A 57,671-nucleotide genomic window follows, 5' to 3' on the forward strand; every position below is an offset into this window, starting at 1 on the left:
TGGGGAGGCAACGCACGGGGGTGCCGTAGTCGTGTGTGCTGCCGCGGAATTGAACGGAATCGTTCAGCATGCCAGTTCGCTGAGGCCGTTGTACGTGGATCGGACGTCGTGGCGGATGAACCATTCTGTTCCCAGGGCCTGCTCCCTGTTCTGTGTCGGCAACCTGGTCAGCAGCCCCGTGAGCGAGCGGTCCCGTGCCGCCTCAGATTGGTGAGCTTGGATCGCGGCCCACTTCTGCCCGAGCCAACCGCTCACGTCGACCGTCGCGGTGATGTGCTCGTCCGGGACGCTCAGCACCTTCTTCCCCACCCGTGCCAGGAGCGGGCCCAGCTCGCCCACTCCTGAGTGCGGGTGAGTGGCCGCGTACAGGGCCTCGGGCTGCCACGGGGCTCCGGCATCCGGGTAGCGGTGTTCGAGGCCTGCGGCGTGGAATGCGAGGACGGTGGCCTGATGAGTGCGGATGTGATCGGGATGACCGGTCAGCTGGCCGTAGGCGTCGTGCGTGACAACGAGTTGAGGCTGCACAGCGCGGATGTGCTCGACGATGCGCCCCACCACCTCATCCAGCGGGGCGTCGCACAGCCGGGGCCGGCCGGGCGCGGAGTCGGGGATGCGGGCGTCTGCGAAGCCGAGCATCCGTGGCTTCCCGCCCTCCAGGATGGCCAGGGCGTCAGCGAGTTCGCCGGCCCGGTGGCTGTCGGGGGCCCAGGTGGCGGTGACCACGGCGGTCGCCGCGTCCGCGGCGGCGTGCTGGGCGAGGACTCCGCCGGCCAGGAGGGACTCGTCATCGGGGTGGGCGAAGACGGCGAGCTCAGCTGCTCAGCGCGGCGGGCCAGCTGGGGGGCGAGTTCGGGGTGTCCTCCGAGAGCGGCGACTTGGAGCAGCTGTGCGAGAGCGACCAGTTCCCAGTCCTGCCGGCCGGGGTGTCGAGGATGTGGGCGAAAGTGCGGCGGATCCGGGCAGCGGTGACGGGGACGGGGACGGTCAGGCTGTACGCGTGGAGAAGGCCGGTGTCGTAGCCGGCGGGGACGGCGCCCCAGGATTCCCAGTCCAAGACGGTCAGATGTGGCGGGCGCCCGAGGTCGTCAACGACGACTCGGCCGCCTGAGCACGCAGCCTGCGGGCAGGCTTTCCATTTCATCTGCCGTACATGGAACCGCGGTTCCGGTTCGCCTAGTCTCATCGCCATGGCAGCAGGAATCCTCACTGCGCGCCGCCACGTCGACCAAGGGCGTCTGGCGAGCGCCCTGTGTACGGTCGCCCGGGCGCGCTGAACGCGCCTTCCTCCCCCCACGGGATCCCCACCTGGCGCCCCAGCCTGACTCCCGTCTCTTCCCCTTCCGCACCGCAGTCGGCGGCTTCCGGCCGCCCGCCCTGCCGTGCCTCCATGCGCCGACGCACCCAGGAGGAATGGACATCATGAGCGAGAACAGCGACAACAGCGACAACAGCGAGAACAGACGGTCCCCGGTGAGCCGCCGCGGCTTTCTCGGCGGCGCCGCCGCCGTGGCGGCCGCCACCGCCGTACCCGCCCTCGCGCAGGTCGCCGGAGCCGGCCCCGCCGCTGCCGCCGGCCGCCCGAACATCCTGCTGATCGTCACCGACGACCAGCCCAAGCACACCGAGTGGGCCCTGCCCAAGACCGTCTCCTGGCTCGCCGACCACGGCGTGAAGTTCACCAACGGCCACGTCACCACCCCGCTGTGCGCGCCGTCCCGGTCCAGCGTCTTCTCCGGCCGCCACGCCCACAACCACGGCGTCCGCAACAACGGCGCCTCCCACGCCCTCGACCAGAGCACCACCGTGCAGAGGTACCTCAAGCAGGCGGGCTACCGCACCGGCCTGTTCGGGAAGTACCTCAACTCCTGGACCCTCGCGGACAACCCGCCGCACTTCGAGGAGTTCGCCCTCCTCCAGCCCGGCTACGTCGACGCCCAGTGGAACGTCAACGGCACCGTCCAGACGATCAACGGCTACACCACGAACATCATCAAGAACCGCACGCTGAACTTCCTCGACAAGGCCGCCACCGACACCAGGCCCTGGTTCGCGTACGTCACCCCCTACGCCTCCCACGGCCCGCGCACCCCCGAGGCGAAATACGCGGGCACCCCCGTACCGGACTGGAACGGCCGGCCGTCGGTCCCGGAGAACGACCGCAGCGACAAACCGGCGTACATCCGGAACGCCACCGGCACCCTCGCCGACGGTCAGGCCATCCGCGCCGAGCAACTGCGCACGCTGCTCTCCGTCGACGACGCGGTGCAGGCCTTCAAGGACAAGCTCCAGGCCCTGGGCCAGCTCGACAACACCCTCGTCATCTACATCGGCGACAACGGCTTCAGCTGGGGCGACCACGGCTGGACCGCCAAGTCGGTGCCGTACCGCCCTGCGCACGAGGTGCCGTTCTACCTCTCCTGGCCGGCCGGCGGCCGCGGCGCCGGCACCCAGGACAATCGCATCGTCGCCAACATCGACATCGCGCCGACCATCCTCGACGCGGCGGGCATCACCTCCGCCGCACCCCAGGACGGCCGCTCCCTGCTCTCCTCCCACAGCCGCGACCACTTGCTGGTGGAGTGGTGGAAGCAGGGCACCGGCACCGGCGGGGCACCGACCTGGTCCTCGTACGTGGCCAAGGACAAGCAGTACACCGAGTACTACGACCTGACCACCGACGCGAACGGCACCGTGTCCGGCACCGGCCAGGTCAAGTTCCGCGAGTACTACGACCTGGCGGGCGACCCGTACCAGCTGGCCAACAAGCTCTACCAGGCCACCCCCGCCGAGGAGCAGGCCCTCGGCATCCCCGCCTTGGCCGCCCAGCTCGCCGCCGATCGCGTGGCCTGACCCGTACACCCGCACCGCCGGCCGGGCGCCCGTACCGCGAGGCACGGGCGCCCGGCCGCCCACCGTCCCGACGGAGCCGTCATGCCCGCTTGCTGCACCCCCGGCCACGCCCACGCGCCGACGCTCACCCTTGCCCCACCGCCCCCCACACCCCCGCCCTCCCGCGTGGCCCGGCAGCTGCTCAGCCTGCCCGGCGGCAGCTTCCTCATGGGCACGGACGACCCGGAGGGCTTCCCCGCGGACGCCGAGGGGCCGGTACGCGAGGTGGCCGTGGAGTCCTTCCGTATCGCGGCCACGGCCGTGACCAACGCCCAGTTCGCCACCTTCGTCAAGGCCACCGGCCACACCACCGAGGCCGAGCGCTTCGGCTTCTCCTTCACCTTCGGGGCGTTCCTCGCCGAGGAGGTCGCCGCCGTCTCCCCGTCCGTCGCGGCCGTCCCCTGGTGGCGGGCGGTGGAAGGGGCCAGCTGGCGCCACCCCGAAGGGCCGGGCTCGCACGTCACCGACCGGCAGAACCACCCCGTCGTCCACGTGTCCTGGCACGACGCCCAGGCATACTGCGACTGGTCCGGGACCCGCCTGCCCACCGAGGCCGAGTGGGAGTACGCGGCACGCGGCGGCCTGGAGCAGTGCCGTTACCCGTGGGGAGACGAGCTCATGCCCGACGGCCGCCACATGTGCAACATCTGGCAGGGCGACTTCCCGGTGCTCAACACCGCCGCCGACGGGTACGCGGGCACCGCGCCGGTGAAGTCCTTCCGGCCCAACGGCTTCGGGCTCTACAACACCGTCGGCAATGTCTGGGAGTGGTGCGCGGACTGGTTCACACCGGGTGAGGAGACCGCACGGGCGATGCGCGGCGGTTCGTACTTGTGCCACGACTCCTACTGCAACCGCTACCGGGTGGCCGCACGCAGTTCCAATACGCCCGACAGTTCGACCGGCAACATCGGGTTCCGGGTGGCCGCCCACCCCGCGTAATCCGGTCCGACGGTCCCACGCATGCCGGAGAGGCCGTTCCGGGAGCGACGCTCCGGAACGGCCTCTTTGGCCTGTGGGCTGGAAGGTTCACGCGACCGTGACGTGGGCCAGGGCCCAGGAGGTGTGGTCGAAGGACGTGCGGTTGTTGGCGTCCTCGACCACGAGGCGCAGGACACGTACCCCGCGGACGTCCAGGTCGACGCGGACCGGGCCGGTGGCCGCGGTGAGCGTGGGGGTGGTCAGCAGCAGGCGGTCGTCGCCGTAGACCTTGGCCCGGGTGGCACCGGCGCTGCTCTGCTTGGCGGAGAAGTCGTCGATGCCGACCAGAGAGGTGAACCGGACGGCGCCACCGCCGAGGTGGTAGGCGATGTCGCTGGGCGCGTGGACGCCCAGGCCCTTGGGGTACGTCGTACCGCCGAAGGAGATCAGGGGGCCGTCGCCGGCGGCGTTCTTGCCGTTGGAGGCGTCGCGCTCCACCGGCCCCCAGCCGTTGGCGGCGCTGATCCAGGTGAGGTCGGAGAGGTACGAGTCGCGGACGGGAGCGGCCGGCGGGGTGGGGACGGTGCCCGTAGCCGGGTAGCGGACCGGCCCGGACGGAGTGTCGGCGGTGCCTTCCGCGGTGAACGCCCACGCGGTCGCCGGAGTGGCGTTCGCGGGCGGGGTCGCCTGCCAGGAGGCGGTGAGGCGACCGCCCGCCGCGAGCTGGTCCGCCGTGGCCGGGGAGGCGGGGGACACGGTCCAGCCGGTGGGGGCGCGCAGGGCGAGCGCGGCGTTGGTCCAGGACCGTGCGGAGCCGTTGTCCAGGGTGGCGGTCACGGTGAACGCCTCACCGGGGACGGCCAGAGCGGGCAGGGTCAGCCGCGTGCCGAACGCTCTGCGGGGATAGGTGTCCTTCCAGGACGAGCGCATCAGCGCCACGAGTTCGCCGGCCTTGGCCGAGTGCTTGTCGATGACGTTACGGGTCTCGCCGGGATCGGTGGCCAGGTCGTACAGCTCCACCTGCCACTTGTCGTCGGGGAGGTTGTGGTCCCGCTCGGGGGCGAAGCGGACGGCCTTCCAGTTGTCCCGGCGGACCGCCTCGGCCAGCCACGTGGCGCGCTTGCCGTCCTGCGCGTTGGCCCGGCTGGTGACGCCCCACTCGTCGCGGAACCAGTACAGGTGTCCGTGGCGGGCCGAGTCGGCGCTGCCGGCGAGCAGGGGAGCGGCGGACAGGCCGTCCACATCGGTGGGGGAGGGTGCGCCTCCGAGCTCGGCCAGGGTGGGGAGCACGTCGGTCAGCGGGGTCGGACGGTCGCTGGTTCCCTGCCTGACGCGGCCGGGGCCCCAGGCGATGAGCGGGACCCGTACGCCGCCCTCGTAGAGGTTGCGCTTGTAGCCGCGCAGCGGGCCGTTCGCGTCGAACAGGTCGGGGTTGACCCCGCCCTCCTCGTGGGGGCCGTTGTCGCTGGTGACGAGGACGACGGTGTCCTGCTCCAGCCCGCGGGCGCGCAGCCGGTCGACCACCTTGCCGACCAGCGCGTCGAAGTAGCTGACCTGGGCCGCGTGCCCCGTGTTCGCGGCCGTCCAGCCGCGATCGGCGTACGCGCTGGTGTCGGGTGCGTCGCTGGGGGCGTGCGGGACGTTCGGGGTGAGCAGCAGCAGGAAGGGCTCGGCGGCGTGGGCGTCGATGAACTCCAGGGCACGCTGCTCCAGCAGGTCCGGGGCGTACACGGCCTTCGCGCCGCCGCCGTTGGCCGGGATGGGCTCCTTGACGTCGTTGTGCCACAGGTACTCGGGGTAGTACTCGTGGGCGTGGCCGTGGGTGATGTAGCCGTAGAACTCCTCGAACCCGCGGGCGGCCGGATGGCTTTCCTGGCCGGCGGCCTCCGGTCCGAAGCCCCACTTGCCGATGACGGCCGTCCGGTAGCCGCGGGCGCGCAGCACCTGGGCGAAGGTGGTGTCGGCGGCGGTGAGCGACCCCTGGCCACCGGACGAGGGATTGGCGCGCACCGTGGCGTGGCCGGTGTGCAGTCCGGTCAGCAGGGAGCAGCGGGAGGGGGCGCACACGGCGGCGGTGGAGTACGCGTCGGTGAAGCGCAGTCCCTCGGCGGCGAGCCGGTCCAGTCGGGGTGTGCTGATCAGCTTCTGGCCGTAGGCACCGAGTTCTCCGTAGCCGAGGTCGTCGGCAAGGACGACGACGAAGTTCGGTGGCCTGCCGGCCGGGCCGTCCGCCGCCTCTGGGACCGCCACCGAGGCCGCCGCCTGCTCTGACCCGCCGACGGTGGCAGTGAGGGTGGTCAGACCGAGCACGGCGGACGAACCGGCCAGGAAGGTACGGCGGCTGGACATGGGTGACTGCTCCTCGAGGGCGGCTGCGGGTGGTCAGCCGATCATGGATCGGCGAACCGAACCTGTTCCATGCACAGGGCATGAAGAACATGTGTCGGCGCCCGGCGCCGCGGAGCCGTTTCCTTCGCTCGCCGCCGGCGCACCCGTCGGCGAGCCGGACGCCGCCACCGTCCCCGTGCCCTGCCGGTGTCCCATGGCATCGACGATGAACGCCCCCTTGAGACCTCCGGGCGAGCCCCGGGTGTTGCCGCCGCATGGCGACCTCATGGCAGTCGTGCGGCCTCCCGTCTGGATGGCCCGCAAGTGTCTAACATCCCCGGCACGGCCTGGGCCCCATGGACCGCGCAGGCCGTGCCCGTTCCGACCCAGTCAAGGACCAGTTCCGCCATGAGCGTTTCCCCCACCCTCAGCGTCGGCGAAGCGAAGGCCCGCCTGCCGCAGCTGACCGTCGTTGACGTCCGGACCCCCGGCGAATTCGCCTCCGGTCATCTGCCGGACTCCGTCAACGTCCCCCTCGACCGGATCGAGCGGAGCCTGCCCGAGCTCCGGCAGGCCGCCGAGCAGGGCGCCCTGTTGCTGGTGTGCGCCTCCGGAGCCCGCTCCGGGAAGGCCGCGGCGGCCCTCGCCGCGCACGGGGTCCCCGCTGCGAGCCTCACCGGCGGCACCAGCGCCTGGACGGCCGCCGGCCACGGCCTGCATTCCCCGGACGGCCCGGGCCGGGCCGTGTGGGGGATGGAACGCCAGGTCCGCTTCACCGCGGGCGCCGTCGTGCTGCTCGGCCTGCTCCTCGGGCTGTTCGTGCACCCGCTCTTCCAGCTGCTGTCCGCGGCGATCGCCGCGGGCTTGGTGTTCTCCGCGCTCACCGACACCTGCGGTATGGCGGTGGTCCTCGGCCGACTGCCGTTCAACCGCCGCGGCAGTGAGGCCCGCCCGTGACCGAGCCGACCGGTACCCCGAACCGCCGCGACCCCTACGAGGGGTTCGCGGGCCACGTGGGCCACACCTTCGCCGAGTCCGAACCCGCCTGGCCGCCGCGGCGCACGCCCGGCGCCGGCGCCCCGAACATCGTCGTGGTCCTCGTCGACGACATGGGCTACAGCGACATCGGCCCCTTCGGCGCCGAGATCGCCACCCCCGTACTCGACGGGCTGGCCGCGAACGGCCTGCGGCTGGCCAACTACCACACGATGCCGCTGTGCTCGCCCGCCCGGGCGGCCCTGCTCACGGGCCTCAACCCGCACCGCGTCGGGTACGCGACGGTCGCCAACTCCGACCCCGGATTCCCCGGTTACGGCATGGAGATCGGCCAGGACGTCCCCACCCTCGCCGAGGTGCTGCACGACGCGGGATACGCCACCTACGCGGTCGGCAAATGGCACCTGACCCGCGACTCCGCCTCCAACGCCGCCGACGACCGGCGCAACTGGCCGCTGCAGAAGGGCTTCGACCGGTACTACGGCGTGCTGGAGGGCCTGACCAGCTTGTTCCACCCCCACCAACTGGTCCGCGACAACAGCCCACTCGACATCGACGAACTGCCCGACGGCTATTACTACACCGACGACATCACCGACGAGGCCATCGCCATGGTGAAGTCGCTGCGCGCGCACGACCCCGACAAGCCGTTCTTCCTCTACCTCGCGCACAACGCCGTCCACGGTCCGCTCCAGGCCAAGCCCGAGGACATCGAGCGGCAGCGCGGCCGCTACGACGGCGGCTGGGACGCGCTGCGCGGCACCCGCTTCGCCCGCCAGATCGCCGACGGCCTGTTCCCCGCAGGCACCGTTCTCCCCGACCGCAACGCCGAGGCCGGTTTCGACGTCGGCCCCTGGGAGGAGCTCACGCCCGGCCAGCGGCAACGCTACGCCCGCTACATGGAGGTGTACGCGGCGATGGTCGACAACATCGACCAGAACCTCGGGCGGCTCACCGACACCCTGCGTGCCCTCGGCGAACTCGACAACACCATCGTGCTGTTCACCTCCGACAACGGCGGCACCGGCGAGGGCGGGGCCGAGGGCACCCGCAGCTACTTCAGCCGCTTCGTCCACCAGCCCGTCCCCGACGACTGGGACCCGGACGTCGCACGGGACACCGAACTCATCGGCGGCCCGCGGAGCCTGGTGCACTACCCGCGCGGCTGGGGAATGGCCTCCAACACCCCGTTCCGGCTGTACAAGGGCCAGACCTACGCGGGCGGGGTGCGCGTCCCGTTCGTCATCTCCTGGCCGGACGGGCTGCGGCGCGGCGGTGACGACCCCGGCATCCGCCACCAGTACCAGTACGTCACGGACGTCACCCCCACCCTCCTGGACCTGGCGGGCGTACGGCGGCCCGAGCAGTGGCGTTCGCGCCCCGTGCAGGAGCTGGACGGGGTCAGCTTCACCCCGGTCCTGCGCGACGCCAGGACCCCGGGCGCGCACACCGAGCAGTACTGCGAGATGTCCGGGAACCGCAGCTACTACCGGGACGGCTGGAAGCTGGTCACCCTGCACCGGCCGGGCGCCCCGTACGACGACGGCGAATGGGCGCTGTACGACCTGACGACCGACCCGACCGAGACCACCGACGTCGCCGCCGACCACCCGGAGGTGGTGAAGGAGCTGGCCGCGGCCTGGGAAGCGGCGGCCTGGCGCAACGGCGTCTTCCCGCTCTCCGACGGCAGCGGGGCGCTCGTCCGGCGCCATCCCGCCGAGGAGCGGTTCCACCGCCCCCTCACGCTCCTGCCGGGCACCCCGGAGCTGGAGCGCTACCGGTCCTCCCGGCTGATCTCCTTCCGCTCCTTCGACGTCTCGGTCGAGCTCGACGAGCACGGCGCCGGCGACCAAGGCGTGCTGGTGTCGCACGGTGACCAGGGCGGCGGCTACAGCCTGTACGTCGAAGACGGGCGGCTGCGCTTCGCCTACAACGAGTACGGCAGGCTGCACGAGGCCGACGCCGGCCCGCTGCCCGCCGGACGACGGACCGTCACCCTGTCGGCCACCGCGTCGGCGGGCCTGCGCTGGGAGTTCCGGCTGCTGGTCGACGGAGTGCAGACGGGGCGACTGGCCGGCAGCGTGCACCAGCTCATCGGCATGGCCCCGCTCCAGGGCATCAGCGTGGGAGTGGACCGCAAGTCGCCGGTCTCCTGGCCGGTGTACGAGCGCCACCGGGGCTTCCGCTACACCGGCGGCCTGCGCTCCGTGACGTACACGCCCGGCGCGCAGGCGCCGTACGCCCCGGAGCTGGTGGCCCGCGCGCTGCGCGAGGCGGCCGCCGCATTCGAATGAACCGCTGTGCATTGTTTCCGGCAGAGGCGTTGTGTGTCCCGCCCGTGAATTCGCCGGTACAGCCGGCCGGATACCCGTTCCCGGAATTCCGAATATGACCGAGCCTGCGGGAGTGTCCTTGACCGAATCGATTCTCCTGACCGCGCCGTCCGGCCCTTCCGGACGGTCCGGTCCGCCCGCTCCGGCAGAGCGGGTCCTGCCGCTGCGGCGGCCCGGGCGGTGGGTCGCCACCGTCGTCGTGCTGGTGCTGGCCTCCCAGGCCGCGCACGGGCTGCTGACCAACCCCTTCTACCAGTGGGACCGGTTCGCGTACTGGGTCACCCGGCCGGTCATCCTGGACGGTCTGCTCGTCACGCTCCAGGTGGCCGCGTACAGCGCGGTCCTCGGGCTGGTGGGCGGCATCCTGCTGGCCCTCGGCAGGCTGTCGGCCAGCCCGGTACTGCGGACGGTGAGCTGGACGTACATCTGGCTGCTGCGCTCCGTGCCGCTGATCGTCGTCCTGCTCTTCCTCTACAACCTCAGCGCCCTGTACCCCACGCTGAGCCTCGGGGTGCCGTTCGGTCCGGCCCTGGTCACCTTCGACGAGTCGAAGCTGGCCACCGACATGGCCGTGGCGGTCGTGGGGCTGAGCCTGGTGGAAGCGGCGTACGCCGCGGAGGTGGTCCGGGCCGGGCTGCTCTCCGTGGACCAGGGCCAGCACGAGGCCGCCGCCGCGCTCGGACTGCCCAAGGGCTACCAGTTCGCCCGCATCGTGTTCCCGCAGGCCCTGCGCTCCATCGTGCCCAGCTACGTCAACCAGCTGATCGGGCTCGTCAAGGCCACCTCGCTGGTGTTCTACGTGTCACTGCTGGACCTGTTCGGCTCGGTGCAGAGCCTGGGCGCCACCTACCCCGGGGACGTGGTGCCGCTGCTGCTGGTCGCCACCGCCTGGTACGTGGCCTTGACCAGCGTCGTGTCCGCCGTGCAGTTCTACGTCGAGCGGTACTACGCGCGCGGGGCACAGCGGACCATGCCGCCCACCCCCCTGCAGCGGGCCCGGGCGGGCCTGCGCGAGCTGCGGGCCCGCTTCCGGAAGGAGACCGCGCGATGACCACCACTGCCACGACGGGTCCGCCCGCTGCCATCGAGGTGCACGACGTGCACAAGTGGTACGGCGACCGGCGGGTCCTGGACGGGGTGAGCCTGAACGTCCCGCCGGGCACGGTCACCGCGGTGATCGGCCGCTCCGGCTCCGGCAAGTCGACCCTGCTGCGGGTCGTCAACCACCTGGAGAAGCCAGAGGCCGGTCAGGTCAGCGTGGGCGGCGAGCTGGTCGGCGTACGGAGGCACGGGACCCGGCTCAAGGAGCTGAGCGAACGCGCGATCCTCGCCCAGCGCGCGCGGATCGGCTTCGTCTTCCAGAACTTCAACCTCTTCCCCCACCTCACCGTGCTCGACAACGTGGCCGCGGCGCCGGTGGCGACCGGACGGCTGCCGAGGCCTCAGGCCCGTGCGCTCGCCCGTGAACTGCTGGAACGGGTCGGTCTCGGCAGCCGGGCCGACGCCTACCCGCGGCAGCTCTCGGGCGGGCAGCAGCAGCGGGTGGCCATCGCCCGCGCGCTCGCGCTGCGGCCCGGCGTCATCCTCTTCGACGAGCCGACCTCCGCGCTCGACCCGGAACTGGTCGGCGAGGTGCTGGCCGTCATCAAGGACCTGGCCGGCGGCGGGACCACCCTTCTGATCGTCACGCACGAGATCGGCTTCGCCCGCGAAGTCGCCGACGAGATCGTCTTCCTGGACGACGGCCGGATCGTCGAGCAGGGCCCGCCCGAGCAGGTCCTGGACGACCCGGTCCACCCCCGGACGCGGGAGTACCTGAGCAAAGTGCTCTGACCGCCTGCCCCGCCCCGTACCCCCTGCCCCGCGAGTCGAAGGAACGTCACCGATGCACCACCTGAAACCACTGCGCAGAGCCCTCGCCACTGCGGCCGCCGCCGCGACCCTCGTCGCCGGGCTCACCGCCTGCGGCGGCAAGAGCGCAGCCACCGGAGCCGGCGGGACAGGTGCCCCGGCGGGCACCGTCACGGTCACCGTCGGCGTCCTGTCCAACGGCGCCGCGCAGCAGACCGACCTCACCGTCCCGGTCGAGGAGTCCCTCCGGGCGCAACTGCCCGAGGCCGTCCGTGAACGGGGGGAACTCGTCATCGGGGTGGGCGCGCTGCCCGCCGGGTTCCCGCCGCTGGCGTACGTCGGCACCGACCAGAAGACCCTGACCGGCGCGGAGCCGGACCTCGGACGGCTGGTGGCCGCAACGCTCGGGCTGAAGCCGGTGGTGAAGAACTCCACCTGGGAGAACCTGTTCGTCGGCATCGACAGCGGCAAGGTCGACGTGGCCTTCACCAACGTCACCGTCACCGAGGAGCGGAAGAAGAAGTACGAGTTCGCCTCGTACCGGCAGGACAACCTGGCCTTCGAGGTGCTGAAGGACAACCCCTGGAACTTCGGGGGTGACTACCGCAACCTCGCGGGCAAGACGGTCGCGGTCGCCCGGGGCACCAACCAGGAGAAGATCCTCCTGGAGTGGCAGGCGAGACTGCGGTCCGAGGGCAAGGACATCGACGTCAAGTACTTCCCGGACAGCAACAGCACCTACCTGGCGCTCAGCGGCAAGAAGATCGACATCACCTTCGTGCCGAACCCGTCCAGCGCCTACCACATCACCCAGACCGCCAACAGCGCCGCGCCGACCCGGAACGCGGGTCAGTTCTCCGGCGCGGGGGAGACCCTCCAGGGGCTGATCGCGGCGACCGCCAAGAAGGACAGCGGGCTGGCCGAGCCCGTCGCGGCCACGATCAACCACCTGATCCAGAACGGGCAGTACGCGAAGCTGCTGGCGGCCTGGAACCTGTCCGAGGAGGCCGTGAAGACCTCCGCGGTCAATCCGCCCGGCCTGCCCCTGACCAACTCCTGAGCCACCGATGCCACCCCCACGTCCTGGACAATCCCGCCTTGGCCTCGCGGTCCGGACACCGGGCAACAAGGCTGCCAAATTCCCTTAACGCTGCGGTCATTGTGCCGCTGTTCCGTACGGCATAGCGTTTTTTCGAGGCGGTCCGGAAAATTTCCGAAACCGTTTCCCCGACTGCCCCGTCCTTTCTCTCCTTCACCACGGTCGATCAGAAAGGCGTTGTTCGACGTGTCCGAACTGCACCTCGCCGTCGCGCTCGACGGCGCCGGCTGGCACCCGGCTGCCTGGCGGGAGCCGGGCGCCCGGCCCGCTGAACTGTTCACGGCCCGGTACTGGGCCGACGTCGTCGCCGAGGCGGAGGCCGGGCTGCTGGACTTCGTCACCTTCGAGGACGGTCTGGCCCTCCAGTCGTCCGCGGCGGCGGAACCCGACGCGCGCACGGACCGGGTGCGCGGGCGGCTGGACGCGGTGCTGACCGCCGCCAGGATCGCGCCGCTGACCCGGCACATCGGTCTGGTCCCGAGCGTGACGGCCGCGCACACCGAGCCCTTCCACATCTCGAAGGCGATCGCCACGCTCGATTACGTCAGCCGGGGCCGGGCGGGCCTGCACGTACAGACTTCGGGACTGCCGTACGAGGCACGGCACTTCGGGCGCCGCGAGTTCCCCGCGCCGGTGGGCGAGCTGGCCGAGGAGGCCGCCGACCACGTGGAGGTGGTGCGCCGGCTGTGGGACAGCTGGGAGGACGACGCGGAGATCCGGGACGTGGCCACCGGCCGGTTCGTCGACCGCGACAAGCTGCACTACATCAACTTCGAGGGACCGCACTTCAGCGTCCGGGGGCCGTCGATCACCCCGCGTCCTCCGCAGGGCCAGCCCCTGGTCACGGCCCTGGCCGGTACGACAGCCCCCCGGACCGGTCTGGTCGACCTCGTGTACGTCACCCCGCGCGACCTGGACGAGGCACGGGCCGCGGCCGCCGTGCTGCCCCCGCCGCCCGGCCCCCGGCACGTCTTCGCCGACCTCACCGTGTTCCTGGACGAGGACGGCCCGGCGGCCGCCGCCCGCCGCGACCGGCTCGACCGGGTCGCAGGCGCCCCGGCCCCCACCGACGCCGCCACGTTCGACGGGACCCCCGCCGAGCTCGCGGACCTGCTTCAGGAGTGGCGGGAGACGGGCCTGACCGGTTTCCGGCTGCGTCCCGGTGTCATCGCCCACGACCTGCCCGCCATCACCCGCCGGCTGGTGCCCGAGCTCCAGCGGCGCGGCGTGTTCCGCAGTACGTACGAGGCATCCTCGCTGCGCGGGCTGCTGGGCCTGGAACGCCCCGCCAACCGCTACGCCGCCGCAGCCCTCACGGCCTGACCTCGGATCCGGAACCGGAAGGACACCATGAGCACCAAGCCGCTCAAGCAGATCCATCTCGCGGCCCACTTCCCCGGGGTCAACAACACCACGGTGTGGAGCGACCCCGCGGCCGGCAGCCACATCGAGTTCGACTCCTTCGTCCGCTTCGCGCAGACCGCCGAACGCGCCAAGTTCGACTTCCTCTTCCTCGCCGAAGGGCTCCGCCTGCGCGAACAAGGCGGCAAGATATACGACTTGGACGTGGTCGGCAGGCCGGACACCTTCACCGTGCTCGCCGCGCTGGCCGCCGTCACCGAGCACCTCGGCCTGACCGGCACCATCAACTCCACCTTCAACGAGCCCTACGAAGTGGCCCGCCAGTTCGCCTCCCTGGACCACCTTTCCGAGGGCCGGGCCGCCTGGAACGTGGTCACCTCCTGGGACGCCTTCACCGGGGAGAACTTCCGCCGCGGCGGATTCCTGCCCCGTGAGGACCGCTACACCCGGGCCCAGGAGTTCCTGGCCACCGCGACCGAGCTGTTCGACTCCTGGGACGGCACCGAGGTCACCGCCGACCCCGTCTCCGGCACCTTCCTGCGCGACGCACGCGCCGGGGCCTTCGCCCACCAGGGCCGCCACTTCGACATCGAGGGCCGCTTCAACGTGCCGCGCAGCCCCCAGGGCCGTCCGGTGGTCTTCCAGGCCGGCGACTCGGACGAAGGCCGCGAGTTCGCCGCCGCATCCGCCGACGCCATCTTCGGCCGGTACGCAACCCTGGAGGAAGGCCGGGAGTTCTACGCCGACGTCAAGGGACGCCTGCCCCGGTACGGCCGCCGCCCGGATGACCTGCTGATCCTGCCGGCCGCCACGTTCGCCCTGGCCGACACAGACGCCCAGGCCCGCGAACTCGCCCACGAGGTACGGCGCTCCCAGGTCAGCGGGGCCACCGCGATCAAGTACCTGGAACACGTCTGGAACCGCGACCTGTCCGACTACGACCCGGACGGACCGCTCCCGGACGTCGACCCCGAACCCGGCGAGAACACCATCGCCCTCGGCCGCGCGAGCGTACGGCAGTTCCGCGACCCGCTGGCCACCGCGCGTCAGTGGCGCGAGCTCGCCGAGGCCAAGAACCTCTCCATCCGCGAGCTGGTGATCGCCACCACCGCCAAGCAGACCTTCGTCGGCTCTCCCGCGACCGTCGCCGAGTCCATCAACAGCCTGGTGCAGGCGGACGCCGCGGACGGCTTCATCCTGGTCCCCCACATCACCCCGGACGGACTGGAGGGCTTCGCCGACACCGTCGTCCCCCTCCTTCAGGAACGCGGCGTCTTCCGCAGCGAGTACACCGGCACCACCCTGCGCGACCACCTCGGACTCGACGTGCCGGCGGTCCGGCGGATCCCCGATCCCCCCTTCGCCGATCTGTAAGGAGACCCGGCCATGTCCGGCATCCCGCTCGGGGTCCTCGACCTCATCCCGATCCCCTCCGGCTCCACCGCCGCCGACGCCCTGCACAACAGCATCGATCTGGCCCGGCAGACGGAACGACTCGGCTACGCCCGCTACTGGTTCGCCGAGCACCACCTCAATCCCGGTGTCGCCGGGACCTCCCCGGCGGTGGTGCTGGCCCTGACCGCCTCCGCCACCTCCACGATCCGGATCGGCTCCGGGGCCGTACAGCTCGGGCACCGCACGGCGCTGTCCACGGTCGAGGAGTTCGGCCTGATCGACGCCCTGCACCCGGGCCGCCTCGACTTGGGCCTGGGCCGCTCGGCGGGCCGGCCTCCGCAGCGGGCCGGGGAGGCGGAGCCCTTCGTCGGACACACCCCGAACGGGCTGCGCATCCCGGAGCGCTTCTCCTTCGCGCACGTGGCGGGCCATCCCCGGTTCGTGCTCCAGCAGAAACTGCTGAACCTGCCCGGTGCCCAGCCGCAGGACTACGGCGAGCAGGTTGACGACGTCCTCGCGCTGCTGCGCGGCGAGTACCGGTCCGACGAGGGCATCGAGGCGCACGCCGTCCCCGGCGAGGGGGCCGACGTACAGGTGTGGATCCTGGGCAGCAGCGGCGGCCAGAGCGCCGAGACGGCCGGCCGCAACGGCCTGCGGTTCGCCGCGAACTACCACGTGAGCCCGGCGAGCGTGCTGGAGGCGGCCGAGGGCTACCGGGCCGCGTTCAAACCCTCCGCCGAACTGGACCGCCCGTACGTCACCGTGTCCGCCGACGTGGTCGTGGCCGAGGACGACGCCACGGCCCGCGAACTGGCCGCCGGATACGCGCCCTGGGTACGCAGCATCCGCACGGCCGAAGGCGCCATCCCCTTCCCGTCCCCGGCAGAGGCGCGGGCGCTGACAGGCCCCTGGACGGACGCAGACCGGAAGGTGGTGGCCGACCGGGTGGAGACGCAGTTCGTCGGCTCGCCGCGGACCGTCGCCGATCACCTCGAACGGCTCCAGGAGGCCACTCGTGCCGACGAGCTGCTGATCACCACGATCACGCACGACCACGCCGACAGGGTCCGCTCCTACCGCCTCCTCGCCGAGGAATGGCGCCGCCGCTGACGTGCCAGCCGGGCCGCGCGGGGCGACGTTCCCCTCCCCCCTGGCCTGGCCTGGCCGTCCCCGACCCGCTGCCTGGCCTGGCCGTCCTCGACCCGCTGCGACCACGTCTTGCCGCGCTGTCTTCCACGACCTCCGCAACGCTCTGCGGGTGCCTGAGGGCCGTTCGCCCCGGGGTCGGCGCGGCGGACGGGGCGAGGAGATGCCGGTCTCGAGCGGCCGGGGCTGGGCGGTGCCGTGGCTGCGACCACCGCCCGGCCCGGAGCGCATCGGCGCGCAGTCCGGTGCCGATGAGGACCAGCTCCTGGCACCGGGCGGTGTCCGGTCTGCGGGCCCCCAAGGCTCGAATGATGGTCAGGAGGCCGCTCGGGACGCGTAGGCGCGGATGTCGGCGTCGGGGTCGGTGGTGGCCGCGGCGAGGGCGGTGCGGGCTTCGGGGACGGCGCGGTGGGAGAGGAGGGAGAGGACGGCGGCCTTGCGGACGTCCGCGTTCGGATCGGCCAAGGTCTTGGCGAGGGCGGGGACCGCCTCGGCGGACAGGGCCGAGCGCAGGGCGGTTGCGGCGCCGGCCCGGACCTGCCATGCGGGGTCGGCGAGTGCCGCCGCGGCCCGTGCGGCGTACGCGGGCGGGCATCCCGTTGCGGCCAGGGCGCCCAGGGCGGCGGCCCGGACCAGTGGGTCGGGATCGTCCAGGAGGGGGTCGAGGGGGTCCGGCGCCGGAGCGTGTACGGCCGCGAGGCCACGGGCCACCGCGACCCGGACCTCACGGGCCGGGTCCGTGGCGGCCACCGCCAGTTCCGCCGCCGCGTCCACCGAGACCAAGGCGCGGACGGCGGTGGCGCGGACCTCGATGTCGGCGTCGCAGAGCGCGGCGGCGTACACCCCGGCGTCGCCCAGCCGCAGCGTCCGCAGCACGTCGAGGGCGGCGGTCCGGACGACCGGGTCGGTGCTTTCCAGCGCCGCCCGCAGCCCGTGCCCCAGCTCTGCTTCGGCGGGCAGTACTTCCACCAGCTCGCGCAGCGCTGCCGCCGCGGCGGCCCGGACCCGGGGTGCGGTGTCCCGCAGGCACGTGGCGAGCGCGGGCCCGGTGCCGGTCGGCACGGTCTCGCCGAGGGCGGCCACGGCCGCTGCGCGCACCGCGGGATCGGCGTCCGCCAGGTAGGGACGGAGCGCGTCCAGGTCGGGGGACTCCTCGGCGAGGGAGAGGAGGCGGAGAAGGGCAGGGCTGGGCGCGGACACCTCCGGAGCCTCGGTCGGCGTCCCCGCCGGTACCGGCGGGCGGGCGGCGGGCGCGGCGTCCCGCGGGCCGGCCGTGGCCACGGGCACCAGCGTGACCTCGCCCAGTCGGCGCTCCGGCCCCGCTTCCGGGGTGAACTCCGGCACCGGGACCGCGTACGGTTCGACGGGTCGCGCGGTGAACTCCATGGCCCCGGACGGCGACTTGCGCAGGTCGAGGTGGTGCAGCCAGTCGGCGTCGTCGCGCGCGGGGTGGTCCAGCCGCTCGTGGTACAGGCCCCAGCGGGACTCGGTGCGGGCCAGCGAGGACCGGGCGGCCATCTCCGCGCAGTCCCGGATGAAGCTCACCTCGGCGCACCGCATCAGCTCGTGCGCCGTCAGCGCCCCCATCCCGGCGATCTCCTCGGACATGCGGGTGAACGCCTCCACCGCCAGGGACAGCTTCGCGCCCGTCTTCGGCGGTGCGACGTAATCGTTGACGAACCGCCGGAGTTTGTACTCCACCTGCGGCTGCGGCGGCCCGTCCGGATGGCGCAGCGGCCGGTAGACGAGCTCGTGGGCGGCGGCCAGCTGGGTCTGCGGCAGTTCCCCCTCGTACGTTCGGTACTGTGCGGCGTCCTCGCCGGCCAGGTCGCCGAAGACGAACGCGCCGATCATGTAGTTGTGCGGCACGCAGGCCAGGTCACCGGCTGCGTACAGCCGGGGCACCGTGGTGCGGGCGTGTGCGTCCACCCGTACGCCGGAGGCGGAGTGCCCGCCGCACAGCCCGATCTCCGAGATGTGCATCTCGATGTCGTGGGTGCGGTAGTCGTGGCCGCGGCCCTCGTGGAAGGTGCCGCGGGTCGGCCGCTCCGTGGTGTGCAGGATCGATTCGACGGAGGCGATGGTCTCCTCGGGCAGGTGGCTGAGCTTGAGGTACACCGGGCCCCGGTCGGAGGCGAGTTCCTCCGCGAACTCGGCCATCATCTGCCCCGACCAGTAGTCCGACTCCACGAACCGCTCGCCGTGCCGGTTGACCTGGTAGCCGCCGAACGGGTTCGCGACGTACGCGCAGGCGGGCCCGTTGTAGTCCTTGATCAGCGGGTTGATCTGGAAGCACTCGATCCCGGTGAGCGCGGCACCCGCGTGGTAGGCCATGGCGTAGCCGTCGCCCGCGTTCGTGGGGTTCTCGTACGTCCCGTACAGGTACCCGGATGCGGGCAGCCCGAGCCGGCCGCACGCACCGGTGGCGAGGATCACCGCGCCCGCCCGGACGGTCACGAACTCCCCGGTGCGGGTGTTGAAGCCGGCCGCGCCGATCGCCCGGCCGTCGTCCGGGTGGGTGAGCACCCTCACCGGCATGACCCGGTTCTCGATCCGGATCCGTTCGCGCATCTCGCGTCGTCGCAGCTGCCGGTAGAGGACCTTCTTGACGTCCTTGCCCTCCGGCATCGGCAGCACGTACGAGCCCGACCGGTGGACCTGGCGGACCGCGTACTCGCCGTGCTCGTCCTTCTCGAACTTCACCCCGTACGACTCCAGGCGCTGGACCATGGCGAAGCCGCGGGTCGCGGTCTGCCGGACCGTGGACTGGTCCACGATGCCGTCGTTGGCGCGGGTGATCTCGGCGACGTAGTCGTCGGGTTCGGCCCGGCCCGGGATGATCGCGTTGTTGACGCCGTCCATGCCCATGGCCAGCGCGCCGGAGTGCCGTACGTGGGCCTTTTCCAGCAGCAGCACCTGTGCACCGCGTCCGGCCGCGGTCAGTGCGGCCATGGTGCCGGCGGTTCCGCCGCCGATGACGAGGACGTCGCAGGAGAGTTCCGTCGCGTCGGCGAGGGCGGGGATGGCCAGGGGGGCGTCCACCAGGGTGTCCACGGGGTGCCTTTCAGAGGGATTCGAGGATGTGGCGGCGCAGTTCGGCGGTGCCGGGGTCGTGCTGCGCGTCGCGTGTACGCGGGTGCGGTACGTCCAGCACCTCGCCGGTGGCCAGCAGGGCGACCCGGTCTCCGAGGTGGAGGGCTTCGTCCACGTCGTGGGTGACGAAGACGACGGTCGCGCCCGTGCCGGCCAGGATGTCCACGAGCAGGTCCTGCATCTCGGCGCGGGTGTGCGCGTCGAGCGCGCCGAAGGGTTCGTCCATCAGGACGACGCGGGGCCGGCCGGCCAGGGCCCGGGCCAGCTGGACGCGCTGGCGCTGGCCGCCGGACAGCTGGTGCGGCAGCTTGTGCACGTGCTCGGCCAGACCGACCCGCTCCAGCCAGTCGGTCGCGTCCCGGCGCCGTTCGGCTCGGGGGACCCGGCGGATCGCCAGGGGCAGTTCGACGTTGGCGCGGACGGTGCGCCAGGGCAGCAGGGCATCGTGCTGGAAGACCAGCGCCCGGTCGGCGGCGGGCCGGGCGATCGTTTCGCCGTCCTGTGTGACCTGGCCGTCCAGTGGGGGCAGCAGCCCGGCGAGGGTGCGCAGCAGGGTGGACTTCCCGCAGCCGGACGGACCGACCACGGCCAGCAGTTCCCCCCGTGCGATGTGCAGTGTGACGGTGCCCGGCAGGGCGGCGCCGTCCGCGTGACCGAGCCGTACGCCCTGCAGGGCGAGTGCGGCCCCGGTCGTCGGGGGAGCTTCGGGCAGGGTCGCGGTGCTCATGGGACCGGCTCCTTCCGGGGAACGGTGGGGAGGGGCGCAGTGCGCGTGGCGGCCGGTTCGGTGCCGGTGCGAGCGGAGGCGCGAGCACTGCTGCGCAGCGCCGCCGGACGGCTCGCACCGGCGGCTCCCTGCCCGGCCGGGCGGGGCAGCCAGGCGGTGGCGCGCCGGCCCAGCAGTTCCACCGAGGTCGAGGTGAGCCATCCCAGGGCTCCGATGGTGGCCATGCCGACGAAGACCCCCGGGTAGTCGACGATCGTGTAGGCCTGCCAGGTGCGGTAGCCCACCCCGTACTCGCCGGAGATCATCTCTGCGGAGATCACACAGATCCACGAGACGCCGATGCCCACCGACAGGCCGCCGAAGACGCCCGGCAGGGCGCCCGGCAGCACCACGGAGAACAGCACCCGCAAGCGGCCGCCCCCCATGGTCAGCACGGCCTCTTCCCAGACCGGAGTGAGCGCCCGTACCGCGTGCCGGGTCGAGACCACGACCGGGAAGAAGGCGGCGGCGAAGGTGATGAAGACGATGCCCTGCTCGTTGGTCGGCAGGAGCAGGATGGCCACCGGGACCAGGGCGATGGCCGGTACCGGCCGCGCCACCTCCACCAGCGGGCCCAGCAGGTCGGCGGCCCAGCGGGACCGGGCGATCGCCGTGCCGGCCGCCACCCCCAGCACTGCGGCGAGCAGGAAACCCACCACGATCCGGCGCAGGCTGTGGCCCAGGTCCTCCCAGTACGGGCCGGTGCCCAGCCGGTCGGCGAAGGCGGAGGCCACCTCACCCACCGTCGGGAACTGCTCGAACCGCAGCCACAGGTTGACGTCCAGGGAGGTCAGCAGCTGCCACAGCCCGAGGGCGGCGGCCAGCGAGGCGGCGCGCAGCAGCCAGCGGCCCGCACTCATGACGCGAGGCCCACGGCGTCGGCGTAGCGGATGATCCGTGCCCCGGCATGACCGTCGACGTACCGCTGTGCACTGGCCGCGGTGACGAAGGCGCGCAGCTCGTCGCCGTCCGCCACCCACACCGCCTTGTCGGCGAACCAGAGGGTGCCGGTCAGCGCATCGGGGACGTACGCGGCCCGCACGTCGGCGCCCTTGGCGGCCTTCAGCAGCTCCTTGGGGCTGTCGAAGGTGCGGGTGGTGGGCTGGCCCTGCAGCCACAGCTCGGGCTTGACGGCGCCCGCCTTCGGGTAGGCCGGGGCCTGCACGGCCCGCTTCAGCGGTGCCGGGTCGACGAAGGCGTCCACGTCGACGTCGCCCACCAGCGCGGCCGACTTGAGCACCGGCACGTCCTCCTTCAGCGCGGCGATCAGCTCCGGACGGAGCTCCGGGTCGAAGGTGGCGATGCCGTTGGCGCCGTTGTAGAGGTAGACCACTTCTGCCGGCAGTCCGGTCTCCTTGGCCACCGACTCGGCGGCGGCGACCGGCTGCTCGCGGAGGTAGTCGGTCGCCCGCCGTTGCGCCCTGAGGAAGTCGTCGAGGACCCCGGCCCGTTCCTTGGCGAACTTCTCCCGGACCGTGACCCCGTGGAAGGTCGGCAGGTTCAGTTCCGCCCCGTCGTAGAGGGCCGTGGCGCGCCCCTCGAAGGCCAGCTGGCCGGGCCAGGCGACGAACTGGGAGAGCGCGTCGGCGCTGCCCGCGGCCAGGGCCGACGCGCCCACGCTGGGCTGCTGGTTGAGTTTCTGGATGTCCTTGTCGGCGTCGATTCCCGCTCGCTGGAGGGCCCGGACCAGGGTGCCGTCGGCTGCCGAGCCGACGCTGGTGGACACCCGCTTGCCGCGCAGGTCGGCCAGCGACCGGACGGGCGAGCCGGGGGCGGTCACCACGGTGTTCAGCCCGCCCCGCAGGTTGTACCCCGTGACCGCGACCAGCCGGGTCGGCTGCTTGAGTTCCTTGCCGCGGGCCGCGTTGATCAGCAGGGGGAAATCGCCCATCGAACCGATGTCGATCTTCCCGGCGGTCATCTGGGCGGTGATCGGGGCACCGGTCGCGTAGTCCTGCCACTCGACCTTGTAGGTGGTCCCGTCCTTCTGCCCGCGGGCCTTGAGTTCCTCCTCGAAGTAGCCGAGGGAGCGCAGCAAGGTGCCGGCGGTCACGGTGTTGATGGTCTTCGACTGGTAGCCGACGGTCACCGTGACCTTCTTCCCGGCGGCCTCGCCGTCGGCGGCGGCGGAGGCGCCGCAGGCAGCGGTCAGCGGGAGCAGCAAGGCGAGCGGGAGGAGCGGGCGAAGAAGGAGTCTCTTGCTCTTCATGGGAGTTCGGCCTTTCACCGGAGCAGGTAGGGCATGTTGACGGTGACCGCGCCGGTGGGGCAGCGGGCGGCGCACGGGCCGCAGTACCAGCACTCGTCCACGTGCATGTACGCCTTGCCGTCGTCCTCGCGGATCGCGAGCGAGTCGAGCGGACACATGTCGACGCAGAGCGTGCAGCCGTCGATGCACTTGGACTCGTCGATGGTCACGGGCACGTCGGCGCGCTGCGGAACTAGGGGCATGGCGGTCTCCAAGGGCCCGACAGGGCGGGGGCGGGGAACACGAGGAAGGGACGGAAGGGCAGAGCTCAGGACCCCAGGGACTCAGGGGTCCGAGGACTCGGGGTTCCGAGGACTCGGGGGTCCGAGGACTCGGGGGTCCGAGGACTCAGAGGGAGCGGTGCAGCACACCGCTCATCGTGATGCGGTCGCCACGGAACCGGATGAACTCCAGGTCCACCGGCCGGCCGTCGGGCAGATGGGTCAGCCGCTCCAACATCAGTACGGCGGTCCCGCGCGGGGCCTCCAGCACCGCGGCGGAGTGTGCGTCGGCGTTGACGGCCTCCAGCGTGATCTCGGCATGGCCCAGTGGTCCGCCGGTCAGTGCCTCCAGGAGCCGGAACACGTCCGTGTTCTCCAGGTCGCAACCGAGGAGTTCGCGGCCCACGTCCATGGGCAGGTAGGACAGGTCGAGGGACAGCGGCAGACCGCCCAGGCGGCGAAGCCGCTCGATGCAGAGCACATCGGTGTGCTCGGGCAGGCCGAGCCGGTGGGCAATGGGGCCCGAGGCGGTGACAGGTCCGACGGTACGGACCTCGTTCGTCACCCGGCCGTGCTCGTGCAGCGTTTCGGCCAGGCCCTGGAGGCGGTCCAGGCCGTGCGGGTACTTCTCGCACACCACCACGGTGCCGACGCCGGGTTGCCGGTCGATGAGCTGCTCGCCGCGCAGCAGGTCGAGTGCCTGCCGGACGGTGTTGCGGCTGGTCCGGTAATCGGCGGCGATGGTGTTCTCCAGAGGGAGGACGCCGCGGGGGAAGCCGCCCGTCAGGATCTGATGGCGCAGCAGGTCAGCGAGCTGCCGGGCCTGGTCCGCACGCAGCCGTCGGCGGCGCGCGGCGGCGACCGGTCGGGCGGCGGGGGCGGATTCGGCTGGCATGGAAGGGAACGTACCGGCAGAGTGAGCCCAGTGGTGTTGCTGCAATATTGCGCCACCCGCCGCTCCCCGGGTAACGCTCTGACCTGGGATTTCGTGGGGGGAGTGACTAGATCCGCCACTGTGGCGCCCACATGCTGGACGACCAGTGGCCACGATGCGAGTCAGCGCGCCTCAGGGCTCGTGCAGCTGTGGACTGCCTCCCTCCGCATGCAACAGCACCGGCTCCGTGGGGCGATGCCTCCGCGGAGCCGGTGCTGAAGAGTGCGCTTGCTGTTCTGCCGGGCTCGGGGCCGGACGTCGTACCGCTGTGGTGCGACGGCCGCTGGTGCCGGCGATAGCGGCCCTGCCGGGGAAGTGGGGGCCGGCCCCCGGGTGCGCAGGACGGCCGGGGGAGAGGGTGCGACGCTGGAGTGAGGGGCCCGTGAGCGGAGGTCCGGGGTCCTCTGCGCCGGCCCGGTGGCCGTGTCCCGGTGCGGCTCGAGGGAGGCGACCGGGCGCCGCCGGGCGGCCCTGCCCCGTGGAGCCGCGCCGCCGGGACCAGGACGGCGCGAACGACCCGGAAGAAAGGTGCGTCCCATGCGCACGTCGACCCGTATCGCCGGTGCCCTCACCGGCCTGACCCTCACCCTCGGCGGTGCGGTTCTCTCCGCTCCCGGGGCCCGGGCGGACATCCCCGCTTGTGTACACATGGCCGAACTGGCCGGTGCCACCGATTCCGCCTCCGTCACAGCGGCCTGTAGCCGTGGCGTGTCCGGTGACCTCGAGGGTTGTGTGACCGGGCTGACGGGGGCCGGAGTGGCGGGCGGCGCCGCGACCGGTGCCTGCCGGGCGGCGGCCCTCGAACCGCGATAGCGGACCGTGGGACGACCGCCCGCCGTGACCGACGCGCACGCGGCGTACCGATGGCGGCCGGTCGAGGTCGGCGACGAGCGTCACGCTCCACGCCCGGGAAGTCACCGCCCGAGCAGGCGGCCCGGTCCCGCCTCGCGGGCCCCGTGCGGAGCGCCCATGCTGAGGATGAGGGCGCCGTCGTCTTGAGACCTGTCCTTCCCCCGAGGGCCGAACGAGGGCGCCTGAGAGGAGGAGGAAGCCATGCGCATCCGAAGGATCCTGGGACTCGCTCTGGCCGCGGCAACGCTGGCCGGCATGAGTGCCGTCGGCGCCGTCAGTGCCGGGGCCGCCTCGTCTCCGAACATCTCCAGAGACGACTGCACGGCCGCCGGGGGACAGGTGGTCGCACGCCCCTACGCCGGCTACTACTGCGCCCTGCCTGACGGGACCACGCAGCCGATCACTTGACCTGACGGGACCACGCAGCCGATCACTTGACCGGTCGGCGCACGCCGGCCAACAGTCGAGTCGCCAACCCGTCCGAGCCGAGGCCGAAGCCGTCGGCGCCGCCATCCGGCACGCGGCCCACGACCTACGAGACGACGCCCCAAACAGCATGACCAAGGAGCCGACCGGCACGGTGCACCCGCCGGTCGGCTCCGCCGTGCTCCTCGACGACCCCGCGGACGAGTCCGTCGTTCGGCCCCTCAAGGGCACCGGCTGAAACGCCGAAAAGGACCAAGCGGAGTCGCCCGCCATCGCGTTCCGGTACACCTCCGTGCCCCAGGCCGCCCCGATGACGGCGGTCGCCTACGCCGGCCGACAGGCCCGGAGGAGATCCCGCATGCGCGTCCGCCTGCACCTGACCGCCGTTGCCACCGCTGCGCTCCTGCTCGTCACGGTCACCGGCACGACTCCCGCCGCAGCAGAGGGGAACCCCGACGGCACACCACTGGTCAAGGTGTCCCACGGCGACCCGTACGCGCAGTGCACCATCGGAGCGAGGTCCCCCGAGAGCATCGTCTACCCGGGCACCGAGGTCGAGCCGTACCTTGCTGTCGATCCGCGCGACCCCAAGCGCGTCGTCACCGTCTTCCAGCAGGATCGCTGGAACGACGGTGGCGCCCGTGGCCTGGCGGCCGCGTGGACCACGGACGGCCACACCTTCCACCGCAGCACGTTGCCGTTCAGCCTGTGCGCCCCCGGCGGCGCGGACTACGAACGGGCCTCCGACCCCTGGGTGAGCACCGGACCGGACGGCACGGTCTACGCCGGCGGGGAGGGCGTCGACTTCACGAAGAGCACGCGCAGCGCCCTCCTGACGGTCACGTCCCGCGACGGCGGCCGCACGTGGCAGAACCTCACCACCACGCACGTCGACGAGCAGCCGTTCTTCAACGACAAGCCCTCACTCACCGCCGACCCGATCCGCAACGGCACCGCCTACCAGGTCTGGAACCGCCTCGACAACGACCCGCCCGGCCCCGGCTCCCTCGACGGTCCCGGCTACATCTCCCTCACCCGCGACGGCGGCCGCACCTGGAGCCAGGCCCGGCCGTTCGTCGACACCAGCACCGTGCCCAACACGCAGACCATCGGCCATCTGATCGTCGCCGACCGGCGCACGGGCACCCTTTACGACTTCTTCGACACGATCACCTTCAGCGACGACCTGACCACCGTCCTCGAAGCCCATTACGCGATGGTCACCTCGACGGACGCCGGAGAGACCTGGAGCGCGCCGGTCACCGTGGCACGGGATACCGCCGTACCGGAGGTCGACCCGAACGATCCCACCAAGCTGCTGCGCGCCGCGGCCACCCTGCCCAGCCCGGCCGTCGACCCCGAGACGGGCACGCTGTACATGGCGTACGAGGGCGCGGACTTCTCCGCCGGCGAGTTCAACTCCGTCCAGCTGGTGCGCTCCACCGACGGCGGACGCACCTGGGGGAGCCCCGAGCTGATCAGCCCCGACGGAGTGCCGGCCTTCTCCCCGTCGATCGCTGTCGACGAGCGGGGCACGGTCGCGCTCACCTACTACGACCTGCGCTTCCTCAAGCCGGGCGACACCACCACCCTGCCCACCGCCTACCAGCTGGCCACACTGCCGCACGGAAACCCGGAGCTGCAGACCGAACGACGGATCTCGCGGGTCTTCGACTGGCTGCAGGCGCCGTTCGCCGGGGGTTACTTCCTCGGCGACTACCAAGGTCTGGTTGCGGACGGCGAGGGAGTACGGGCGGTGCTCACCGAGACCCACTCCGGTGCACCACAGAACCGGACGGACGTGTACACCGCCCGTCTGCGCACCCGCTGACCGAAGCGGACGCCGGCCACGGGTGCTCGGGTCTCCTCCGTGCCGAAGGGCCGAACCTCGGCCGCGCGCCGTGCTCGCGCGGGAACGCTCGTGCGGGAGCGCCCCGCGGCGCGTGGCTGCGGGGCGCCTCGGCGCCTGGTAGGAGTTAGTCGACGCGCTGCCCGTCGTACGTACCGCCCTTGCAGATGTTCTCGGTCAGATCGGCCGTTCCGCCGCCCTGCTTGCACTGAGAAGGGGTGACGTCGGACGAGACACCCGGTGCGGTGGCGGCGCTGGCGGTGGCCGCGCCTGTGAGGCCGAGTCCGGCGAGGGCTGCCGTGGTGATGACGGCGGCGAGGATTCGTCGAAGGCGCATGTGTTTCCCCTTTCACGGAATGCCTCAGTTGGGGCACTAGCCAGTTTGATCTTCACCCATCTGGGTGGCACGTCTTATTGCGCCATTCGGGTGACAGCCCCGTCGGACGCGGGGGCGGTGCCCCGACCCGTCGGCCGGCCGCCGCATCGCGTGGTGACCCGTAAAAGTTCCCGGCTCCGGGCAACCCTTTGCGGGGCCTGTGACCACAAGGAGTCAGATCCGGCCGTCTGGTAGCCGGATCCGTCTTTCCTCTGGTGGCATGCAAGGAGAACCCCCCCCATGAAGAACCCCACGAACGGCGGGCGCCGCGGGCGTCACCGCCGTCGCTGGACCGCGACCGGTCTGCTGCTCGGTGTGCCCGCCGTCCTCGGGCCGTATCTCCTGTTCGTGCAGGAGGACTCGCAGGCCGCCACGGTCGACGCCGATGCCTACTACCGGCTGGTTTCCGTACGCAGCGGCAAGGCGCTGGACGTCAACGCCTTCTCCACCGCCGACGGCACCCGCATCCAGCAGTGGACCGACCAGAACACCGCCAACCAGCAGTGGAAACTGCGAGCCACCGGGGACGGTTACTACGAGCTGGTGAACCGCAACAGCGGCAAGGTGCTGGGCATAGCGGGTGATTCGTCCGCCCTGGCGGCCGCCGCCGAGCAGCAGACCGACAGCTCCTCCACCTCCCAGGAATGGCGGATGGACGAGGTGAGCGGTTCCGGCGCCGTCGTCCTCACCTCCCGCAGGAGCGGCCAGGTCCTGGACGTCTCCGGCGGCTCCACAGCTGACGGCGCGGCAGTCATCCAGTATCGCGGCCACGGCGGCACCAACCAGCAGTGGAAGCTGGTGAAGACGGCCGGGAGCCAGGCGCCCGGATCCGGACCGTATACGTGGCGAAACGCCCAGGTGGTGGGCGGCGGTTACGTCACCGGGCTGGTGTTCAACCCGCGGGAGAAGGGCCTGCTGTACGCGCGCACCGACATGGGCGGCGCCTACCGCTGGGACACCGCGGCCGAGCAGTGGATCCCGCTGACCGACTGGCTCGGCGAGAAGGACTGGAACCTGCTCGGCATCGATGCGCTGGCCACCGACCCCGTCGACCCGGGCCGCCTCTACCTCGCCACGGGCACCTACACCAACGACTGGGCGGGCAACGGCGCGATCCTGCGCTCCACCGACCGCGGACGCACCTTCCAGCGCACCGACCTGCCGTTCAAGCTGGGCGGCAACGAGGACGGCCGCGGGGCGGGCGAACGGCTGGCGGTCGACCCCGCGGACAACGGCACCCTGCTGCTGGGCACCCGCAAGAACGGGCTGTGGCGCAGTACCGACCACGGCGCGACCTGGAGCCAGGTCCCCTCCTTCCCCGTCAAGGACGGGGCGGGCAGCGGTGCGGGCATCTCTTTCGTAACGTACGGCCCGGCCGGCAGCAAGACGGTCTACGTCGGCGTCGCCGACAGGTCCACCTCCCTCTACCGCTCCACCGACGGCGGCAGCACCTGGCAGGCCGTCCCCGGTCAGCCCACCGGACAGATGCCGCAGCACGGCGTGCTCTCCGGTGACGGCTCGCTGTACCTGACGTACACCAACGCCCTCGGCCCCAATGGGGTGACGGCGGGTTCGGTGTGGAAGCACACACCCGCCGGCGGGGCGTGGAAGGACATCTCCCCGTCCCAGGGCAGCTACGGGTTCTCCGGCCTGTCCGTCGATCCGCGCAAGCCCTCCACGGTGATGGTCACCACCCTCGGCCGGTGGTGGCCCGAGGACGAGATCTACCGGACCACCGACGGCGGCACGACCTGGAAGGCCCTGGCCGACAAGTCGGTGCGGGACGCCTCCGCCGCTCCGTACGTCGGTACGGGCACCGGGCACTGGATGACCGCCCTGGCCATCGACCCCTTCGACTCCGGGCACGTGCTGTACGGCACCGGCAGCGGCATCCTGCGCAGCAGGGACGCGGGCGCCTCCGACAGCGGCGGCACCAGCCACTGGAGCGTGGGTGCCCGAGGGCTGGAGGAGACCGCGCTGCTGGACGCGATCGCCCCGCCCGGCGGCGCCCACGTCATCACGGCCATGGGCGACCTGGGCGGATTCCGCCACGACTCCCTGACCGAGGTGCCCGCCGGGCGACTGAAGAACCCGATGATGACCAACAGCACCGACATCGATTTCGCACAGTCCAACCCTGCGGTGATGGTCCGCGTCGGCCGTGGCGGCGACAAGGACGGCGCCTACTCCACCGACGGCGGCCGCAGCTGGAACGGCTTCACGTCCGAACCGGTGGCCGGCGCCGACAGCGGCCACGTGACGCTCGCGGCGGACGGCTCCACCGTCGTCTGGACGCAGGCCGGTCAGGTCCCGTACCGCTCGACCGACAAGGGGGCGAGCTGGTCGAAGGTCGGCGGACTGGGCGCCGACGCCATGGTCGTCGCCGACCGCTCCTCGGCCAAGACCTTCTACTCACTGGCCGGCGGCACGCTCTACGCCAGCACCGACGGCGGGGCCACCTTCGCCGCCCGGGCCGCCAATCTGCCCGCCGACGGCCGGCTCAAGGCCGTCCCCGGAGTCGCGGGGGACCTGTGGATCACCGGCGGCGGGCAGGGGCTGCTGCACTCCACCGACGGCGGCCGCACCTTCACCCGGCTCACCACCGTGCAGTCCGCCTCCGCCCTCGGCTTCGGCAAGCCCGCGCCGGGCGCCTCCTACCAGGCCCTGTACCTGATCGGCACCGTCAAGGACGTCAGCGGCGTCTTCCGGTCCACCGACCAGGGCGCCACCTGGCTCCGCGTCAACGACGACGCCCACCAGTGGGGCAGCATCGGAGGCACCGGCGTCATCACCGGCGACCCCGACACCTTCGGCCGCGTCTACGTCGGCACCAACGGACGCGGCCTCCAGTACGGCGACCCGTCCTGACCCCACGCCCGAGCGGGGCCGCAGGCACATACCGGCCTGCGGCCCCGCCATGACCGAGGGACCTGGAGCGAGAGGGTGAACCGGTGCACGGCGGTCGACACGGACGGCAGCTTCGGCCCCCGAAGGACACCTTCCTGGGGTCAGGTGCGGGTCCAGCGCTGGTTGCTGCCGTTCGAGCAGGAGTAGAGCTGGATCAGGGTGCCGTTGGCGGTGCCGTTGGCGGTGGCGTCGAGGCAGAGGCCGGACTGGACGCCGACGATGGATCCGTCGGAGTTGAGGCGCCACTTCTGGTTGTCGCCACCCCAGCAGCTGTAGATCTGGACCTTGGTGCCGTTGCCGGTGCCGGCGGCGTCCAGGCACTTGGTGCCGTAGACCCTGAGTTCACCTGCGGCGGTGTAGGTCCACTGCTGGTTGGTGCGGTTGTTGCAGTCCCACAGGTTGAGCTGGGTGCCGTCGGTGGTACTGGCGCCGGGCACGTCCAGGCAGCGGCCCGACCCGATGCCCTTGATCTGTCCGGAACCGGGCGAGGGAGTAGGGGAGGCGGCGTTGAGTGCGTTGAGGACGGAGGTGTAGGCGGGCTTCTTGGTGCCGTTGCCGTTGAACAGCAGCGGCGCGTGCTCCGGTCGCCAGGAGTCGGTGTCGCGCACGCCCCAGACGGTGATGCCGAGGCAGCGCGGGACGGCCAGGCAGTCGTTGGTCACGTTGGCGTAGGTCGTGGCCGAGGCTCCCTGGATGTCGAGTTCGGTGATGGCCACATCGACGCCGAGGGCGGCGAAGCTCTGCAGGGTGGTGCGGAAGTTGCTGTTGTAGGGGCTGTCGTTGTTGAAGTGGGACTGGAAGCCGACGCAGTCGATCGGCACGCCGCGCTGCTTGAAGTCCCGGACCATGGCGTACATGGCCTGCGTTTTGGCCCAGGTCCAGTTCTCGACGTTGTAGTCGTTGTAGCAGAGCTTGGCGGCCGGGTCGGCGGCGCGCGCGGTGCGGAAGGCGACCTCGATCCAGTCGTTGCCGGTGCGCTGCAGATTGGAGTCGCGCCGGCCTCCCGAGCTGCCGTCGGCGAAGGCTTCGTTCACGACGTCCCACTGGACGATCTTGCCCTTGTAGTGGGCCATCACGCCGTTGATGTGGTTCGTCATCGCCTGGCGCAGTGCGCTGCCGCTGAGGTTCTGCATCCAGCCGGGCTGCTGGGAGTGCCAGGCCAGGGTGTGGCCGCGCACCTGCTTGCCGTTCTGCACCGCCCAGTTGTAGACGCGGTCGCCGGCGGTGAAGTTGAACTGGCCCTGCTGGGGTTCGGTGGCGTCGATCTTCATCTCGTTCTCGGGTGTCACCGAGTTGAACTCGCGGCCCGCGATCGTCGTGTACGCCGAGTCGCCCAGCCTGCCCGAGGCGACGGCGGTGCCGAAGTAACGGCCGCTCTGCGCCGCCGCGCCACCCAGCGTGCTCTCGGCGGCGTGTGAGGTCAGCGGAGCCACCAGCACGGCGGCCGAACCGAGGACGGCGACGACCAGGGCCGTACAAAGACCCCCGATCTTCCGGCGGACGGTAAGTGGGGAAATGGCATGTGAGCCCATGAAAGAGCCTCCAGGACAGAATGCGACAGAATGCACGGAAGGAGGGGAACGCGGCAGAGTCAATCCGCGTGAACGATGCCCGCGCCCGGGCCGGCTCGCCGAAGACCGGGCTGCTCGCCCGCTGCACGTCGGCGGCCTTGCCGAAGCCGGCCTGGCCGTACCTCACTGTTCGGCGGGGACAACGCCCGACGAGGTGGGGCCCCGGTCAGCGCAGGACCGTGTTGAACTCCATTGCGGGGTTGGCATTGCGGACGAGGGACGTGGCCTGGTCGGGCCACCACACGCCGGCCGCGGGATCGACGATGCCGTACTCCGGGTCGATGGTGCCGCCCGGGATGCTGCGGTTGCACTGGCCGTCGGACTGGCCGACGGTCTTGATCCACAGATAGGCGTCGACGAGCGGGACGCGCGTGTTTGCGGTCGGCCGGGCGCCTATGCCGCGCCCCGGAGCGTTGCACCAGGTCTGCGGGTCGCCGCTGTACTTGCCTGCGGGCGGAGTCCAGGCGCCCCGGCCGTTGCGGCTGGTGTCGACGACGAGGTGCGTGAGCTCCTGCGCCGGCGGGGCGCCGACGTTCTGCTGGAACCACCGGTCGCTCCAGTGCCAGGTGGACGGGTCGTCCACGTTCACGGAGTTTCCCGGCTGCCCGTCGTTCGGTGCTGACGGGGAGTAGTACTGGCTCGCGCACCATTCGGGGTGCCCCTTGGCCCAGTCCGGGCCCTTGGTGGCGAACCACAGGCACTGGGAGACCCAGGTGCCGTAGTGGGTGGACTGGTCGGTGTCCAGATGGTTGGAGACGTTCAGCGAGAAGCCCTGAGTGCGGGTGACACCGGCCTTGAGGAGGCGTTGTGCGATGTCGCCGACGCTCCGCCAATGGCTGTTGCCGGCGTCCAGGTAGACGACGCTGTTCGGCTGCCGCTCCAGGGCGTCGATGGCGTGGTTGAGGTCGGCGAAGCGTCCTGTGGTGATCGCGCCGGTGGGATCGCTGCCGGGACCGCAATCGGAGGGCAGGTTGGCCAGCCCGTCCGGTTCGAGGACGACGACGGCCTTGCCGCGGCCGAGCCCCCGGGCGAAGGCGCTGATCCAGGCCTGGTACTCGGCGTCCGACTGCGCACCGCCGGAGGAGTACTGGGAGCAGTCGCGCAGCGGGATGTTGTAGGCCACCAGGACGGGAACCGTCCCGGTGCGCTCGGCGCGCCGTACCAGCTCGCGCACGCGGGATTCGACCTGCTCCGGGGAGCCGTCGGTGAACCAGGCGGCCTCCGGCCAACTGGCCAGCTTCGCCATGGACGTGGCGCCCTCGAAGTCCCCGTGGAGGAGGTCGGTGACGGCCTGGTGGGCCGCGTCGCTGCCGGGATCGACGTAGAAGCGGGTGTGCGCGGGAAGCGTGTGGGGGGCCGGCCCGGAGCCCGGCGCGGCAGAGGCCGGGGCGACGGCGCCGAGGAGCAGCGTGAGCGCGCTCGCTGCCAGGACTAATCGGTGCAGGGGGATGCGCACGGGGTTCCTTCGGTAGGGGGGTTCGGGTCGCGGGCCCTGGCGTCGGACCGCGTGGCGGTCGGGCCGGCGCCGGCGCCCGGTCTTCGGCGAGCGGAGGAAGGGGTCAGTAGCCGTAGATCATCTTGTAGGCGACCTCCGGCAGGAACTGACCGGCCGAGGAGCCGGCCCCGACGCCGCAGTTGCCGTCGGACTCGCCCGGGATCTTGATCCACAGCAGCATCTCGCCGCCGCCGCCGCGCTGGCTGGGAGTGCCGATCCGGCGGCCGGCGGGGTTGCACCACTGGCCGTTGGAGCCGTTGCCGTTGCGGCTGGTGTCGACGACGAACGGCTTGGTGTAGCCGTAGGAGGCCAGGGCGGAGTTGACCGCGTTGCCGTAGGACGTGTTCTGGTCGGTGGTGAAGTAGTTGGAGACGTTCAGCACGAAGCCGCGCGCCCCGCTGACACCGGCGGCGTTGAGCTGCCGCGCCATGGTCGAAGCGTCGATCCAGCCGGAGTTCCCGGCGTCGAGGTAGACCCAGGTGTTCGGTGCCTTGGCCTTGAACTGGACGATGGCGAACTTCAGCATGGCGTTGCGCTCGGCCATCTGGTCCGCCGTCATACAGCTCTCGTGGCCGAGCGCGTCGGGTTCGAGGACGACGACGGCCGGGCGGCTGCCGATGCCACTGGCGAAGGCGGCGATCCAGGACTCGTACGCGGCGCGGCTCCCGGCGCCGCCGCCGGAGTGACCGGCGCAGATGTCCCGATGGGGGATGTTGTACGCGACCAGGATCGGCAGCTTGTCGTAGGAGTCCGCGCGGCCGACGTAGGCGCCGGTGGCCGTGCCGATGTCTCCGCTCCAGTTGCCGAACCAGCGGGCTGCCGGGGTGTTGGCGATGGATGTCCGTATCGCCGCCGCCCGCCCGTCGCCGGGGTTCGCGTTGACCCACCGCAGGGCGGAGTTGTCGGGGTCGGCGTAGAAGCCGCTGGTCATGGTGGTCGGGTCGGCGGCGTACGCCGGACCGGCGTTGATCAGGGCGAGACCGGTGGCGAGGACACCGGCCAGCAGGGCGGATGCAGCTCGGACGGATGTGCGCATGGTTCTTCCTCCGGTCAGTGGGGAAGTGGAAGCGCTTCCAGTTTTGCTGTGGGTCGGACCGCGCTGATGGGATGATTGGGTCCGTCGTCAGGGCGTGTCAAGAGGTTGAACGTAGAACGGCCCGCGTGGGCCGGTAGCACGCGATGGCTTGGAAGCGCTACCGAATCGAGACCAAGGGTGCCGTCCGCGCGCAGGCCGAAGTCGGGGCGGGCCATGGAAACATGACCGTTGTTCGCCGTCCGCGTGAGCCCGAGGAGCCGTTCTTCCATGGAACCGTCACCCAAGCGCATGCCGACTCTCGACGAGGTGGCTGCACGAGCCGGCGTGTCGCGCACAGCGGCCTCCCGCGTGATCAACAATGCCCCGCACGTCAGCCGCGCCAAGCGGGAAGCAGTCCAACGGGCGGTGCGCGAGCTCGATTTCGTGCCCAATCCCTCCGCGCAGGCCCTGGCGTCCCGCAGGGTCGGAGCGGTGGTGCTGGCAGTCTCCAGCGACGAGCCGGGTCTGTTCGCCGACCCGTTCTTCGCGGAGGTCGTCGTCGGCGTCAGCACGGCGCTGGAACAGACCGAACTCGAACTGATCCTGCTGCTGGCCAACACCCCGCGCGGCCGGGAGCGGTTCGAGCGGTTGCTGCGCTCCCGTCGGGCCGACGGCGTCATGCTGATGGCGCTGCGCGGCGACGATCCCCTGGGACGCCTGTGCGAGGACGTCGATCTCCCCGTCGTCTTCGGCGGACTCCCGCTCACCGGGGAGCCCACGTGGTACGTGGACGCCGACAACCGGGGCGGTGCCCGGCTGGCCGCCGAGCACTTCGTGCGCACGGGCCGCCGACGGCCCGTCATGATCACCGGACAGGTGGACGCCAGAGCCTCCGTTGCACGGGAGCAGGGCTTCACCGACGGTCTGACCTTGTCCGGCCTGCCGCTGCTCGGGGTCGAGTCCGGGCAGTTCACCGAGGACGGCGGCGCCCAGGCGATGGAGCGACTGCTCCGGGCGCACCCCGGTCCCGACGCGGTGTTCGCGGCCTCCGACGCGATGGCCATCGGCGCTCTGCGCACCTTGCGGGAACGGGGGCTGCGGGTGCCCGAGGACGTCGCGGTGATCGGCTTCAACGACCTGGCGAGCGCCCGGCACACCAGCCCGCCGCTGACCACGGTCCACCAGCCGGTGCGGGCGCTGGGGCAGGAGATGGCAAGGATGCTGGTCAGCGCCATCGAAGGACACCGCCCCAGCCCGCTGATCCTCCCGACCCGCCTGACCGTGCGCGAGTCCGCCCCCGATCTGCCCGTGCCGGCCTGACCGGCGGGCGGGACCCGGTACCGGCCGCTCATGACCGACGCCGGCGTCCCGGCGGTTCCCGCCGGTCCGGGTACGTGAGGGCGAACCACGTGAAGTGGGCGTGGCTGGTGGAGGGGCGGCCGTTGGAGGTGGCGTACAGGCCGAGCTGGATGCTGGTGAACAGCGGCGTGAGGAAGGTGGCTTCGACGGTGGTCAGGTCCTCCCACGCCCCGTCGGGTGCCGCGTGGGCGAAGGTGTGGCTGAACCCGCGGATGCGGACCCCCAGGCGAACGGGGCCCGGGGGGAGGGGAGTGCAGGCCAAGACCTCGGGCCCGTGGAGGAGGCTGAGTCCTTCCGTGGTGCGGAGGAAGAGGAGGTGGGTGTCGTCGTCGAGGACTACGGCGAGGCCTGCCTGTTCGTCCGGTGCGGCGGGGGTGAAGTGCAGTTCGGTGGAGACGTCGCAGTCGGGCTGTTCCTGCGGACGGACCAGCAGGGACGGGGTGGTGCGTTCACCGAGGCGTTCGGGGCGGAGCCGGAGGAGAAGTCCGTCGCCGGTGGCCCAGAACCGCGCGCGTGGGGTGCGCAGGGTGCTCCAGTCGGCGGAGAGGGTGGCGAAGCCGTCGTGGAGGGGGCGGCGGAGGCCGGTGTGGACGACGGGGGAGAAGACCGGCCAGCCCTCCTCCCACGTGACGCGGCTGAGGAAGGTCTCGCGGCCGAGGGCGGAGCCCGGGCGGACACCCAGGAGGACGGCCCGCCACTCGCCGTACGGGGTGGGGACGAGGTCGGCGTGCCCGGTGCAGGTGACCGGGCCCTCGGCGGGTGGGAGCACCGGGTTGCCGGGGGCGCCCTGGTAGGGGCCGGTCACGCGGTCGGCGCGGGCGGCCACCACGGTGTGGTCCACATCGGTGCCGCCCTCGGCGGTGAGCAGGAGGTAGCTGCCGTCGATCTTGTAGAGGTGCGGGGCCTCCGACCATCGGGCGTCCGGGTGGCTTCCCGACCACAGGACGTGCTCGGGTCCCGTGAGCCGTCGCTCGTGGGGAAGGTATTCGCGCATCCAGATCTCGGTGCGGCCGGCGGCCTCGTCCACCACGCGGGCGGCGGTGAACCAGGCTCGGCCGTGGCCGCCGTCGCTGTCGTCGCCGTCCGGACCGTCGTCGCTGTCGTCGCCGTCCGGCCCGTCGTCGAAGAACAGCGACGGGTCGAAGCCCTCGCCGTCCAGCCAGTGCGGCTGCGACCACGGCCCCGCCGGATCGGCCGCCGTGACGACGAAATGGCCGGCGCCGTCCATCAGCGTGCACACGAGATGGAAGACTCCGTCATGGTGGCGGATCGTCGGTGCGAACAGACCCCGTGAGGGCCCGCACCCGTCGAGGTCGAGCTGAGACGGCCGGTCGAGCGCGGAGCCGATGCGCCGCCAGTTCACGAGGTCGCGGCTGTGGAACACGGGAAGGCCCGGGAACCATTCGAAGCTGGACGTCACCAGGTAGTAGTCCGCTCCCACTCGGCAGACCGACGGGTCGGGCCGGAACCCGGGCAGCACGGGATCACCGAAGACGGGATCATCGAACGACGTGGTCATGGAACCGGGACGATCTCGACCGGAACGGACAGCACCCGGTCGGCCGCCGGGTGACGTACGGGGCCCTCCAGAGTGAAGGAGCCGTGGAGCGGAAGGTCGCCGCTGGACCGTCCGACGGCCACGCCGATCTCCCCGGGCTCCACTCTTCGGCGCAGGTCGCGCCCGGTGAAGGAGGTCCGGTCGGCATGGACGGAGAACGTGATCCGGGCGGCCGCGCCCGGCCGCAGTTCGACCCTGGCGAATCCGGCGAGCCACTGCTGCGGCCGGACGACGGACGCCACCGGGTCCGAGAGGTACAGCTGGACCACCTCGGTCCCGGCCACCTCGCCAACGTTGCGCACGGTGACCGAAATGTCGACGGCCCCGTCCGTCGCGGCGACGGGATCCACCGAGAGCTCCGAGCAGGTGAAGCTGGTCCAACTCAGCCCGTGCCCGAAGGGGAACAGCGGGGTCGGGTCCACAGAGCTCCAGTCGGTGTGCCCGCCGAGCCTGGCGTGCAGGTAGGTGCCGGGCTGCCCGCCGACCTGGCGGGGGATGGAGACGGGCAGCCGCCCCGACGGTTCCGCGGCCCCGCTGATGATCCGGGCCAGCGCCGTCCCTCCCTCCTCTCCCGGGAAGAAGACCTGCATCACGGCCGATGCGCGCTCGGACAGCGTGCCGAGCGCGTAGGGCCGTCCGGAGACGAGGACCAGGACGGTCGGCACCCCGGAATCCAGAACGGCGGAGGCGAATGCGGCCTGGTCGCCGGGCAGATCGAGGGTCTCGGCGTCGCAGCCCTCCCCGGAGGTGCCCCGGCCGAACATGCCGGCCCGGTCCCCGAGTACGAGCACGTTCACGTCCGGATCGTCCTCGGTGAGCGTGAACCCGGCGGCGGTGAGCGCCTCGCCGAGCGTCGGGATCTCCAGTCCGAGGTCGCCCGGCAGCGCGACGTGGTTGGGGAAGGAATAGCAGCCGAGGAAGGACCGGGGGTCGTCGGCGTACGGCCCGCTGATCGCGACGCGGCACGGCCGCAGCGGCAGGATGCCGTCGTTGGCGAGCAGCACGGTGGACCGTTCGGCCAGGAGCCGGGCCAGTGCCCGGTTCTGCGGCGGGTCGAGGTCGACCGGCTCGGGCTTGACGGGTTCCCAGCCGGGGTCGAGCAGGCCCAGCTCGGTCTTCTGCCGCAGGACCCGTTCCGCGGCCCGGTCGATGAGCTCCTCCGACAGGCTTCCCGACCGCACCAGTTCGGTCAGCGGCCCGCCGTAGCAGCGGGCCGTGGGCAGCTCGACATCGATTCCGGCGGTCAACGCCAGCGCGCCGGCCGCGCCGCGCGATCCGGTGACCCCGTGCCGGCTCTCCAGGAAGGAGACGGCGTAGTAGTCGGCGACGACCACACCTCTGAAACCGAGCTCACCCCTGAGCAGCTCGGTCAGCAGCCGTTCGTCGGCTGCCACCGGGACGCCGTCCACGTCGGTGTAACTGTTCATCACCGACCGGGCGCCCCCCTCGCGCAGTGCCCGTACGAAGGGCTCGACCAGCACGTCGCTGAACTCACGCGGCCCTGAGGCGACGGGGGCCATGTTCCGGCCGCCTCGCGAGGCCGAGTACCCGGCGAAGTGCTTGAGCGTCGCCACGATCCCGGCACCCTCCAAGCCCTGCACATAGGCGGTGCCGATCGCTCCGACGAGGTAGGGGTCCTCGCCGATGCACTCCTCGGTCCTGCCCCACCGGTAGTCGCGGACCACGTCGAGCACCGGAGCCAGCCCTTGGTGGACGCCGACCCGCCGCATCCCCGCGCCGACGGCGGCGGCCATCTGGCGCACCAGCCCGGGATCGAAGGACGCGCCCCAGGCCAGCGGCCCGGGGAACACCGTCGCCCCGAACGTCATGAACCCGGTCAGGCACTCCTCGTGAGCGACCGCCGGGATCCCGAACCGGCCGGATCCGGTCACCTGCCGCTGGAGCGAGGCGAGCCGCTCCATTCCGGCTTCCGCGGTGATCGGAGCGGTGCCGAACACCCGGGTGAGCTGGCCGAGCCCGTGGGCGACGACGTCGTCGAGACCGGGCGCGGGCTCGCCGGAATCGTCCTCCATCGGCGCGACCGGTGTCCCCGGATCCGAGGGCAGCGCCCAGAAGCCGGCGAGCTGACCCGCCTTCTCCTCCAGCGTCATCCGTTTCAGCAGATCGGCGACCCGTATGGACACGGGCAGGTCGGGGTCACGCCAGGGCTCGGTCAAGGAGTTCTCCTAGAGGTGTCTTGTCGGTCAGGCCGGATCAGGGAGCCTCGCCGCGTGGTCCGGCCACGCACGTACGTCCCGTACGAGCCGCGGCCCTCCGCCTTGCGATGCACCGCACCCGACGCCGGAACCGGCACACCCTTCCGGTCAGAGCACTAGAGACGGGGCAGGGCGGTGGAGAGCCGGACCTTGAGCTCGGTCGAGAGCTCCATCCGGGGACTGACCAGGGGCTGGCCGTCCAGGAGCTGGAAGAGAGTGCGGGCGGCGAGCCGGCCCATCTCCTCCAGCGGCTGGCGCACGGTCGTCAGCGGCGGTGACAGCCATTCGCACATCGGCAGGTCGTCGAAACCGACCACGCTGAGGTCCTGCGGGATGCTCAGCCCGCCCTGCCGGGCGGCTTCGTAGACGCCCATCGCCTGCTGGTCGCTACCGGCGAAGATGGCGGTCGGCGGCTCGGGGAGGGCGAGCAGTTCCCGGGCTTGCCGGAAGCCGCCCTCGTGCTGGAAGTCGCCGAACCGGATCAGGTCGCGGTCGACCTCGATCCCGGCCCGCTCGAGCGCCGCCCGGTACCCGTCGATGCGGGCCTGGCTGCAGAGCATCTCCCTGCGCCCGCCGATCGTGGCGATCCGGCGGTGCCCCAGCTCCAGCAGGTGCTCGGTTGCGGCAAGGCCGCCGGCCCAGTTGGTCGCGCCGATGCTCGGAACACCATGGCCCGGCAGGTCGATCGGGTCGATGACGACCAGCGCCACCCCGGCCTGTTCGACCTGGGCGCGCTGGGCCTGGGTGACCGAGGCGGTGACGAGGATGACGCCGTCGCTGTGGTGCAGGACCGGCAGTGCGGCCCAACTCGACGGCGTGGCCTCGCCCGGCGGGACGAGCGAGACGACGGTGCCCACGCTCCGCTGGGCGCACTCGGCCTCGACGCCGCGCAGTATCTCCACCGCCCACGCGCTGTCCAGACCGCCGATGATCAGGTCGACCAGGCCCGACCTGCGGGCCCTGCCCTGTCGGCCGGGATGCAGGTAGTTGTGGGATCGCAGCAGGCTCTCGATCCGTTCGCGTGTCGCGGATGCGACATCGGAGCGACCGTTGATCACCTTGGACACGGTGGCCTGCGAGACCCCTGCCTCCGCGGCGATGACGGCCAGGGTCGGACGCTGCTCGCTCAACTTCGCTCCTCTGCGCGGACGCCGTGGGTCGGCGACGCATATCGCAAACTTTCGAAGAGTTTCCGGTCGCCGTGACCTGCTTGTCAAGCGTCAAGAAGCCTAGTGCAGAAGGCAATTCGGTGAGAGGGCTTGACCGGGCGGCCCCACGTTCCTAGTTTGTGGCAGCACGAATTCGAGAATGTTACGAAACATTTTCGGAGTCGAACCGGCATTCCCCACACCGGAGGTCCCATGGCCAGCACACCCCCGAGCCGACGAAGCTTCCTGGCGCTCTCGGGCCTGACCGCTCTGTCCGTCTCGCTGACCGCGGCTTGCGGCGGCGGGGACTCCGGCTCGGGGTCGGCGGCCGACGGCGAGGTGACCTTCGCGTGGTGGAACATCGCCACGACGGAACCGGGCAAGTCCCTCTTCCCACAGATCTCCTCGGCGTTCACGGCCGCCCGCCCGAACATCACCATCAAGACGACCTCGTTGGAGAACGAGGCGTTCAAGTCCAAGCTGACGGCCACCACTTCGTCGGGCAAGCTCCCCGACGTCTTCCAGACATGGGGCGGCGGCGTTCTGCGGCAGCAGGTGGACGCGGGACTGGTCGAGGACCTCACCGACGCGTTCGGCTGGGCGTCCGACCTCACCCCCGTCTCGCTGCAGGCCTATCAGTTCGAGGGCCGGACCTACGCGGTGCCCTACGACGTCGGCATGGTCGGCTTCTGGTACAACAAGAAGCTCTTCGCCAAGGCCGGAATCACCGCTCCGCCGGCCACCTGGGCCGAGCTCCTCGAAGACGTCAAGAAGCTCAAGGCAGCGGGCGTCACTCCGATCGCCCTCGCGGGCAAGGAAAAATGGCCGGGCCACTACTACTGGGCCTACCTCGCGATGCGCGTCGCAGGCCTCCCCGCGCTGCAACAGGCCGCGATTACCAAGGACTTCACGGGCGCCGGCTTCGTCCAGGCGGGCACCCACCTCAGGGAGCTGGTCGACCTCCAGCCGTTCCAGACGGGCTTCCTCGGCGCCGGCTACGCCACCCCCGGCGGCCAGGCCGCGACCATGGGCAACGGCAAGGCCGCCATGGAGCTGATGGGGCAGTGGGGGCCGTCGGTCCAGAAGGACACGGGCGCCGACCTCGGAGCTGACCTGGGCTTCTTCCCCTTCCCGACGGTCGCCGGCGGCGTCGGCCGGGCCACCGACGTGTTCGGCGGTGGCGGTGGCTTCGCGCTGCGCAAGGGCGCGCCGAAGGAGGCGCTGGAGTTCCTGAAGTTCTTCGTTCTGGAGAACGAGTCCAAGCTGCTGGCCTCCAACGGCTACCTGCCGGTGGTCAAGGGCGCGGAGAGCCAGCTCGCCGACGCCAACAGGAAGGTGGTGGCGGACAGCCTGGTCAAGGCGACGGGCTTCCAGCTCTTCCTCGACCAGGCCTACCCGCCGGCGGTCGGCCAGGAAGTCAACGACAGCGTCGCCGACCTCATCGCGGGCAAGAAGACGCCCGAGCAGGTCACCACGTCGATCACCGAGGCTGCGAAGGGTGCCTAGCGCCGTGTCCACGCTGACCGAGGAGCGGACGCAGGGCGCCCTGCCGGCGGGCCCGCCCGCCCCGGCACCCTCGCCCCTGCGCGGGTTGCACCGCTGGGCGTCGGTCGCCTGGTTCCTCGTCCCGGCGCTGGTCCTCTTCCTCGTCTTCGTCCTCGCCCCGATCGCCGTCGCCGTCTACACCGGCTTCTTCAAGTGGGGCGGGACCGGCCCCATGGACGACTTCGTCGGCTTCGAGAACTACGCCAAGCTGTTCGACGACCATGTCTTCCTCGGCGATCTGGAGCGCGGGCTGTACCTGATCGTCCTGTCGATCACCGTGCAGTTGCCGTTTGCGCTGTTCACCGCGGTCCTGCTCAACCAGAGGCTGCGCGGCAGGGCCGTCTACCGGATGCTCTTCTTCGCGCCGTACATCCTGTCCGAGGTGGTCACGGCGGTCCTCTTCACGATGATCTTCCTTCCCGGTGCCGGCATGGCCGACCATCTCGCCGACGCCCTCGGCCTGGAGGGGCCGCGGGGGAAGTGGCTCGCCGATCCCTCGACGGTCATGCCGACCCTGTTCGTGGTCATGACCTGGAAGTACTTCGGCTTCCACATGATGCTCTTCCTCGCCGGGCTGCAGAGCATCCCGGGCGAGATCCTCGAGGCCGCCTCCATCGACGGCGCCGGCGTCTGGCAGCGCTTCCGGCACGTGACGCTGCCGCTGCTCGGCCCGACGGTCCGGATCAGCGCCTTCCTTTCGATCATCGGGGCCATCCAGCTCTTCGACCTCGTCTGGGTCATGACCGCGGGCGGGCCCAACCACTCCTCCGAGACGATGGCGATCTCGATGTTCCAGTTCGGGTTCAAGCGCTACCAGGTCGGCTACGCCAGTGCGATCAGCGTGGTGCTGTTCATGATCAGCCTGGTCTTCTCCCTCTTCTACCAGCGTTACGTGCTCCGCCGTGACCTGAGCGGGGCCGTCACCTCCGGAGGTGGCCGATGAACGCCCGCAAGGCGGCGCGAGGCCTGTCGCTGCACTCCGTGGTCTGGCTGATCGGCGCGTTCGTCGTCGTGCCGCTGGCCTACGCGGTGATCTCCGGGTTCAAGAGCACCGGCGAGCTGACGACCAACCCGTTCGGACTGCCCCAGCACTGGAAGAGCGGCAACTACACCGGCATCCTCGGCGACGGCATGTTCTGGCGGCAGATCGCCAACAGCGCGGGCATTGCCATCGGCACGACGTGCTGCACGGTGGCGGCGTCCGCGATGGCGGCGTTCGCACTGGCCCGCTACGCCTTCCGGGGCAGGGAGCTGTTCTACACGCTGTTCACGATCGGGCTCATGTTCCCGTTCGCCGTGGCCGTCTTGCCGCTGTTCCTGCTGTTGCGCACCTTCGACCTGCTCGACAACCCGCTCGGAGTGATCCTCCCGCAGGCGGCCTTCGGGCTCCCCATGACGATCATCATTCTGCGGGGCTTCTTCCGGACCATCCCGGCGGAGGTCGAGGAGGCGGCCGTCATGGACGGCTGCGGCAAGTTCCGCTTCTTCTGGAAGATCTTGCTGCCGATGGCGCGTCCGGCGCTCGGCACGGTGTCGGTGCTGGCGATCGTCGCGAGCTGGAACAACTTCTTCCTGCCGCTGCTGGTGTTCAACGACCCGAAATGGCAGACGATCCCGGTCGGAGTCCAGCAGTTCCAGGGCCAGTACTCGACCGACTACGCGCTCGTCCTCGCCTACATCGTGCTCGCCATGGTCCCCGCCCTCGCGTTCTACGCCGTCGCCGAGCGGCAGCTGATCGGCGGCCTTGCGGCGGGCGCCACCAAGGGCTGAACCGTCCCGCGCGACCTCCACCCCCGAGGAGACGTTGTGAAACACCTGACCGCACTGACGTGCGCCATTTTGTTAGCGCTAACATCCCCAGCCCTGGCCGCCCCCGGGCGAGACGGCATCGACTTCCGCGCCGCGCTCCAGCCCATCGACGGATTCGGCTTCTCGATGGCCTTCCAGCGGGCCGACCTGCTGCACGGCGCGCGCGGTCTCAGCCCGGCCAAGCAGCGCGAGGTGCTCGACCTGCTGCTCAGCAAGGACAAGGGCGCGGGCCTTTCGATCCTGCGCCTGGGCATCGGGTCGTCGACCGACAGGGTCTACGACCACATGCCGACGATCCTGCCGGCCGATCCCGGCGGGCCGGACGCCACGCCGAACTACGTCTGGGACGGCTGGGACGGCGGCCAGGTCTGGCTCGCGAAGGAGGCCAAGGCCTACGGCGTCACACGGTTCTTCGCCGACGCCTGGAGCGCCCCGGCCTTCATGAAGACCAACGGAAGCGAGAACGACGGCGGCGAACTACGGCCCGAGTGGCGACAGGCCTACGCGAACTACCTCGTCCAGTACGCGAAGTTCTACCGGCAGGAAGGCATCGGGATCACCGACCTGGGATTCACCAACGAACCCGACTGGACGGCGTCCTACGCCTCGATGCGGTTCACCCCGCAGCAGGCCGTCGACTTCCTCAAGGTGCTCGGGCCGACCGTTCGCACCTCCGGACTGAAGACGGGGGTGGTCTGCTGCGACGCCGCGGGCTGGGACCGGCAGGTCGCCTACACCGAGGCCATCGAGGCGGACGCCGCCGCCGGCAAGGCCGTGCGGACCATCACCGGCCACCGCTACAGCGGTCCGACCGCGGTCCCGCAGCCGACCGACAAGCGCGTGTGGATGTCGGAATGGTCCCCGGACGGCGCCACCTGGAACGAGAACTGGGACGACGGCAGCGGCTACGACGGTCTCACCGTCGCGGCCGACATCCAGAACACCCTGACCGCCGGTAACGGCAATGCCTACGTCTACTGGACCGGCGCGTCCCTCGGCGCGACCCGGGGGCTCATCCAGCTCGCCAACCCCGGCGACGACTACCGGGTGTCCAAGCGGTACTGGGCGCTGGCCGCCTTCAGCCGGTTCATCCGCCCCGGCGCCGTCCGCGTGCCGGTCACCAACGCCGACCAGGCACTCAAGATCACGGCCTTCCGCAACGCCGACGGCAGCCGCGTGATCGAAATCCTCAACACCGCGACCACCGAAAGCACCGCCGCATTCTCTCTTCGCGGCGGGCACGACCGGCACCCCGACGGCTACATCACCGACGAAACCCGCTCGATCACCCCGGCGGACATCGTCTCCACGCACGGCACGACCCTCACGGCGACTCTCGCCCCGCGCGCGCTGACCACGATCGTCCTCGACTGAACCGCCCCTTCCCCGAGGAGAAGCCCGCCATGTCCCAGCCCCTGTCCCGGTCCCTGTCCCGGTCCCTGTCCCAGCCCCTGTCCCAGCCCCTGTCCCAGCCCCTGTCCCAGCCCCTGTCCCAGCCCCTGTCCCAGCCCCTGTCCCAGCCCCTGTCCCAGCCCCTGTCCCGGTCCCTCTCCCGGTCCCTCTCCCTGCCCTTGTCCCGGATTCTCACCGCCCTGTCCGCCGCCATCTGCCTCACGGCCGGTCTCGCCACCGCACCCGCAGCCGCCGACCCCCGTCCCCGTACGCTCGGCGAACTGGCCGAGAAGCACCACAAGTACTTCGGCTCCGCCACCGACAACCCAGAGTTCACCGACGCCGCCTACCTGGAGCTCCTCGGCAGCGAATTCGGCCAGACCACCCCCGGCAACGCCATGAAGTGGTACGCCACCGAGCCCGAGCGGGGCGTCTTCGACTTCACCGCCGCCGACGAGGTCGTCGCGTTCGCCAAGGCCCACCACCAGAAGGTCCGCGGCCACACCCTCGTGTGGCACAACCAGCTCCCCGCCTGGCTCACCGAGGGCACCTGGAGCGCCGACGAGCTGCGCGCCATCCTCAAGAACCACATCCAGACGGTGGTCCGGCACTTCAAGGGCCAGGTGATCCACTGGGACGTCGTCAACGAGGCCTTCAACGAGGACGGCACCTACCGCGAGTCGCTCTTCTACAAGACGCTCGGCCCCGGCTACATCGCCGACGCCCTGCGCTGGGCCCACGAGGCCGACCGGCACGCCAAGCTGTACCTCAACGACTACAACGTCGACGGGATCGGCCCCAAGAGCGACGCCTATCACACCCTGATCAAGCAGTTGAAGACCGACGGCGTCCCGGTGGAGGGCTTCGGCATCCAGGGCCATCTGGCGCTCCAGTACGGCTTCCCCGCCGACGTCCAGCAGAACCTGCAGCGCTTCGCCGACCTCGGGGTCGAGGTCGCGATCACCGAGCTCGACATCCGGATGAACCTCCCCGCGACTCCGCAGAAGCTCGCCACCCAGGCCACCTGGTACGCCGACTACGTCAAGGCCTGCCTGGCGGTCAGGAAATGCGTCGGCGTCACCATCTGGGACTACACGGACAAGTACTCGTGGATCCCCTCCGTCTTCCCCGGCGAGGGCGCAGCGCTGCCCTACGACGAGAACCTGCTGCCGAAGCCCGCCTACCACGCGATCAGGCAGGTGCTGGGCGGATGATAAAAGCGGCGATCGTCGGAACGGGCGGGATCGCGGGCACCTGCCACGTTCCCGCGCTGCGCGCGCAGGCCCACCGGGCCCTGATCGTGGCAGCCGTCGACGTGGACGCCGCGCGCGCCGAGGCGTTCGCGGCCGAACACGGCATCCCCGCGGTCTACACCGACCTCCCCACGATGCTCGAGGAGCAGGGGCCGGACCTCGTGCACCTGTGCACGCCTCCGTTCCTGCACGCCGAGCAGGCCGTGGCCTGCCTGGAGGCGCAAGCGTGGGTGTGGTGCGAGAAGCCGGTGGCCCTGTCGCTGGCCGAGCTCGACCGGATCCGCGGCGCCGAGGGGCCCGCCGTCGCGGGCGCGGTGTTCCAGCACAGGTACGGCTCGGGTGCCCGGTACCTGAGCGACCGGATCGCGGCCGGGACGCTGGGCCGTCCGCTCGTCGCGCAGTGCGTCACGGCGTGGTACCGCGACGACGCCTACTACGACGTGCCGTGGCGCGGTACCTGGGCGAGCGAGGGCGGTGGTCCGACGCTGGGCCACGGCATCCACCAGATGGATCTGATGCTCGCGGTGCTCGGCGAATGGGCCGAGGTACGCGCGATGGCCGGCCGCCTCGAGCGCGACGTCCAGACCGAGGACGTGTCCGCGGCCCTGGTCCGGTTCGAGGGCGGAGCCATCGCGACGGTCGTCAACAGCGTTCTCTCCCCGCGCGAGGAGAGCTACCTGCGGTTCGATCTCACCGACACCACGGTCGAGCTGCGGCATCTGTACGGCTACTCCAACGCGGACTGGACGTTCACCACCAGGTCGTCCGGCGTGAAGTGGGAGCCGCCGGACGACCTGCCCAGCTCGCACACGGCCCAGCTCGCGGCCTTCCTGGACGGCTACGAGACGGGGATCCGGCCTGACCTCGGCAGGCCCACCATGGAACTGGTCACCGCCTTGTACAAGGCGGCGATCACCGGCCTGCCGGTCCGGCGCGGAGAGATCGACGAAGCCGACCCGTTCTACGGCTCCCTCAACGGAGGGCGCCCGGAGGTCTTCCGATGACCTTCGAACTCCTGGAGAACGAGGACTCGTTGACCGTCCGGGCTTGCGACGTCGACCTCTTCCGGTACGTGCACCGGCCGGTGATGGACCCCTTCGAGGCGCCGAAGCCCTACCTGCATCCGGTACGCACGCTCGCGGGCGACGTGGTCACCGGCTACCGGCCGCACGACCACCGCTGGCACAAGGGCATCCAGATCACGGCGTCGTGGGTTTCGGGGCAGAACTTCTGGGGCGGCGGCACCTACCTGCGCGGCCGGGGCTACGTGGACCTGCCGAACCTCGGCACGATGCGCAGCCTCACCGTGTCCGCCGAAACGGGTCACGGCCGCGCCGTGATCACCGAAGCCCTGGCCTGGCACACGAGGGCGGGGGAGCACTGGATCGACGAGCGCCGCACGCTGACCGCACACGACGTCGGGGCCGGCTTCTGGACCCTGGACGTCACCACCGCGCTGACCAACGTCCGCGACAGCGACCTGATGTTCGGCAGCCCCGGTACGCAGGGCAGAAAGCTCGCCGGATACTCCGGCCTGTTCTGGCGCGGCCCGCGCGAGTTCACCGGAGGCGACGTGGTCGGCCCCGCGATGGGCGAGCAGGGGGACTGGCTGGCTTTCACCGGCACCCACGACGAGGTCGACCGCTCCTCCACGCTCCTGTTCCTGGACGATCCGGACGCCCCCGGCCACTGGTTCGTCCGCAGTGAGCCCATTCCCGCCGTCAACCCCTCCCTGGCGTTCGACAGGGAACTGCCGCTGGCCCCGGGCGACACCCTGGCGCGCCGCTACCGGATCGTCGTGGCCGACGGAGCATGGACTCCCGGGCGCCTGTCCCGCCATACCGCGGAACACCCGTGGTGACCCCGCTCCCCGGCGGCGTGGGGATCTCCGGGCTGACCGTGTACGACTGGGAGGCCGCCGACGGGCTGTGCGGCGGCACACCCCACATGCACCTGGTCTGCTCCGAGGCCTACGTCGTCATCGGCGGCGCGGGCAGCGTCCAGACCCTCACCACCTCCGGCTTCGCCGACACCCCGCTGCTGCCCGGCGACGTCGTCTGGTTCACCCCCGGCACGGTCCACCGCCTCGTCAACGACGGCGGCCTGCGCCTCGTGGTGCTCATGCAGAACAGCGGGCTCCCCGAGGCGGGCGACGCCGTCTTCACCTTCCCTGCTCCGCTGCTGGCCGATCCCCACGCCTACCGGAAGGCGGCAGCCCTGACCGGCGACCATGCCACGGCAGCGCGCCGCCGCCGCGACCTGGCGCTCGAGGGTTTCCTGGCCTTGCGCAAAGGCGGGCTGCCGGAATTCCACACCGCGGCCCACCGCCTGAAAGGCGAGCTCCTGGACGCCTGGTGGATCCGCTGGCGTGACGGACCCCTGGCCGCAGCCCTCACGACCGGCCGCCAGCTGGAACGGCTGAAGGCCGGAGACCTCACTCACCTCGACCACGGCGCAGTGTCACGACTGGAGCGCCCGGAGCGCCGGCTCTTCGGCATGTGCGGCCTCCTTCACCCCTATCCCGTCCCCGGCCCCCCGACACGGCCGCTTCGCGGTTCGTCGGGGTCACCTCACCCCCGCCCCCCAAAGGAGCCCTTCTGATGCGGTTTCGCCATCCACCCCTGGTCCTGGGTCTCGTACTCGCGGTCCTGTCGTCCTTGCTGCTCGGAGTCTCCCTCCTCGGCGCCCCGCCCGCCGCCGCGGCGACGGTCGACCCCAACGCCTCGTATGTGCTGGTCAACCGCAACAGCGGCAAGGCCCTGGACGTCTACAACCTGGCGACCGGCGACGGCGCCCGCATCACCCAGTGGACCAGGAACGACCAGAACCAGCAGCAGTGGCAGTTCGTCGACTCCGGCGGCGGCTACTACCGCATCAAGTCCCGCCACTCCGGCAAGGTGCTGGACGTGCAGAACAGGTCGACCGCGAACGGTGGCCCGATCGTCCAGTGGAGCGACCTGAACGCCACCAACCAGCAGTGGCGGCCGGCCGACAGTTCGGACGGCTACGTCAGGCTCATCGCGCGCCACAGCAACAAGGCCCTCGAAGTGCAGGGCGCCTCGACCGTCGACAACGCGAACATCGTCCAGTACGACGACTGGGGCGGCGCCAACCAGCAGTGGCAGCTCGTCAAGGTCGGTGGCGGCAACCCCGGGACGTGCGCTCTTCCCTCGGCGTACCGCTGGACGTCAACGGGCGCGCTCGCGCAGCCCAAGGCGGGATGGGCCTCGCTCAAGGACTTCACCGTCGCCCCCCACAACGGCAAGCACCTCGTCTATGCGACGACGCACGGCGCCGCGGGAACCGGAGCGGGCTGGGGTTCGATGAACTTCACCCCGTTCACCACCTGGTCGGAGATGGCCTCGGCCGGCCAGAACACGATGTCGAGTTCCGTCGTGGCGCCCACGCTCTTCTACTTCGCGCCGAAGAACATCTGGGTGCTCGCCTACCAGTGGGGCAAGACCGCCTTCTCCTACCGGACGTCGAGCGACCCCACCAACCCGAACGGCTGGTCAGCGGAGCAGGAGCTCTTCTCCGGAAGCATCCCCGGCCCCGGAACGGGACCCATCGACCAGACGCTCATCGGTGACGGGACGAACATGTACCTGTTCTTCGCCGGTGACAACGGCAAGATCTACCGGGCCAGCATGCCGATCGGGAACTTCCCGGGCAGTTTCGGCTCGACCTACACGACGATCATGAGCGATACGACGAACAACCTGTTCGAAGCCCCGCAGGTCTACAAGCTTCAGGGCCAGGACCGCTACCTCATGCTCGTCGAGGCGATCGGCTCGCAGGGCCGCTACTTCCGCTCGTTCACGGCCACCAGCCTGAACGGCTCGTGGACCCCCCAGGCCGCGACCGAGAGCAACCCCTTCGCCGGCAAGGCCAACAGCGGCGCCACGTGGACCAACGACATCAGCCACGGCGAACTGCTGCGCACCGGCGCCGATCAGACCTTCACCGTCGACCCCTGCAACCTGCAGTTCCTCTACCAGGGACGCGACCCCAACTCCGGCGGGGACTACGGTCTGTGGCCCTACCGGCCAGGTCTGCTGACACTGCGGCGCTGAGGCCCCGACACGTTCCGGCACGACGGAACGGCGTTCAGTCCCTTTGATCGATCCCTCACTCGCAGAAGAGGACGCCTGCATGAGAAAGCCTTGGCTTCTCCCCCTGATCATGGTCGTCGCTGCCGCGTTCGCGGTGGCGGCGGCTGGTACGCCCCCCGCCTCCGCCGCCTCGGCCACGCCCCTGCGGGTCATGCCGCTGGGCGACTCCATCACCTGGGGTGTGGGAAGCAGTACGGGCAACGGCTACCGGGGTCCGTTGCGGGACAAGCTCGCGGCGGACGGCCATCCGGTGGACTTCGTCGGCACGTTGCGGGGCGGTTCCATGTCCGACCCCGACAACGAAGGCCACTCCGGATACCGCATCGACCAGATCGCCGCACTCGCCGACGCCTCGCTGACCCGCTACCGGCCCAACGTCGTGACACTGGAGATCGGTACCAACGACCTCAACGGGAACCACCTGCCCTCCACCGCCGGCGCCCGGTTGAAGTCGCTGGTCAACCAGATCACCGCCGCCGCCCCCGACGCAACCGTCCTCGTGGCCTCCCTGGTCGTGTCCACCAGCGGCACGGTGGAGCAGTACCGTGCCGCGTACAACCAGGCCGTCTCCCGCATCGTGGGCGAGGCCCAGGCCGCGGGCAAGCGCGTCGCGTACGTGGACATGAGCGGCCTGACCACGGCCGACCTGGCCGACGCCCTGCATCCCAATGACGCGGGCTACCAGAAGATGGCAGCCGCCTTCCACCGCGGCATCCGGGCCGCGGACAGCGCCGGGTGGCTGAGGAGCCCGGCCCCCGCGGCCGCACGCGTGGAGTCCGGCACCACCGGCAAGTGCCTGGACGTCAAGGGCGCCACCACGGCCGACGGGACCGCTGTCCAGATCTGGGGCTGCAGCAGCGGCAGCGTCAACCAGCTCTGGTCCGCCTACACCGACGGCACCCTGCGCTCCATGGGCAAGTGCCTCGACGCCGTCGGCGGGGGCACCGCCAACGGCACCAAGGTGCAGATCTGGGCCTGCCACGGCGGCTCCAACCAGGTCTGGCAGCCCTACAACGGCGGCTACCGCAACCCCGCCTCCGGCCGCTGCCTCGACGACCCGGGCTTCGCCTCAGCCGACGGCACGCAGCTCCACCTGTGGGACTGCCACGGCGGATCCAACCAGAAGTGGACCGCTCTGACCGCCGGATGACCCCGCCCCCGGGACCTGAGCTCCTTCCGGGCTCCGGTCCCGGGAAGCCGGGAACACGATCATCAGCGGACCGGCAGGCGGGTGGGATCGGCGATGATCCGTCGGACGGTCGACCATGCCGCGCCCAGTACCGGTCCGCGCCGCCCCAGGGCGGAGGGCCGTACCGCCTCCGGGGGCCAGGGCCGGACGATGACCCGGGCGGCCAGTTCGGCACGTATCGACGGGAGGAGCCAGTCGGCGAGTTCGGCGTAGGCGCCGCCCAGAACGAGGCCGTCCGGGTCGATCAGGTTCACCGCCGAGGCGAGGGCGAGGCCCAGGGCCCGTCCGGCACGGTCCAGGGCGCGCAGGGTCGACGGGTCCCCGGCGCCTGCCCGCTCGGCCAACAGGGCCACGGGGTCGCCGATGCATTCCAGCCCGGCCTCGCGCAGCACGGCCGCTTCGCCCGCGTACTGCTCCAGGCAGCCGCGTGCCCCGCAGGCGCAGCGGGCGCCCCCGGGGTGGACGGGCAGGTGGCCGAGTTCCCCTGCGAAGCCGCGGGCGCCCCGGAACAACTGGCCGCCGACGACCAGTGCGGCGCCGATTCCGGCCTCGGCGGAGACGTGTACGAAGGTCTCCGAGGGGCGCCCCCCGTGCCACTGCTCGGCGAGCGCCCCCAGGTTCGCCTCGTTCTCCGGCTCGGGCACGGTGTCGGGTTCGGGCCAGTGGTCCGCGGGGCGGACTGCCTGCCAGCCGAGGTTGGGCGCGTTCGCGACCAGCCCGCCCGGCTCGTTCGGGACCACCCCCGGCACGGCCAGGACGCGGCCCTCGACGCGCAGGCCGAGGGCGGCGGCCTCGGACTCCGCCTCGGCGCCCAGCGCGGCGGCCTCCGCCAGCACCTGCCCGGGCGGCCGGCCCGCATTGGCCCGCTCCACCCGACGCCACACCCGGGCTTGACCGCGCAGGTCAACGACACACGCGGCGAGATGGGTGACGCCGATCTCCAGGCCGAGGCCCGCGGGACCCCGATCGCTGAGGGCCAGTGCCCGTCCGGGGCGGCCGACCCGCCCGGTGGGGGCGGTGTCCGTCTCGGTCAGCGCTCCGCGAGCGATGAGCTCGTCGACCATGGAGGAGACGGCCGGCCTGGTCAGGCCCGTGTGCCCGGCGACGTCCGCCCGGGAGAGCGGGCCGTGCGCGGCGACCGCGCCGATCACCACGGCGAGGTTCTGCCGACGCATCCCCTGCTGCGAGGCGGGCGCGGCCTGCACGGCCCCGCTCGCCCTGCCCGTCCCGGACATCGACCCTCCTATCGCTCTCCGGGCGGGACCTCCTGCAACGCCCGCGCCCGCCGCAGCGTACTGGTGATCCGTTCGAGCGTGTCGTCGTCACGGGCCACGGGTTCCAGCACCCGGCCCTCGGCGGTCCGCCAGCGCCGGGCAACGGCGTCGGCTGCCTCACCCGTGAGCAGTGCGGCGGCCTGGGCGGCGGCCCCCAGCGCGACCGGTTCGCGGGCCGAGGGCACCTGGACCGCTCGGCCGGACAGCCGCAGGACGGTCTGCTGCCAGGCCCTGCCGCCGGCTCCGCCGCCGATCAGCAGCAGCGGTTCGTCGCGGGCGGGGTTCTCGCCTCCGGCACGCAGCACGTCGTCGAGGGCCGCGAGCAGGGCGTGGGCGGCGCCGTCATAGGCGGCCTGGAGCAGCTGTCCCGGCGTAGTGTCGTGGCGCAGGCCGTGGACCAGGCCGGAGGCGCCGGGAAGGTTCGGAGTGCGTTCGCCGTCCAGATGGGGGAGCACCACCACGGTGCCGCCGCCCTCGACGTCCTCGCGGCCGCGGCCGACGAGGGCGGCGAAGCGGTCGACGGCGAGGGTGCAGTTGAGGGTGCAGGCGAGCGGCAGCCAGCCGCCGAGGGCATCGGCGAAACCGGCGACGGTTCCGCTCGGGTCGGCGGGCCTGGTCCGGCCGACGGCGTAGACGGTGCCGGAGGTGCCGAGGCTCAGCACCGGACGTCCGGGGGTCAGGCCCAGCCCGAGGGCGGCGGCCATGTTGTCACCGGTCCCGGCGGCCACCAGCGCGCCCTCGCGCAGTGGCATCCCGGCCCGGACGACGCCCGCCCGGGCGCCCGGCGGCAGGACGTGCGGCAGCAGCCGGGGGTCGAGGCCGATCAGGCCGAGGACGTCCTGGTCGTAGCCGTCCGGGCCCCACCATCCGGTTCCCGACGCGTCACCGCGGTCCGTCACCGCCTCACCGGTCAGCCGCTCCGCCAGAAAGTCGTGGGGTAGCCGGACCGCTGCGGTGCGGTCGGCGGCGGCAGGCTCGTTCGCGCGCAGCCAGGCCCATTTGGCGGCCGTGAAGGCGGCCGTCGGGACGCTTCCGGTGCGGCGGGCGAGCTCTGCCGGGCCGAACGCGGCTGCGAGTTCGGCGGCCTGCGGGGCGGAGCGCACGTCGCTCCACAGCAGCGCCGGTCGCACCGGCCGGCCCGCCGGGTCGAGGGTGACCAGGCCGTGCTGCTGGCCGGCGATCGAGCACGCGGCGGCGCGATCCGCCCAGCCGGTGCGGGCCATGGCCTCGCCGAGCGCCCGCCACCACAGTTCGGGGTCGCTCTCGCGTCCGGCGCCCGCACTGACGGCGTGCGCGGCGCGGCCTTCGCCCAGGACGGCGCCGCTTTCCAGGTCGACGGCGAGGGCCTTGGTGGACTGGGTCGAGCTGTCGACACCGATCACGACACGCTGTGCAGCCATGCGTTCCTCCGGCGGGGTTCCTTCTGGCGTCTCGGCATACTAATTTGTTTTGCGTCATTACAAATAGCCCTCGGCCCTGATCCGGAGCGCCTCATGACCAGCGACCCGCTCGTCCCCACTCCCGCGCACAGGTTCACCTTCGGCCTGTGGACCGTCGGCTGGCAGGGCCGGGACCCCTTCGGCGACGCCACCCGACCCGCCCTCGACCCGGTCGAGACGGTCCAGCGGCTGGCCGAACTCGGCGCCTACGGCGTCACGTTCCACGATGACGACCTGATGCCCTTCGCCGCCGGCGACACCGCGCGCGAGCAGGCGGTCAAGCGCTTCCGCTCCGCACTCGACACGGCCGGGCTGAAAGTGCCGATGGCCACCACCAACCTCTTCACCCACCCGGTGTTCAAGGACGGTGCTTTCACCGCCAACGACCGGGACGTGCGCCGGTACGCGCTGCGCAAGACGATCCGCAACATCGACCTGGCCGTGGAACTCGGAGCCCGCGTCTACGTCGCCTGGGGCGGCCGCGAGGGTGCGGAGTCGGGTGCGGCCAAAGACGTGCGCACCGCCCTCGACCGGTTGAAGGAGGCCTTCGACCTGCTGGGCGAGTACGTCGAGAACCAGGGGTACGACCTGCGCTTCGCCATCGAGCCCAAGCCCAACGAGCCGCGCGGCGACATCCTGCTGCCCACCATCGGCCACGCCCTGGCGTTCATCAACGAGTTGGACCGGCCCGAGCGGGTCGGCCTCAACCCGGAGGTCGGCCATGAGCAGATGGCCGGGCTGAACTTCCCGCACGGCATCGCCCAGGCCCTGTGGCACGGCAAGCTGTTCCACATCGACCTCAACGGTCAGTCCGGCATCAAGTACGACCAGGACCTGCGCTTCGGCGCGGGCGACCTGCGCCAGTCCTTCTGGCTGGTGGACCTGCTGGAGTCGGCCGGCTACGACGGCCCCCGCCACTTCGACTTCAAGCCCCCGCGCACCGAGGACTCCGCCGGTGTCTGGGCCTCGGCGGCCGCCTGTATGCGCAACTACCTGCTCCTGGCGCAGCGTTCCCGCGCCTTCCGCGCCGATCCGGAGGTCCAGGCCGCGCTCGCCGCCTCCCGGGTGCCCGAACTCGCCCTCCCCACAGCCGAGGACGGCCTGGCCGGGCTCCTGGCAGACCGGTCCGCCTTCGACGAGTTCGACGTCGGGGCCGCCGCCGGCCGCGGCATGGCTTTCGAACAGCTGGACCAGCTCGCCCTCGAGCACCTCGTCGGCGCCCGCTGAGCCGGTCTCCGCACGAGCCGGGCCGTGATGGTGACCGGCCCGGCTGCGTCACCTACGCCATGCCGTAGCCGTAGCCGTAGCCGTAGCCGTAGCCGTAGCCGTAGCCGTAGCCCCGGCCGCGTGCCGTGCGGGCCCTGGGGGGAAACCGTCGGCAACCTTTTCGCATGCTGCGGCGACCAGGGAGTGCACCTCGACTCCCATCCTCGAACGGACGGACATGCACACTGCACGGCAGGCCGCGCGGCAGCGCAGACGCAGACTGATGACGGTAACGACGGTATCGGCGGTGACGCTGGCCGCCGTGGGCGCCCTCGTCTGCGTCTGCCTGGTGACGGCCATGCTCCCCGGCCCCAAGGCCGGGGCCCGGACCGACGTGGCCGCACCGGCCGTCACCCACACGGGGGCTGCGCCCTCGGCCCCGACGAGCCCTGCGCCCCCGACGGACAGCCCGCCTGCCGCGGGAACCCCGACCGCGGCCGGCGGTACGACCACAGCGGCGCCCCAGCGTTCGGTGAAGGAGCCCTCACCGTCGGCGTCCACCCCGGCGCCGTCGGCAGGACGCATCCGGCCCGGGACCACCTACAAGGGCATCGCCACCGCCTACGCCGCCGGCGACGGCAACGGCGCCTGCCTGCTCGGCCCGAGCGACGACCTCATGATCGCGGCGATGAACACCACCGACTACGAGTCGTCCAGGGCGTGCGGCGCGTACGTGAGCGTCCGCGCCGCGAACGGAGCCTCGATCACGGTCCGGATCACCAACGAATGCCCCCTTCCCTGCGCACCCGGGCAACTGGACCTCAGCGAACAGGCCTTCGCGAAACTGGCCGATCCCAGGCTCGGCCGTATCCCGATCACCTGGAGCCTGCTGAGCCCCCGCACGTCCGGCACGCTCTCCATCCGGTACAAGACCGGGTCCAGCCCCCACTGGTGCGGCATCCAGGTGATCGACCACCGCAATCCGGTCGCGGGGCTGGAGGTACGCACTGCCAAGGGCTGGCGGAGACTTCCCCGTACCGACTACAACCACTTCCTCTCCGCCGACGGCAGCGGGTGCGGCAGCGCGATGAGGATCACCGACCTCTACGGAGAGCAGCTGACGGTCGACGGGACCGCGCTGCTGCCGAACGTCGCACAACCGACCCGCGTCCAGTTCGCCCCGCACTGAAACCGCACCGCGGCCGGGTGGGCGGGGGTGCGGCGCACCGTGGCACCTGGACCGATCGACGAGCACTGGTACGCTGCCGACCGGATGTTAACGCACACATTTTCGGAGGGGGCGACCGACGGACATGGTCCTCGATGACGCGTCCGCGGAGTTCCACGACTTCTTCGAACGCCACTACGCCGAACTGGCCCGGTTCGCCCACCTCCTGACGGGCGAGACGGACGGTGCCGACGATCTGGCCGCGGACGCCCTGATCGCCCTGTGGCAGCGCTGGGACCGGCTGCGCCAGGCCGAGTACCCGCTCGCCTACGCCCGTGGCGTGGTCGCCAACCTGGCACGGTCACGGATCCGCAGCGCGGTGCGCGAGCGCCGCCGGATCGCCCTGTTCTGGTCGCGCGGTGCGGAGCCGCTGGACGGCCCCGACGTGGCCGCCGTGGTGGACGTGCGCACCGCTCTCGCCCGGTTGCCGTTCCGGAAGCGGACGTGCGTGGTCCTGCGGCACGCCTTCGACCTGTCGGAGAAGGACACCGCTCTGGCACTGGGAATATCGGTCGGTACGGTGAAGAGCCAGACCTCGAAGGGGATGGCCGAACTGGAACGGATGCTGGGCACCACGGGAGCAGCCGGCGAACTGTTGGCGGGGAGGAGGAACCGTTGAACGAGGAGCTCACCGGGCGGCTGCGCACAGCCGCCGAGGCCCACCAGCCCGACCGCGCCCGGATCCTGGCGCGCGTGGAACGCGGCACGTCCGACGCCCCCGCCCGCCACGGCGAGTCCTCAGGCGCGAGGCCCTGGCTCAGGGTGGCGCTCGCCTCCCTCGCCACGGCCGGCGTCCTGGCGGTCGGCGGTTTTGCCGCCGCCGCCATCGTCCAGTCCCCGCCCGCCCGGCCGCACGTCTCGGTCACCCCA

Annotated in this window: 46 protein-coding genes (1 of these 46 only partly in view); 28 read left to right on the top strand and 18 right to left on the bottom strand. The window is 71.4% G+C overall.

The genetic code is table 11. The annotated features are described in order from the left end of the window. Positions 1-63: 63 nt before the first annotated feature. Positions 64-774 (bottom strand): PIG-L family deacetylase, encoded by a 711-nt coding sequence (locus AB0D44_RS07085; RefSeq protein WP_362585824.1) that lies wholly within the window; start codon positions 772-774, stop codon positions 64-66. Between the two features lie 37 nt (positions 775-811). Next, positions 812-1,054 (bottom strand): hypothetical protein, encoded by a 243-nt coding sequence (locus AB0D44_RS07090; RefSeq protein WP_362585598.1) that lies wholly within the window; start codon positions 1,052-1,054, stop codon positions 812-814. Between the two features lie 365 nt (positions 1,055-1,419). On the opposite strand from AB0D44_RS07090, the gene AB0D44_RS07095 reads away from it, so the two are divergent. Together AB0D44_RS07095 and AB0D44_RS07100 are read left to right on the top strand one after the other, a co-directional pair. Next, positions 1,420-2,850: a sulfatase gene (locus tag AB0D44_RS07095; protein ID WP_362585601.1), complete on the top strand. Its 1,431-nt coding sequence runs from the start codon at positions 1,420-1,422 to the stop codon at positions 2,848-2,850. A gap of 81 nt (positions 2,851-2,931) precedes the next feature. Beyond that, complete coding sequence (locus AB0D44_RS07100; protein ID WP_362585604.1) at positions 2,932-3,831, top strand: formylglycine-generating enzyme family protein; 900 nt, start codon at positions 2,932-2,934, stop codon at positions 3,829-3,831. An 87-nt stretch (positions 3,832-3,918) separates the two neighbouring features. Here AB0D44_RS07100 and AB0D44_RS07105 read toward each other — a convergent pair whose 3' ends face one another. Then, on the bottom strand, positions 3,919-6,159 hold the full coding sequence (locus AB0D44_RS07105; RefSeq protein WP_362585606.1) for a sulfatase-like hydrolase/transferase: 2,241 nt from the start codon (positions 6,157-6,159) through the stop codon (positions 3,919-3,921). 387 nt (positions 6,160-6,546) lie between these two features. On the opposite strand from AB0D44_RS07105, the gene AB0D44_RS07110 reads away from it, so the two are divergent. From AB0D44_RS07110 to AB0D44_RS07145, 8 genes are all read left to right on the top strand, one after another. Then, positions 6,547-7,095 carry a rhodanese-like domain-containing protein gene (locus AB0D44_RS07110; protein WP_362585609.1) on the top strand — a complete coding sequence of 183 codons (549 nt, stop codon included), beginning with the start codon at positions 6,547-6,549 and terminating at the stop codon, positions 7,093-7,095. Then, entirely contained in the window at positions 7,092-9,428 is a 2,337-nt protein-coding gene (locus AB0D44_RS07115) for an arylsulfatase (RefSeq protein WP_362585612.1), read from the top strand. Before AB0D44_RS07110 ends, AB0D44_RS07115 begins: the two co-directional genes overlap by 4 nt. Positions 9,429-9,522: 94 nt before the next feature. Then, positions 9,523-10,518, top strand: a complete 996-nt coding sequence (locus AB0D44_RS07120; protein WP_362585615.1) for an amino acid ABC transporter permease — start codon at positions 9,523-9,525, stop codon at positions 10,516-10,518. Further along, complete coding sequence (locus AB0D44_RS07125) at positions 10,515-11,300, top strand: amino acid ABC transporter ATP-binding protein (protein ID WP_362585618.1); 786 nt, start codon at positions 10,515-10,517, stop codon at positions 11,298-11,300. Before AB0D44_RS07120 ends, AB0D44_RS07125 begins: the two co-directional genes overlap by 4 nt. Positions 11,301-11,352: 52 nt before the next feature. Then, a complete protein-coding gene (locus AB0D44_RS07130) occupies positions 11,353-12,378 on the top strand; it encodes an ABC transporter substrate-binding protein (protein ID WP_362585621.1) in 1,026 nt (341 codons plus the stop codon). A 216-nt stretch (positions 12,379-12,594) separates the two neighbouring features. Next, entirely contained in the window at positions 12,595-13,740 is a 1,146-nt protein-coding gene (locus tag AB0D44_RS07135; RefSeq protein ID WP_362585624.1) for an LLM class flavin-dependent oxidoreductase, read from the top strand. 27 nt (positions 13,741-13,767) lie between these two features. Further along, positions 13,768-15,153 carry an NtaA/DmoA family FMN-dependent monooxygenase gene (locus AB0D44_RS07140; RefSeq protein ID WP_362585626.1) on the top strand — a complete coding sequence of 462 codons (1,386 nt, stop codon included), beginning with the start codon at positions 13,768-13,770 and terminating at the stop codon, positions 15,151-15,153. A gap of 12 nt (positions 15,154-15,165) precedes the next feature. Beyond that, the gene (locus AB0D44_RS07145) at positions 15,166-16,284 is read left to right on the top strand and encodes an LLM class flavin-dependent oxidoreductase (protein ID WP_362585629.1); all 1,119 of its coding nucleotides are present in this window, start codon (positions 15,166-15,168) and stop codon (positions 16,282-16,284) included. A 351-nt stretch (positions 16,285-16,635) separates the two neighbouring features. On the opposite strand, the gene AB0D44_RS07150 is transcribed toward AB0D44_RS07145, so the two are convergent. The 6 genes from AB0D44_RS07150 to AB0D44_RS07175 form a co-directional block, all read right to left on the bottom strand. Beyond that, the gene (locus tag AB0D44_RS07150; RefSeq protein ID WP_362585632.1) at positions 16,636-19,374 is read right to left on the bottom strand and encodes a fumarate reductase/succinate dehydrogenase flavoprotein subunit; all 2,739 of its coding nucleotides are present in this window, start codon (positions 19,372-19,374) and stop codon (positions 16,636-16,638) included. 10 nt (positions 19,375-19,384) lie between these two features. Further along, positions 19,385-20,140, bottom strand: coding sequence for an ABC transporter ATP-binding protein (locus AB0D44_RS07155; protein WP_362585635.1), 756 nt, complete (start codon positions 20,138-20,140; stop codon positions 19,385-19,387). Further along, complete coding sequence (locus AB0D44_RS07160) at positions 20,137-21,039, bottom strand: ABC transporter permease (RefSeq protein ID WP_362585638.1); 903 nt, start codon at positions 21,037-21,039, stop codon at positions 20,137-20,139. Before AB0D44_RS07160 ends, AB0D44_RS07155 begins: the two co-directional genes overlap by 4 nt. Then, entirely contained in the window at positions 21,036-22,388 is a 1,353-nt protein-coding gene (locus AB0D44_RS07165; protein ID WP_362585641.1) for an ABC transporter substrate-binding protein, read from the bottom strand. Before AB0D44_RS07165 ends, AB0D44_RS07160 begins: the two co-directional genes overlap by 4 nt. Positions 22,389-22,402: 14 nt before the next feature. Then, positions 22,403-22,630: a ferredoxin family protein gene (locus AB0D44_RS07170; protein ID WP_017236562.1), complete on the bottom strand. Its 228-nt coding sequence runs from the start codon at positions 22,628-22,630 to the stop codon at positions 22,403-22,405. A 145-nt stretch (positions 22,631-22,775) separates the two neighbouring features. Beyond that, positions 22,776-23,543 (bottom strand): GntR family transcriptional regulator, encoded by a 768-nt coding sequence (locus AB0D44_RS07175; RefSeq protein WP_362585644.1) that lies wholly within the window; start codon positions 23,541-23,543, stop codon positions 22,776-22,778. 1,092 nt (positions 23,544-24,635) lie between these two features. Between AB0D44_RS07175 and AB0D44_RS07180 the strand changes: the two genes are divergently transcribed. Together AB0D44_RS07180 and AB0D44_RS07185 are read left to right on the top strand one after the other, a co-directional pair. After that, positions 24,636-24,842 (top strand): hypothetical protein, encoded by a 207-nt coding sequence (locus tag AB0D44_RS07180; RefSeq protein WP_362585647.1) that lies wholly within the window; start codon positions 24,636-24,638, stop codon positions 24,840-24,842. A gap of 376 nt (positions 24,843-25,218) precedes the next feature. Continuing rightward, the gene (locus AB0D44_RS07185; RefSeq protein ID WP_362585650.1) at positions 25,219-26,691 is read left to right on the top strand and encodes a sialidase family protein; all 1,473 of its coding nucleotides are present in this window, start codon (positions 25,219-25,221) and stop codon (positions 26,689-26,691) included. A gap of 145 nt (positions 26,692-26,836) precedes the next feature. On the opposite strand, the gene AB0D44_RS07190 is transcribed toward AB0D44_RS07185, so the two are convergent. Then, positions 26,837-27,046: a hypothetical protein gene (locus tag AB0D44_RS07190; protein WP_362585653.1), complete on the bottom strand. Its 210-nt coding sequence runs from the start codon at positions 27,044-27,046 to the stop codon at positions 26,837-26,839. 279 nt (positions 27,047-27,325) lie between these two features. Between AB0D44_RS07190 and AB0D44_RS07195 the strand changes: the two genes are divergently transcribed. Next, a complete protein-coding gene (locus tag AB0D44_RS07195; RefSeq protein ID WP_362585655.1) occupies positions 27,326-29,953 on the top strand; it encodes an RICIN domain-containing protein in 2,628 nt (875 codons plus the stop codon). Positions 29,954-30,093: 140 nt separating this feature from the next. Here AB0D44_RS07195 and AB0D44_RS07200 read toward each other — a convergent pair whose 3' ends face one another. From AB0D44_RS07200 to AB0D44_RS07210, 3 genes are all read right to left on the bottom strand, one after another. Continuing rightward, positions 30,094-31,524, bottom strand: coding sequence for an endo-1,4-beta-xylanase (locus AB0D44_RS07200; RefSeq protein ID WP_362585658.1), 1,431 nt, complete (start codon positions 31,522-31,524; stop codon positions 30,094-30,096). 205 nt (positions 31,525-31,729) lie between these two features. Next, positions 31,730-33,019: a glycoside hydrolase family 6 protein gene (locus AB0D44_RS07205; protein WP_362585661.1), complete on the bottom strand. Its 1,290-nt coding sequence runs from the start codon at positions 33,017-33,019 to the stop codon at positions 31,730-31,732. A gap of 103 nt (positions 33,020-33,122) precedes the next feature. Continuing rightward, entirely contained in the window at positions 33,123-34,094 is a 972-nt protein-coding gene (locus AB0D44_RS07210; protein ID WP_362585663.1) for a glycoside hydrolase family 6 protein, read from the bottom strand. A 267-nt stretch (positions 34,095-34,361) separates the two neighbouring features. Here AB0D44_RS07210 and AB0D44_RS07215 point away from each other — a divergent pair, with 267 nt between their 5' ends. Continuing rightward, positions 34,362-35,393: a LacI family DNA-binding transcriptional regulator gene (locus tag AB0D44_RS07215; protein WP_362585666.1), complete on the top strand. Its 1,032-nt coding sequence runs from the start codon at positions 34,362-34,364 to the stop codon at positions 35,391-35,393. Between the two features lie 28 nt (positions 35,394-35,421). Here the strand turns inward: AB0D44_RS07215 and AB0D44_RS07220 are convergent, their stop codons facing one another. From AB0D44_RS07220 to AB0D44_RS07230, 3 genes are all read right to left on the bottom strand, one after another. After that, positions 35,422-36,951 carry a family 43 glycosylhydrolase gene (locus tag AB0D44_RS07220; RefSeq protein WP_362585669.1) on the bottom strand — a complete coding sequence of 510 codons (1,530 nt, stop codon included), beginning with the start codon at positions 36,949-36,951 and terminating at the stop codon, positions 35,422-35,424. Beyond that, entirely contained in the window at positions 36,948-39,167 is a 2,220-nt protein-coding gene (locus tag AB0D44_RS07225) for a glycoside hydrolase family 3 N-terminal domain-containing protein (RefSeq protein WP_362585672.1), read from the bottom strand. Before AB0D44_RS07225 ends, AB0D44_RS07220 begins: the two co-directional genes overlap by 4 nt. Before the next feature lie 155 nt (positions 39,168-39,322). Continuing rightward, positions 39,323-40,336 (bottom strand): LacI family DNA-binding transcriptional regulator, encoded by a 1,014-nt coding sequence (locus tag AB0D44_RS07230; protein ID WP_362585675.1) that lies wholly within the window; start codon positions 40,334-40,336, stop codon positions 39,323-39,325. Between the two features lie 231 nt (positions 40,337-40,567). Between AB0D44_RS07230 and AB0D44_RS07235 the strand changes: the two genes are divergently transcribed. The 10 genes from AB0D44_RS07235 (at position 40,568) to AB0D44_RS07280 (ending at position 51,615) form a co-directional block, all read left to right on the top strand. Next, on the top strand, positions 40,568-41,860 hold the full coding sequence (locus AB0D44_RS07235) for an extracellular solute-binding protein (RefSeq protein ID WP_362585678.1): 1,293 nt from the start codon (positions 40,568-40,570) through the stop codon (positions 41,858-41,860). Between the two features lie 76 nt (positions 41,861-41,936). Beyond that, on the top strand, positions 41,937-42,842 hold the full coding sequence (locus AB0D44_RS07240) for a sugar ABC transporter permease (RefSeq protein ID WP_362585826.1): 906 nt from the start codon (positions 41,937-41,939) through the stop codon (positions 42,840-42,842). Further along, positions 42,839-43,669 (top strand): carbohydrate ABC transporter permease, encoded by an 831-nt coding sequence (locus AB0D44_RS07245; RefSeq protein ID WP_362585681.1) that lies wholly within the window; start codon positions 42,839-42,841, stop codon positions 43,667-43,669. Before AB0D44_RS07240 ends, AB0D44_RS07245 begins: the two co-directional genes overlap by 4 nt. Positions 43,670-43,738: 69 nt before the next feature. After that, a complete protein-coding gene (locus AB0D44_RS07250; RefSeq protein ID WP_362585683.1) occupies positions 43,739-45,082 on the top strand; it encodes a glycoside hydrolase in 1,344 nt (447 codons plus the stop codon). Between the two features lie 29 nt (positions 45,083-45,111). Then, the gene (locus AB0D44_RS07255) at positions 45,112-46,314 is read left to right on the top strand and encodes an endo-1,4-beta-xylanase (protein WP_362585686.1); all 1,203 of its coding nucleotides are present in this window, start codon (positions 45,112-45,114) and stop codon (positions 46,312-46,314) included. Then, a complete protein-coding gene (locus AB0D44_RS07260) occupies positions 46,311-47,357 on the top strand; it encodes a Gfo/Idh/MocA family oxidoreductase (protein WP_362585689.1) in 1,047 nt (348 codons plus the stop codon). Before AB0D44_RS07255 ends, AB0D44_RS07260 begins: the two co-directional genes overlap by 4 nt. Further along, the gene (locus tag AB0D44_RS07265; RefSeq protein WP_362585691.1) at positions 47,354-48,214 is read left to right on the top strand and encodes a PmoA family protein; all 861 of its coding nucleotides are present in this window, start codon (positions 47,354-47,356) and stop codon (positions 48,212-48,214) included. Before AB0D44_RS07260 ends, AB0D44_RS07265 begins: the two co-directional genes overlap by 4 nt. Continuing rightward, positions 48,166-48,954, top strand: a complete 789-nt coding sequence (locus AB0D44_RS07270; RefSeq protein WP_362585694.1) for a cupin — start codon at positions 48,166-48,168, stop codon at positions 48,952-48,954. Before AB0D44_RS07265 ends, AB0D44_RS07270 begins: the two co-directional genes overlap by 49 nt. Continuing rightward, on the top strand, positions 48,954-50,426 hold the full coding sequence (locus tag AB0D44_RS07275) for a non-reducing end alpha-L-arabinofuranosidase family hydrolase (RefSeq protein ID WP_362585696.1): 1,473 nt from the start codon (positions 48,954-48,956) through the stop codon (positions 50,424-50,426). The genes AB0D44_RS07270 and AB0D44_RS07275 overlap by 1 nt, the downstream gene beginning before the upstream one ends. A gap of 79 nt (positions 50,427-50,505) precedes the next feature. After that, entirely contained in the window at positions 50,506-51,615 is a 1,110-nt protein-coding gene (locus AB0D44_RS07280; RefSeq protein WP_362585699.1) for a ricin-type beta-trefoil lectin domain protein, read from the top strand. Positions 51,616-51,677: 62 nt separating this feature from the next. Here AB0D44_RS07280 and AB0D44_RS07285 read toward each other — a convergent pair whose 3' ends face one another. Continuing rightward, a complete protein-coding gene (locus AB0D44_RS07285) occupies positions 51,678-52,889 on the bottom strand; it encodes an ROK family transcriptional regulator (protein ID WP_362585701.1) in 1,212 nt (403 codons plus the stop codon). A gap of 8 nt (positions 52,890-52,897) precedes the next feature. Beyond that, positions 52,898-54,328 carry a xylulokinase gene (xylB, locus tag AB0D44_RS07290; RefSeq protein ID WP_362585704.1) on the bottom strand — a complete coding sequence of 477 codons (1,431 nt, stop codon included), beginning with the start codon at positions 54,326-54,328 and terminating at the stop codon, positions 52,898-52,900. A 93-nt stretch (positions 54,329-54,421) separates the two neighbouring features. On the opposite strand from xylB, the gene xylA reads away from it, so the two are divergent. The 4 genes from xylA to AB0D44_RS07310 all read left to right on the top strand — a co-directional run. Then, a complete protein-coding gene (gene xylA, locus AB0D44_RS07295) occupies positions 54,422-55,594 on the top strand; it encodes a xylose isomerase (RefSeq protein WP_362585707.1) in 1,173 nt (390 codons plus the stop codon). 262 nt (positions 55,595-55,856) lie between these two features. Then, on the top strand, positions 55,857-56,762 hold the full coding sequence (locus tag AB0D44_RS07300; protein WP_362585710.1) for an expansin EXLX1 family cellulose-binding protein: 906 nt from the start codon (positions 55,857-55,859) through the stop codon (positions 56,760-56,762). A 124-nt stretch (positions 56,763-56,886) separates the two neighbouring features. Continuing rightward, entirely contained in the window at positions 56,887-57,420 is a 534-nt protein-coding gene (locus tag AB0D44_RS07305; RefSeq protein ID WP_362585713.1) for a SigE family RNA polymerase sigma factor, read from the top strand. Next, positions 57,417-57,671, top strand: partial view of a hypothetical protein gene (locus tag AB0D44_RS07310; RefSeq protein ID WP_362585715.1) — the beginning only. It continues 543 nt past the right edge of the window; only the first 255 of its 798 coding nucleotides appear in the window; it begins with the start codon at positions 57,417-57,419; its stop codon lies beyond the right edge, outside the window. The genes AB0D44_RS07305 and AB0D44_RS07310 overlap by 4 nt, the downstream gene beginning before the upstream one ends.

This window comes from Streptomyces sp. NPDC048349, assembly GCF_040651925.1.
In the GTDB taxonomy this organism is placed as follows: Bacteria; Actinomycetota; Actinomycetes; order Streptomycetales; family Streptomycetaceae; genus Streptomyces.

Coding starts and splice junctions, on each gene's coding strand:
- AB0D44_RS07120 (WP_362585615.1), top strand. CDS start 9,523: ATGACCGAGCCTGCGGGAGTGTCCTTGACCGAATCGATTCTCCTGACC.
- AB0D44_RS07275 (WP_362585696.1), top strand. CDS start 48,954: ATGCGGTTTCGCCATCCACCCCTGGTCCTGGGTCTCGTACTCGCGGTC.
- AB0D44_RS07125 (WP_362585618.1), top strand. CDS start 10,515: ATGACCACCACTGCCACGACGGGTCCGCCCGCTGCCATCGAGGTGCAC.
- AB0D44_RS07165 (WP_362585641.1), bottom strand. CDS start 22,388: ATGAAGAGCAAGAGACTCCTTCTTCGCCCGCTCCTCCCGCTCGCCTTG.
- AB0D44_RS07300 (WP_362585710.1), top strand. CDS start 55,857: ATGACGGTAACGACGGTATCGGCGGTGACGCTGGCCGCCGTGGGCGCC.
- AB0D44_RS07195 (WP_362585655.1), top strand. CDS start 27,326: ATGAAGAACCCCACGAACGGCGGGCGCCGCGGGCGTCACCGCCGTCGC.
- AB0D44_RS07130 (WP_362585621.1), top strand. CDS start 11,353: ATGCACCACCTGAAACCACTGCGCAGAGCCCTCGCCACTGCGGCCGCC.
- AB0D44_RS07255 (WP_362585686.1), top strand. CDS start 45,112: ATGTCCCAGCCCCTGTCCCGGTCCCTGTCCCGGTCCCTGTCCCAGCCC.
- AB0D44_RS07180 (WP_362585647.1), top strand. CDS start 24,636: ATGCGCATCCGAAGGATCCTGGGACTCGCTCTGGCCGCGGCAACGCTG.
- AB0D44_RS07145 (WP_362585629.1), top strand. CDS start 15,166: ATGTCCGGCATCCCGCTCGGGGTCCTCGACCTCATCCCGATCCCCTCC.
- AB0D44_RS07270 (WP_362585694.1), top strand. CDS start 48,166: ATGGACTCCCGGGCGCCTGTCCCGCCATACCGCGGAACACCCGTGGTG.
- AB0D44_RS07200 (WP_362585658.1), bottom strand. CDS start 31,524: ATGGGCTCACATGCCATTTCCCCACTTACCGTCCGCCGGAAGATCGGG.
- AB0D44_RS07235 (WP_362585678.1), top strand. CDS start 40,568: ATGGCCAGCACACCCCCGAGCCGACGAAGCTTCCTGGCGCTCTCGGGC.
- AB0D44_RS07105 (WP_362585606.1), bottom strand. CDS start 6,159: ATGTCCAGCCGCCGTACCTTCCTGGCCGGTTCGTCCGCCGTGCTCGGT.
- AB0D44_RS07265 (WP_362585691.1), top strand. CDS start 47,354: ATGACCTTCGAACTCCTGGAGAACGAGGACTCGTTGACCGTCCGGGCT.
- AB0D44_RS07210 (WP_362585663.1), bottom strand. CDS start 34,094: ATGCGCACATCCGTCCGAGCTGCATCCGCCCTGCTGGCCGGTGTCCTC.
- AB0D44_RS07155 (WP_362585635.1), bottom strand. CDS start 20,140: ATGAGCACCGCGACCCTGCCCGAAGCTCCCCCGACGACCGGGGCCGCA.
- xylA (WP_362585707.1), top strand. CDS start 54,422: ATGACCAGCGACCCGCTCGTCCCCACTCCCGCGCACAGGTTCACCTTC.
- AB0D44_RS07190 (WP_362585653.1), bottom strand. CDS start 27,046: ATGCGCCTTCGACGAATCCTCGCCGCCGTCATCACCACGGCAGCCCTC.
- xylB (WP_362585704.1), bottom strand. CDS start 54,328: ATGGCTGCACAGCGTGTCGTGATCGGTGTCGACAGCTCGACCCAGTCC.
- AB0D44_RS07280 (WP_362585699.1), top strand. CDS start 50,506: ATGAGAAAGCCTTGGCTTCTCCCCCTGATCATGGTCGTCGCTGCCGCG.
- AB0D44_RS07260 (WP_362585689.1), top strand. CDS start 46,311: ATGATAAAAGCGGCGATCGTCGGAACGGGCGGGATCGCGGGCACCTGC.
- AB0D44_RS07095 (WP_362585601.1), top strand. CDS start 1,420: ATGAGCGAGAACAGCGACAACAGCGACAACAGCGAGAACAGACGGTCC.
- AB0D44_RS07185 (WP_362585650.1), top strand. CDS start 25,219: ATGCGCGTCCGCCTGCACCTGACCGCCGTTGCCACCGCTGCGCTCCTG.
- AB0D44_RS07110 (WP_362585609.1), top strand. CDS start 6,547: ATGAGCGTTTCCCCCACCCTCAGCGTCGGCGAAGCGAAGGCCCGCCTG.
- AB0D44_RS07170 (WP_017236562.1), bottom strand. CDS start 22,630: ATGCCCCTAGTTCCGCAGCGCGCCGACGTGCCCGTGACCATCGACGAG.
- AB0D44_RS07100 (WP_362585604.1), top strand. CDS start 2,932: ATGCCCGCTTGCTGCACCCCCGGCCACGCCCACGCGCCGACGCTCACC.
- AB0D44_RS07285 (WP_362585701.1), bottom strand. CDS start 52,889: ATGTCCGGGACGGGCAGGGCGAGCGGGGCCGTGCAGGCCGCGCCCGCC.
- AB0D44_RS07140 (WP_362585626.1), top strand. CDS start 13,768: ATGAGCACCAAGCCGCTCAAGCAGATCCATCTCGCGGCCCACTTCCCC.
- AB0D44_RS07245 (WP_362585681.1), top strand. CDS start 42,839: ATGAACGCCCGCAAGGCGGCGCGAGGCCTGTCGCTGCACTCCGTGGTC.
- AB0D44_RS07215 (WP_362585666.1), top strand. CDS start 34,362: ATGGAACCGTCACCCAAGCGCATGCCGACTCTCGACGAGGTGGCTGCA.
- AB0D44_RS07175 (WP_362585644.1), bottom strand. CDS start 23,543: ATGCCAGCCGAATCCGCCCCCGCCGCCCGACCGGTCGCCGCCGCGCGC.
- AB0D44_RS07305 (WP_362585713.1), top strand. CDS start 56,887: ATGGTCCTCGATGACGCGTCCGCGGAGTTCCACGACTTCTTCGAACGC.
- AB0D44_RS07160 (WP_362585638.1), bottom strand. CDS start 21,039: ATGAGTGCGGGCCGCTGGCTGCTGCGCGCCGCCTCGCTGGCCGCCGCC.
- AB0D44_RS07220 (WP_362585669.1), bottom strand. CDS start 36,951: ATGACCACGTCGTTCGATGATCCCGTCTTCGGTGATCCCGTGCTGCCC.